The 57,671-nt window shown below is 61.6% G+C and carries 50 protein-coding genes (2 of these 50 running past the window's edge); 31 read left to right on the plus strand and 19 right to left on the minus strand.

Going from position 1 to position 57,671, the window contains the following annotated elements; genetic code table 11:
- The 6 genes in view from IF189_RS19520 to IF189_RS19545 are tightly spaced (at most 35 nt apart) and all read left to right on the plus strand, a layout consistent with a single transcriptional unit that may run on beyond the window.
- Nucleotides 1-69 carry the end of a hypothetical protein gene (locus tag IF189_RS19520; protein WP_225739982.1) on the plus strand. It extends 240 nt beyond the left edge of the window, so only the last 69 of its 309 coding nucleotides appear in the window; its start codon lies off the left edge, out of view; its stop codon occupies nt 67-69.
- The gene (locus IF189_RS19525; protein ID WP_192552116.1) at nt 66-632 is read left to right on the plus strand and encodes a DUF6162 family protein; all 567 of its coding nucleotides are present in this window, start codon (nt 66-68) and stop codon (nt 630-632) included. The genes IF189_RS19520 and IF189_RS19525 overlap by 4 nt, the downstream gene beginning before the upstream one ends.
- A 35-nt stretch (nt 633-667) precedes the next feature.
- Nucleotides 668-1,597: a metal ABC transporter substrate-binding protein gene (locus tag IF189_RS19530; RefSeq protein WP_114884475.1), complete on the plus strand. Its 930-nt coding sequence runs from the start codon at nt 668-670 to the stop codon at nt 1,595-1,597.
- A complete protein-coding gene (locus tag IF189_RS19535) occupies nt 1,594-2,337 on the plus strand; it encodes a metal ABC transporter ATP-binding protein (RefSeq protein ID WP_134827624.1) in 744 nt (247 codons plus the stop codon). Before IF189_RS19530 ends, IF189_RS19535 begins: the two co-directional genes overlap by 4 nt.
- On the plus strand, nt 2,337-3,236 hold the full coding sequence (locus tag IF189_RS19540; RefSeq protein ID WP_096821123.1) for a metal ABC transporter permease: 900 nt from the start codon (nt 2,337-2,339) through the stop codon (nt 3,234-3,236). Before IF189_RS19535 ends, IF189_RS19540 begins: the two co-directional genes overlap by 1 nt.
- Complete coding sequence (locus IF189_RS19545; RefSeq protein WP_192552117.1) at nt 3,237-4,136, plus strand: metal ABC transporter substrate-binding protein; 900 nt, start codon at nt 3,237-3,239, stop codon at nt 4,134-4,136.
- A 203-nt stretch (nt 4,137-4,339) separates the two neighbouring features.
- Here the strand turns inward: IF189_RS19545 and IF189_RS19550 are convergent, their stop codons facing one another.
- The 5 genes from IF189_RS19550 to IF189_RS19570 all read right to left on the minus strand — a co-directional run bounded on the left by IF189_RS19550 (nt 4,340) and on the right by IF189_RS19570 (nt 8,792).
- Nucleotides 4,340-4,564 (minus strand): MbtH family protein, encoded by a 225-nt coding sequence (locus IF189_RS19550; RefSeq protein WP_011335246.1) that lies wholly within the window; start codon nt 4,562-4,564, stop codon nt 4,340-4,342.
- An 83-nt stretch (nt 4,565-4,647) separates the two neighbouring features.
- On the minus strand, nt 4,648-6,060 hold the full coding sequence (locus tag IF189_RS19555) for an aspartate aminotransferase family protein (RefSeq protein ID WP_192552118.1): 1,413 nt from the start codon (nt 6,058-6,060) through the stop codon (nt 4,648-4,650).
- Nucleotides 6,061-6,203: 143 nt separating this feature from the next.
- Entirely contained in the window at nt 6,204-6,689 is a 486-nt protein-coding gene (locus IF189_RS19560; RefSeq protein WP_134827627.1) for a GNAT family N-acetyltransferase, read from the minus strand.
- A gap of 100 nt (nt 6,690-6,789) precedes the next feature.
- Entirely contained in the window at nt 6,790-8,112 is a 1,323-nt protein-coding gene (locus tag IF189_RS19565; protein ID WP_134827628.1) for an ATP-binding protein, read from the minus strand.
- A complete protein-coding gene (locus IF189_RS19570; protein WP_114884486.1) occupies nt 8,112-8,792 on the minus strand; it encodes a response regulator in 681 nt (226 codons plus the stop codon). The genes IF189_RS19565 and IF189_RS19570 overlap by 1 nt, the downstream gene beginning before the upstream one ends.
- A 306-nt stretch (nt 8,793-9,098) precedes the next feature.
- Here IF189_RS19570 and IF189_RS28890 point away from each other — a divergent pair, with 306 nt between their 5' ends.
- The 4 genes from IF189_RS28890 to dsbG all read left to right on the plus strand — a co-directional run bounded on the left by IF189_RS28890 (nt 9,099) and on the right by dsbG (nt 13,249).
- Nucleotides 9,099-9,488 carry a hypothetical protein gene (locus IF189_RS28890; RefSeq protein ID WP_225739915.1) on the plus strand — a complete coding sequence of 130 codons (390 nt, stop codon included), beginning with the start codon at nt 9,099-9,101 and terminating at the stop codon, nt 9,486-9,488.
- A 406-nt stretch (nt 9,489-9,894) separates the two neighbouring features.
- On the plus strand, nt 9,895-11,628 hold the full coding sequence (gene dsbD / locus IF189_RS19580) for a protein-disulfide reductase DsbD (RefSeq protein ID WP_134827630.1): 1,734 nt from the start codon (nt 9,895-9,897) through the stop codon (nt 11,626-11,628).
- Nucleotides 11,628-12,503 carry a TlpA disulfide reductase family protein gene (locus IF189_RS19585; protein WP_134827631.1) on the plus strand — a complete coding sequence of 292 codons (876 nt, stop codon included), beginning with the start codon at nt 11,628-11,630 and terminating at the stop codon, nt 12,501-12,503. The genes dsbD and IF189_RS19585 overlap by 1 nt, the downstream gene beginning before the upstream one ends.
- Entirely contained in the window at nt 12,479-13,249 is a 771-nt protein-coding gene (gene dsbG / locus IF189_RS19590) for a thiol:disulfide interchange protein DsbG (RefSeq protein WP_134827632.1), read from the plus strand. The genes IF189_RS19585 and dsbG overlap by 25 nt, the downstream gene beginning before the upstream one ends.
- 53 nt (nt 13,250-13,302) lie before the next feature.
- Here dsbG and IF189_RS19595 read toward each other — a convergent pair whose 3' ends face one another.
- Both IF189_RS19595 and IF189_RS19600 read right to left on the minus strand, forming a co-directional pair.
- A complete protein-coding gene (locus tag IF189_RS19595) occupies nt 13,303-14,118 on the minus strand; it encodes an alpha/beta fold hydrolase (RefSeq protein WP_134827633.1) in 816 nt (271 codons plus the stop codon).
- Between the two features lie 120 nt (nt 14,119-14,238).
- On the minus strand, nt 14,239-27,237 hold the full coding sequence (locus tag IF189_RS19600) for a non-ribosomal peptide synthetase (protein WP_192552119.1): 12,999 nt from the start codon (nt 27,235-27,237) through the stop codon (nt 14,239-14,241).
- A gap of 380 nt (nt 27,238-27,617) precedes the next feature.
- Here IF189_RS19600 and IF189_RS19605 point away from each other — a divergent pair, with 380 nt between their 5' ends.
- Complete coding sequence (locus IF189_RS19605; protein WP_007955779.1) at nt 27,618-28,172, plus strand: RNA polymerase factor sigma-70; 555 nt, start codon at nt 27,618-27,620, stop codon at nt 28,170-28,172.
- A gap of 73 nt (nt 28,173-28,245) precedes the next feature.
- On the opposite strand, the gene IF189_RS19610 is transcribed toward IF189_RS19605, so the two are convergent.
- The 3 genes from IF189_RS19610 to IF189_RS19620 all read right to left on the minus strand — a co-directional run bounded on the left by IF189_RS19610 (nt 28,246) and on the right by IF189_RS19620 (nt 30,859).
- On the minus strand, nt 28,246-29,259 hold the full coding sequence (locus IF189_RS19610; RefSeq protein WP_192552120.1) for a GNAT family N-acetyltransferase: 1,014 nt from the start codon (nt 29,257-29,259) through the stop codon (nt 28,246-28,248).
- Nucleotides 29,260-29,346: 87 nt separating this feature from the next.
- Nucleotides 29,347-30,144 carry a substrate-binding periplasmic protein gene (locus IF189_RS19615; RefSeq protein WP_192552121.1) on the minus strand — a complete coding sequence of 266 codons (798 nt, stop codon included), beginning with the start codon at nt 30,142-30,144 and terminating at the stop codon, nt 29,347-29,349.
- Between the two features lie 91 nt (nt 30,145-30,235).
- The gene (locus IF189_RS19620) at nt 30,236-30,859 is read right to left on the minus strand and encodes a TetR/AcrR family transcriptional regulator (protein WP_192552122.1); all 624 of its coding nucleotides are present in this window, start codon (nt 30,857-30,859) and stop codon (nt 30,236-30,238) included.
- Nucleotides 30,860-31,046: 187 nt separating this feature from the next.
- On the opposite strand from IF189_RS19620, the gene IF189_RS19625 reads away from it, so the two are divergent.
- The 8 genes from IF189_RS19625 (at nt 31,047) to IF189_RS19660 (ending at nt 40,329) form a co-directional block, all read left to right on the plus strand.
- Nucleotides 31,047-32,837 (plus strand): acyclic terpene utilization AtuA family protein, encoded by a 1,791-nt coding sequence (locus IF189_RS19625; RefSeq protein WP_192552123.1) that lies wholly within the window; start codon nt 31,047-31,049, stop codon nt 32,835-32,837.
- Between the two features lie 12 nt (nt 32,838-32,849).
- The gene (locus tag IF189_RS19630) at nt 32,850-33,719 is read left to right on the plus strand and encodes an SDR family oxidoreductase (RefSeq protein ID WP_192552124.1); all 870 of its coding nucleotides are present in this window, start codon (nt 32,850-32,852) and stop codon (nt 33,717-33,719) included.
- 3 nt (nt 33,720-33,722) lie between these two features.
- A complete protein-coding gene (atuC, locus tag IF189_RS19635; protein ID WP_192552125.1) occupies nt 33,723-35,339 on the plus strand; it encodes a geranyl-CoA carboxylase subunit beta in 1,617 nt (538 codons plus the stop codon).
- A gap of 30 nt (nt 35,340-35,369) precedes the next feature.
- Complete coding sequence (gene atuD, locus IF189_RS19640) at nt 35,370-36,527, plus strand: citronellyl-CoA dehydrogenase (protein WP_085710720.1); 1,158 nt, start codon at nt 35,370-35,372, stop codon at nt 36,525-36,527.
- Entirely contained in the window at nt 36,524-37,321 is a 798-nt protein-coding gene (locus IF189_RS19645; RefSeq protein WP_192552126.1) for an enoyl-CoA hydratase/isomerase family protein, read from the plus strand. Before atuD ends, IF189_RS19645 begins: the two co-directional genes overlap by 4 nt.
- Nucleotides 37,322-37,389: 68 nt before the next feature.
- Nucleotides 37,390-39,351 carry an acetyl/propionyl/methylcrotonyl-CoA carboxylase subunit alpha gene (locus tag IF189_RS19650; RefSeq protein ID WP_192552127.1) on the plus strand — a complete coding sequence of 654 codons (1,962 nt, stop codon included), beginning with the start codon at nt 37,390-37,392 and terminating at the stop codon, nt 39,349-39,351.
- Between the two features lie 69 nt (nt 39,352-39,420).
- The gene (locus IF189_RS19655; RefSeq protein WP_134827644.1) at nt 39,421-39,963 is read left to right on the plus strand and encodes an exonuclease domain-containing protein; all 543 of its coding nucleotides are present in this window, start codon (nt 39,421-39,423) and stop codon (nt 39,961-39,963) included.
- Nucleotides 39,964-40,044: 81 nt separating this feature from the next.
- Entirely contained in the window at nt 40,045-40,329 is a 285-nt protein-coding gene (locus IF189_RS19660) for a pyrimidine/purine nucleoside phosphorylase (protein ID WP_007940055.1), read from the plus strand.
- Nucleotides 40,330-40,399: 70 nt separating this feature from the next.
- On the opposite strand, the gene IF189_RS19665 is transcribed toward IF189_RS19660, so the two are convergent.
- Both IF189_RS19665 and IF189_RS19670 read right to left on the minus strand, forming a co-directional pair.
- Nucleotides 40,400-41,206: an MOSC domain-containing protein gene (locus IF189_RS19665; protein ID WP_134827645.1), complete on the minus strand. Its 807-nt coding sequence runs from the start codon at nt 41,204-41,206 to the stop codon at nt 40,400-40,402.
- Between the two features lie 90 nt (nt 41,207-41,296).
- Complete coding sequence (locus IF189_RS19670; RefSeq protein ID WP_085710725.1) at nt 41,297-42,232, minus strand: chemotaxis protein CheV; 936 nt, start codon at nt 42,230-42,232, stop codon at nt 41,297-41,299.
- Between the two features lie 456 nt (nt 42,233-42,688).
- On the opposite strand from IF189_RS19670, the gene IF189_RS19675 reads away from it, so the two are divergent.
- The 3 genes from IF189_RS19675 to IF189_RS19685 all read left to right on the plus strand — a co-directional run bounded on the left by IF189_RS19675 (nt 42,689) and on the right by IF189_RS19685 (nt 45,199).
- The gene (locus IF189_RS19675; protein WP_096821100.1) at nt 42,689-43,159 is read left to right on the plus strand and encodes a hypothetical protein; all 471 of its coding nucleotides are present in this window, start codon (nt 42,689-42,691) and stop codon (nt 43,157-43,159) included.
- 490 nt (nt 43,160-43,649) lie between these two features.
- Nucleotides 43,650-44,543, plus strand: coding sequence for a sensor histidine kinase (locus IF189_RS19680; RefSeq protein ID WP_134827815.1), 894 nt, complete (start codon nt 43,650-43,652; stop codon nt 44,541-44,543).
- Nucleotides 44,540-45,199, plus strand: a complete 660-nt coding sequence (locus IF189_RS19685) for a response regulator transcription factor (protein WP_085710728.1) — start codon at nt 44,540-44,542, stop codon at nt 45,197-45,199. Before IF189_RS19680 ends, IF189_RS19685 begins: the two co-directional genes overlap by 4 nt.
- Here IF189_RS19685 and yegS read toward each other — a convergent pair.
- A complete protein-coding gene (gene yegS / locus IF189_RS19690; RefSeq protein WP_192552128.1) occupies nt 45,183-46,100 on the minus strand; it encodes a lipid kinase YegS in 918 nt (305 codons plus the stop codon). The two genes, IF189_RS19685 and yegS, sit on opposite strands and share 17 nt — an antisense overlap.
- Before the next feature lie 314 nt (nt 46,101-46,414).
- On the opposite strand from yegS, the gene IF189_RS19695 reads away from it, so the two are divergent.
- Entirely contained in the window at nt 46,415-46,723 is a 309-nt protein-coding gene (locus IF189_RS19695) for a hypothetical protein (RefSeq protein WP_192552129.1), read from the plus strand.
- 42 nt (nt 46,724-46,765) lie between these two features.
- Here IF189_RS19695 and glp read toward each other — a convergent pair whose 3' ends face one another.
- Nucleotides 46,766-47,992 (minus strand): gephyrin-like molybdotransferase Glp, encoded by a 1,227-nt coding sequence (glp, locus tag IF189_RS19700; protein WP_192552130.1) that lies wholly within the window; start codon nt 47,990-47,992, stop codon nt 46,766-46,768.
- Entirely contained in the window at nt 47,976-48,515 is a 540-nt protein-coding gene (gene moaB / locus IF189_RS19705; RefSeq protein ID WP_134827648.1) for a molybdenum cofactor biosynthesis protein B, read from the minus strand. The genes glp and moaB overlap by 17 nt, the downstream gene beginning before the upstream one ends.
- 81 nt (nt 48,516-48,596) lie before the next feature.
- Here moaB and mobA point away from each other — a divergent pair, with 81 nt between their 5' ends.
- Together mobA and IF189_RS19715 are read left to right on the plus strand one after the other, a co-directional pair.
- Nucleotides 48,597-49,199: a molybdenum cofactor guanylyltransferase MobA gene (gene mobA / locus IF189_RS19710; RefSeq protein ID WP_134827649.1), complete on the plus strand. Its 603-nt coding sequence runs from the start codon at nt 48,597-48,599 to the stop codon at nt 49,197-49,199.
- 77 nt (nt 49,200-49,276) lie between these two features.
- On the plus strand, nt 49,277-49,498 hold the full coding sequence (locus IF189_RS19715) for a YgdI/YgdR family lipoprotein (protein WP_085710733.1): 222 nt from the start codon (nt 49,277-49,279) through the stop codon (nt 49,496-49,498).
- A 74-nt stretch (nt 49,499-49,572) separates the two neighbouring features.
- Here IF189_RS19715 and IF189_RS19720 read toward each other — a convergent pair whose 3' ends face one another.
- From IF189_RS19720 to IF189_RS19730, 3 genes are all read right to left on the minus strand, one after another.
- Nucleotides 49,573-50,466 carry a pseudouridine synthase gene (locus tag IF189_RS19720; RefSeq protein WP_134827650.1) on the minus strand — a complete coding sequence of 298 codons (894 nt, stop codon included), beginning with the start codon at nt 50,464-50,466 and terminating at the stop codon, nt 49,573-49,575.
- A 69-nt stretch (nt 50,467-50,535) separates the two neighbouring features.
- Entirely contained in the window at nt 50,536-50,853 is a 318-nt protein-coding gene (locus tag IF189_RS19725) for a transcriptional regulator (protein WP_085710735.1), read from the minus strand.
- 171 nt (nt 50,854-51,024) lie between these two features.
- A complete protein-coding gene (locus IF189_RS19730) occupies nt 51,025-51,261 on the minus strand; it encodes a glutaredoxin family protein (RefSeq protein WP_114884529.1) in 237 nt (78 codons plus the stop codon).
- A gap of 202 nt (nt 51,262-51,463) precedes the next feature.
- On the opposite strand from IF189_RS19730, the gene IF189_RS19735 reads away from it, so the two are divergent.
- Nucleotides 51,464-53,176 (plus strand): cation:proton antiporter, encoded by a 1,713-nt coding sequence (locus IF189_RS19735; RefSeq protein WP_192552131.1) that lies wholly within the window; start codon nt 51,464-51,466, stop codon nt 53,174-53,176.
- Here IF189_RS19735 and IF189_RS19740 read toward each other — a convergent pair.
- Nucleotides 53,173-54,381 (minus strand): ammonium transporter, encoded by a 1,209-nt coding sequence (locus IF189_RS19740; protein ID WP_192552132.1) that lies wholly within the window; start codon nt 54,379-54,381, stop codon nt 53,173-53,175. The genes IF189_RS19735 and IF189_RS19740 overlap by 4 nt on opposite strands.
- 316 nt (nt 54,382-54,697) lie before the next feature.
- Here IF189_RS19740 and IF189_RS19745 point away from each other — a divergent pair, with 316 nt between their 5' ends.
- From IF189_RS19745 to IF189_RS19765, 5 genes are all read left to right on the plus strand, one after another.
- Entirely contained in the window at nt 54,698-55,012 is a 315-nt protein-coding gene (locus IF189_RS19745; protein ID WP_085710739.1) for a DUF883 family protein, read from the plus strand.
- Nucleotides 55,013-55,014: 2 nt separating this feature from the next.
- On the plus strand, nt 55,015-55,401 hold the full coding sequence (locus IF189_RS19750) for a phage holin family protein (protein ID WP_065257074.1): 387 nt from the start codon (nt 55,015-55,017) through the stop codon (nt 55,399-55,401).
- The gene (locus tag IF189_RS19755) at nt 55,398-55,736 is read left to right on the plus strand and encodes a hypothetical protein (protein WP_119429616.1); all 339 of its coding nucleotides are present in this window, start codon (nt 55,398-55,400) and stop codon (nt 55,734-55,736) included. The genes IF189_RS19750 and IF189_RS19755 overlap by 4 nt, the downstream gene beginning before the upstream one ends.
- A gap of 124 nt (nt 55,737-55,860) precedes the next feature.
- Nucleotides 55,861-57,024 (plus strand): EAL domain-containing protein, encoded by a 1,164-nt coding sequence (locus tag IF189_RS19760; RefSeq protein WP_192552133.1) that lies wholly within the window; start codon nt 55,861-55,863, stop codon nt 57,022-57,024.
- A 68-nt stretch (nt 57,025-57,092) separates the two neighbouring features.
- Nucleotides 57,093-57,671: the 5' end (the start) of a deoxyguanosinetriphosphate triphosphohydrolase gene (locus IF189_RS19765; protein WP_085710742.1), read on the plus strand. 750 nt of this gene lie beyond the right edge of the window; 579 of the gene's 1,329 nt are visible here — the first part of the coding sequence; it begins with the start codon at nt 57,093-57,095; its stop codon lies off the right edge, out of view.

Genomic DNA, 57,671 nt, shown 5'->3' on the forward strand with positions numbered 1-57,671 from the left:
TACGTGCTGTTCGACGCCGGCCCCGGCCATGTGGTCGAAATCGACCAAGCGGATATCGAAGCCCCATGACCACGCCGACCACTCAAGTTGTTCGCCCCGCCGGTGCCGGCCATGAAACCCTCAATGTGCTGCTGATGTGCCTGCTGATCCTCGCGGTCGCCGGCTCCGTGGTGGCATGGCGCGGGGTATCCCACGAACCGGAGCCGGTTTCCAGCCATCAGCTCGACGCCCGCCGCGACCTCGGCGCCAGCGAGCAAGGCATCTACGCCGACCTGCGGGTAACCCTCGACGAAATCCACCTGTTGCGCGAAGAACAGCAAACGCTGCCGACCCCGCAGAACCTGGCCGATGAAGGTTTCGCCCCATTCGCCCAGGACGCCAGTTCGGTCAGTCGTGGCGGTCATGCCTGGCAATTGCTGGCCGACACCACCTACTTCGGCCACAGCCAGGCACCGGCCGTGGCCGGCTCGTTTCTGATGCGCCTGAACGACGCTGCGCCGGACATCTGGCTCAACCGCGCTGCCGATCTGCAAGCGCCGACAGACCTGTCCGACGCGGCACTGACCGCGGCCGGATGGAAACAGATCGTCGCGCAATTCGATGCCGGGGTGACCCGCGAGCATCGTCATTGAACCCTCGCCTTCATTCGAGAGAAGTCCGCTTGCCCATGCCTAGTTCATCTCAACGCCGCCCCTTCCTGCGCCTGCTGCTGATCGGCCTGTGCGCCTGCCTGCTGAGCCCGCTGGCCAGCGCCGATCCGGCCAAACGCCTGCGCATCGGCATCACCCTGCACCCGTATTACAGCTATGTGGCGAACATCGTCGGCGACAAGGCCGATGTCGTGCCGCTGATTCCCGCCGGTTTCAACCCCCACGCCTACGAGCCGCGCGCCGAAGACATCAAACGCATCAGCGGGCTGGACGTGATCGTGCTCAACGGCGTCGGCCATGACGACTTCGCCGACCGCATGATCGCCGCCAGCGAAACGCCGGACATCAAGACCATCGAAGCCAACGAAAACGTGCCGCTGCTGGCCGCCACCGGAGTCGCCGCGCGCGGTGCCGGCAAAGTGGTGAACCCGCACACCTTCCTGTCGATCAGCGCCTCGATTGCCCAGGTCAACAACATCGCCCGGGAACTGGGCAAGCTCGACCCGGACAACGCCAGGACCTACACCCAGAACGCCCGCGCCTACGGCAAACGCCTGCGGCAAATGCGCGCCGACGCCCTGGCCAAACTGACCCAGGCACCGAACGCCGAACTGCGGGTCGCCACCGTTCACGCGGCTTACGACTACCTGTTGCGCGAGTTCGGCCTGGAAGTGACGGCGGTGGTCGAGCCGGCCCACGGCATCGAGCCGAGCCCGAGTCAGTTGAAGAAAACCATCGATCAACTGCGGGAACTGGACGTGAAGGTGATCTTCTCCGAGATGGATTTCCCGTCCACCTACGTCGAGACCATCCAGCGCGAATCAGGTGTGAAGCTGTACCCGCTGTCGCACATTTCCTACGGCGAATACACCGCCGACAAGTACGAAAAGGAAATGACCGGCAACCTCAATACCGTGGTTCGGGCGATTCAGGAGTCCGGCGCATGACGGCACAGGAAAACCTCTCGATCGTCAGCAGTGGCCCGACCCTGGAATTTGCCGAAGTCAGCCTGACACTGGGGCGCACCACGATTCTGGACAAGGTCAGCTTCCAGGTGCAGCCCGGCCACGTGCATGCGCTGGTCGGCCCCAACGGCGGCGGCAAGAGTTCGCTGATCAAGACCCTGCTCGGGCAAATGCCCCATCAGGGCCGGCTCAGCCTGCAATGGCCCGGCGAGCCCGGCACCATCGGCTATGTGCCGCAGGCGCTGGAATTCGACCGGGGCCTGCCGATGACCGTCGACGACTTCATGGCTGCCATGTGCCAGCGCCGCCCGGCGTTTCTCGGCCTGAGCAAGCGCTACGCCGGCGCCATTGGTGAGGCGCTGGAGCGGGTCGGCATGCAGGACAAACGCAAGCGCCGGATGGGCGCGCTGTCCGGTGGTGAACGCCAGCGGGTGCTGCTCGCCCAAGGCCTGATCCCCGCCCCGCAACTGTTGGTGCTGGATGAACCGATGTCGGCCCTCGACGAAGCCGGAATCCAGGTGTTCGAACGCCTGCTCGGCGACTGGCGCGCGACGGGCATCACCGTGCTGTGGATCGAACACGATCTGGAAGCCGTCGGACGCCTGGCCAATCGCGTCACCGGCCTCAATCGCCGGGTGCTGTTCGACGCCACGCCGCAGCAGGCGCTGACCCCGGAACGTCTGCTGACCCTGTTCTCGACCCATCCACGGAGCGCTGCCTGATGAGTTACGAAGCCTTTCGTTTGATGGTGCAGGGGTGGGCCACGTCCGGTTACCTGCCGGAAGCCCTGGCCTACGGTTTTGTGGTCAACGCGCTGCTTGCCGGCCTGTTGATCGGCCCGGTGCTCGGCGGTCTCGGCACGCTGGTAGTGGTCAAGCGCTTCGCGTTCTTCTCCGAGGCGGTGGGTCACGCGGCGCTGACCGGCGTGGCCATCGGCATTCTGCTCGGCGAACCCTACACCGGGCCGTACGGCAGCCTGTTCGGCTACTGCCTCCTGTTCGGCATTCTGCTCAACTACCTGCGCAACCGTACTGGCCTGGCACCCGACACGTTGATCGGCGTGTTTCTCTCGGTGTCCCTGGCGCTGGGTGCCAGCCTGCTGCTGATTCTGGCAGGCAAGATCAATGTGCACATTCTGGAAAACGTACTGTTCGGCTCGGTGCTGACGGTCAACGGCAATGATCTGGCAGTACTGGCAATCGTCGGTTCGCTGGTGATGGCCCTGGCCTTGCCGCTGTACAACCGCATCATGCTTGCGAGTTTCAACCCGCAACTGGCAGCGGTCCGCGGCGTCGCGGTGAAGACCCTGGACTATCTGTTCGTGATTCTGGTGACGCTGATTACCGTCGCGGCGGTGAAAGTCATCGGCGCGATTCTGGTCGGGGCCCTGCTGGTGATTCCAGCGGCGGCTGCGCGTTTGCTCAGCCAGTCGCTCAAGGGCTTTTTCTGGTGTTCGGTGCTGATCGCCACGGTCAGCACGCTGTGCGGGATTCTCGCGCCCATCGTCTTTGACCTGCCGATTCCGTCCGGCGCCGCGATCATCCTCGTTGCCGGCATCGGCTTCGCCCTCGCCGCCATTGCCCGGGGCGTCGTCCCCAGTCTGAAAGGGAACCTTGGATAAATGTCTTTTTCTTTGCGACAACTTGCCCTGGCCATCGCCCTTAGCGGCGCTGTCTCCAGCCCATTGCTGGCCGCCGAAAACCCCGTGCGCGTGCTGGCCTCGCTGCCGATCACCTATGGTTTGGGCGAAGTGCTGCTGAAGGGTACCGACATCAGCCTGGAACGCGCGGCACCGGCAAACCTGCCGGGCAGCCGTCAGTCCGCGTACTTCACCGGGCGCGGCGCTCCGGCACTGGACAAACTGGCCAGCGGCGCCGATGCAGTGATCGGCGTGCGCTCGCTGTGGGCTGAAGACCCGCTGTACCCGATGGCCCGACGCAGCAACATCCGCATTGTCGAAGTCGATGCCGCCCGCCCGGTGGACGGCGCCCTGCCCGGCATTGCCGTGCAACCGGGGCTGAAAGTCGACGGCCTGAACAGCCAGCCGTGGCTGGCCAGCAACAACATGGGACGCATGGCGGACGTGATGGCGGCGGACCTGGTGCGTTTGGCGCCGAAAGACAAACCGAAGATCGAGGCCAACCTGGCCGCACTGAAACAGCGACTGCTGAAACTCAGTGCCGACAGCGAGGCACGTCTGGCCAGTGCCGACAATTTGAGCGTGGTGAGCCTGAGCGATCATTTCGGCTATCTGATCGGCAGCCTGAATCTGGAATTGGTCGGGCAGGATCCGCGACCGGACGCCGAATGGACGCCGGAAGACCTGAAAAAATTGACAGCAACGCTCAAAGACAACGACGTGGCGGTGGTGCTGCACCATCGGCAGCCGTCGGACGCAGTGAAAGCGGCGATTGCCGAATCGGGCAGCCATCTGTTGGTGCTGAGCACCGATTCGGCGAATCCGGTGGCAGAGCTGGAAGGGAATGTGGACGCGCTGCTCAAGGGCTTGAGCGGCGCGTAACGCCATTAGGACCGCGTCATCGTTCATCGCTGGCAAGCCAGCTCCCACAGTGATTTGAGGCGTTCGCGAGTAATGTGCAACGCAACAAAAACCTGTGGGAGCTGGCTTGCCAGCGATGAGGCCTTCACAGGCAACAAAAATTCCAGACATGAAAAAACCCGCTGACTGTTTCCAGTCCAGCGGGTTTCTTTTTGGCTGAAGAGTTACTGTGCAGCCGCTTGCGCTTCCATCTTCTGGCGCAGGCTCAGCGGACGCATGTCGGTCCAGACTTCTTCGATGTAGGCCAGGCATTCCTTTTTCAGGCCGCTCTTGCCCACGGTGCGCCAGCCTTCCGGAATGGCCTTGTAATCCGGCCAGATCGAGTACTGCTCTTCGTGGTTGACCACGACCTGAAAGAGGATGTCCTCGCGGTCGAATACTGACGTCATGCTGTGTCTCCATCGTTGTAGGGGTGGGCTGCACGGTGGGTGCAGCCGGGTATGTAGAAGGAACGTTCGGCGCGGCGAAAAATTTACAGGGCGGCAGTCGCGGCACTCAGCGCCCGGCCGAAGATCTCGGCGACGCGGTCGATTTCAGCGGCGGTGATCACCAGCGGCGGCAGGAATCGCACCACCGCGCCATGCCGTCCGCCCAGCTCCAGGATCAGACCGCGCTTGAGGCACTCGCGCTGCACCAGCGGCGCCAGGCGCGCAAACGCAGGTGGATGACCCAGTGCATCCGGTGCACCGTTCGGATCCACCAGTTCGACACCGAGCATCAGGCCGCGACCGCGAATGTCGCCCAGTTGCGGGAAGTCACGCTGCAGGATATGCAGATGCTCGCTCAGGCGTTCGCCCATGGCGGCGGCGTGTTCGCAGACCTTGTGCTCGACCAGGTAACGCATCACCGCGGAACCGGCGGCCATCGCCATCTGGTTGCCACGGAAGGTGCCGGCGTGGGCACCCGGCTGCCAGGTGTCGAGCCAGTCGCGATAGACCACCACCGCCAGCGGCAGGCTGCCGCCGATGGCCTTGGACAGCACCACCACGTCCGGGGTGATGCCGGCGTGCTCGAAGGCGAACATCTTGCCGGTACGGGCGAAACCGCTCTGGATCTCGTCGACGATCAGCGCGACGCCAGCCTTTTCGGTGATGCGACGCAGACCGCGCAGCCACTCGATGTCCGCCGGGATCACCCCACCTTCGCCCTGCACCGCCTCGACGATCACCGCCGCCGGCAATTGCACACCGGCCTCCGGGTCGTTGAGCAGGTTTTCCAGGTAACTCAGATTGGCCTTCACACCCGCCGCGCCACCGAGGCCGAACGGGCAACGGTAGTCATACGGGAACGGCATGAACTGCACGCCATTGCTGAGCAGCGCGCCCAACGGCTTTTTCGGCCCCAGGCTGCCCATCAGGCTCAAGGCGCCCTGGCTCATGCCGTGGTAACCGCCGGAGAACGACAGCACGGTGCTGCGGCCAGTGGCGGTGCGCACCAGTTTCAGCGCGGCTTCCACCGCGTCGGTGCCGGTCGGGCCACAGAACTGGATCTTCGCTTCCTTGGCCAATGCAGGCGGCAGCAAACCGAAGAGGTCCTGAACGAATTGATCCTTCACCGGCGTGGTCAGGTCAAGGGTGTGCAGCGGCAACTCATCGGCCAGCACTTGCTGGATGGCCTCGATCACCACCGGATGGTTGTGCCCCAGCGCCAGGGTACCGGCACCTGCCAGGCAATCGATGAAGGTACGGCCTTCAACGTCTTCGACATACAGACCCTTGGCACGCTTCAGCGCCAGGGGAATGCGTCGCGGATAGCTGCGGGCATTGGATTCCTGCTGGCTCTGGCGGGCCAGTAACGGCGATTCATTGAACTGATACAGCGTTTCCGCCGGCGCGGAGGCGATCCGGGCCGACGACTCTTCGATAAGGCTGGTGGCGACTGACATCTCTCGACCCCTCAATTCGCTATGGATAGTGACCAAAACTGCACACCGCACAGGTGCGCGTTCCGGTCCCGGGGCGCACATGCAGGTTTTCCTGTTCTGGAAACGCACCAGCACGTCGAGGATTTACACCCTTGAGCGAGTTGTCATGCCGACAGCGGCAGCGACTTGTGCATCGGCAGGCTGCGCATGCCGTGGCGAATGAGCGGCGGCGCCGATTCGCGATAACCCAGACGTCGATAAAAGGCTTCACCGGTGCGAGTGCTGGTGAGCACGGAACGGGCGCTGCCGCGAGTCAGCAGCCAGCCTTCAAGGTCAGTCATCAGCGCCCGGCCCACGCCCCGGCGAAACCATTCCGGCTGCACATGACACAGCGTGATATCGCCATTGGCCAGCGCCATGCCGACACCCACCGGACGGTCCTGCAATAACGCAATGTTCAGGTAGCGCTGTGGGTCGGCCAGCCAGGCGCTGATGTGTTCCGTCGATTGCTGACGAATCCAGGCGTCTACGAGGTGTGGATCGTTACGATGATCGAGTGCGCAACCGACGCGGATCGAGCGCTCGACGATGCGACTGATGATGCCGGTATCGGCCGCAGTGGCCGGGCAAATGTAGATGGATGCATCCATGGCGCTGTTACCTCAATCCATTGAGTCAAAGGCTGGGGCGACAATAGCGGCGCGCCCGGCGAATGACCAATGGAGAGAAGTTACATTTGATGTGCCGGGCTCAGGCCGGTTGCAGCGGCATGGTCAGTTCGACCCGCAAGCCATCCGGGCGACTGTCGAAATGCAGGGTACAGGCACAGCGCTGGACAATCGCCTGGACAATCGCCAGCCCGAGCCCGCAACCGGTGCTCTGGCCGTTGCGCCAGAAGCGTTGGGTCAGGTGTTGCAGATCGTCCGGTGCAATTCCCGGCCCGTGATCGCGCACCACGAAACGCACGCGGTTGCCGATGGTTTCCAGGCTCAGCTCCACGGCCCCCTCGGTCGGGGTATGGCGCAGGGCGTTATCGAGCAGGTTGCGCAAGGCTGCGATCGACAACACCGCCGGCATTTGCAGCGGTGCACTGGACAGTTTTTCAGGCAGGTGCAGTTTGATTCTCTGACGTTCGTCGCTGGCGGAGTCCTGAATCGCCAGTCTTGCCACTTGCTCGGCGCTGCACTGCACCCCGTCGTCGAACGACAGGCTGCCCTCGACCCGGGCCAGCAACAGCAATTGCTCGAGGGTTCGGTGCAGGCGGTCGGCGCCCTCCTCGGCCCGGGCCAGGGACTGATCGCGGGCGTTGCCGTCAGTCATGCGCGCCACTTGCAGGTGGGTCTTGATCGCCGTCAGCGGGCTGCGCAGTTCATGGGCGGCGTCACCGGTCAGGCGACGTTCACGCTCGATGGTCTTGCCGATGCGCTGGAACAGTTGGTTCTGGGTTTCCAGCAGCGGTTTCAGTTCGCTGGGGAATGACTGCAACTGCAACGGTTCGAGGGAGTCGGCATTGCGGCGCATCAAGGCTTCGCGCAAGCGATTGAGCGGTGCCAGGCCCTGACCGATCCCCAGCCACAGCAGGCACAGGCAGCCGAGCAGCGCCACGCCCACCGGCACCGAGGCCGCCAGCAGGATCGACATGTTCAGGGCTTCGCGTTCGATCACCCGGTCGGCGGTGGTGATCCGCACATCGCCCCGGGCCAGGGTGAACGTGCGCCACGGCGCGCCATCGATCATCTGATCGTGGAAGCCCATTTTCTGCGCCTCCAGTGCCTGCTCCGGGTTGTTGTGGCTGCGGGCGAGGATCTCGCCACGCAACGAGCTGACCTGACAGGCCATGCCGCCGGGAATGTTCAACTGTTCGGCACTGAAATGGGTGCCCTCGCCCTTGCTCGGAATTGCCGGCAATTGCTCCAGCAGCCCGGCGACCATTCGCGCCGAGGCCACCAGCCGCTGGTCGAGGGAAAACATCATCTGGTTACGCAGGTCGCTGAGCATCCAGGCAGCCGCCAGTGCCCAGATCAGCGCGAATGCGGCGCCGAGGGTCAGGCTCAGGCGCAGGCGCAGACTCATCACTTGTCGGGTTCTCCACCATCGGCCGGGCCCAGGCGATAACCGAGACCACGCACGGTTTCAACGATGCCTTTGCCCAGTTTGCTGCGCAGGTGATGGATGTGCACGTTGAGGGCGTTACTCTCCAGCTCATCGCTGAAACCGTAGACGCTGTCCTTCAATTGCTCGGTGGACAGCACCCGGCCACGGTTGTGCAGCAGGGCTTGCAGCAGGGACTGTTCGCGGCGGGACAGGTCCACCGAACGGCCGGCCAGCGTGGTTTCACGGCTGCTCGGGTCGTAGGTCAGCGCGCCGTGCTCGATCAGGTTGACGCTGCGCCCGGCCACCCGGCGCAACAGGGTTTGCAGACGGGCAAACAATTCACGCAGGTCGAACGGCTTGAGCAGGTAATCGTCGGCGCCGGACTGCAGGCCGTCGACCCGGTCGGTCACCGAGTCCCGCGCGGTGAGGATCAGTACGGGAATTTCCAGACCTTGCTGGCGCAGTTGCTGCAACAGTTTTAGCCCATCTTCGTCCGGCAGACCGAGGTCGAGCACCATCACGTCAAATTCGGCGACCTTGAGGATCGCCCGGGCCTTGGAGGCGGTGTTGACGTGTTCGACCGTCAAGCCCTGAGCCGTCAGCCCGGCGACGATGCCGCTGGCGATCAACTCATCGTCTTCGCAAACCAGTACGTGCATGGGAGCTCCATGAGAAAAAACACGAGTCAAGCAGGAGAGGATTAAGCGGCAATTATGGGCACTGTTTGTGCCAAGGAAAAGCACGATCCCGAATCATGCGGCTACGGAAAACTTCTTTTCCAACACGAGCTACTGCGCCACCAACTAAAAAACCAAGAAAACAACTTATCAACCCAATAAATCACACCCGACACAAACAGCAAACATCTACGTAATGCACAGACGTTATTTACCGCGATAACCTTTCAACGCAACACAAACAACAACCAACCAAACAATCACCACTTAATTAAGAAAAAAGATCAAATGTCCAAACTTAAAAACTTTGTCGCCATCGACTGGCGCTCCGGCACCGACCGTATTTATTTCTTCCTCAAAGATAACGACACCTATTCCCGCTACGACAATGGCGACGAAAAAATATCCGATGATTATCCGCAACCGATCAAGGGCAACTGGGACAGGTTCGATGCCCATGTCAAGCATCTACGCTTCGGATTCACCCAAACACTGGCGGGCGACAAGGATATTATCTGGTTGTTCTTTAACAACGGCGATAAGCCATGGGTGTGTGCCTATGACCAGGACAAAAACAAGATTGACGCCTTTTACAATCTTTCCAACTCTCTCTGGACGCCGATCCTGCCCTACTTTGAAAGAATCATCGCCGGTACATGGCTGGAAGCGCTCGGATAAAAATCCCTGTTTCGCTTCCTGTTGAATGACGGAACTCATCTGACATTCGATACTATAAAGCAACAAGTAAAGCACGATCCCATAGCGGTATTGCCCGGACTTGCACCTTATAAACATCGTCTTGTTACTGCGGCTCAAGTTGATCCTACTTTCAGCGACAACCTCTGGTACATCTTCCTGACCAATGACCAGTTCGTGACCTACAACATGCAAAAAGGCCGGGTCGAGGGAGGCGTGCACAATGTCAGTGGCAGATTCGCCGGGTTGACCCGGGGCCTCTGACTCCCCAAACCGTCTGCAATGCTGTAGCGTCGCGCAGGTTCTACGCATGGAGATGCCCGGTTAATCATCGGTTAATCGCTGCCGCCCATCGTGTTCATCACTTGCACAGGGACAAGGCTCCACCATGCGTCATATTTTTTTGTTGTTTGCACTGTTGATTTCGGGTCTGGCCCAAGCAGGGAACGATCCTTTTGCGACAAAACCGGAATTTCTCCCGGTCGACAAGGCCTTCGTCCTGACCTCCGAACGTCTGGATTCCGGTGAAACCCAACTGTTCTGGCAGATCGCCGACGGCTACTACCTGTATCAGAAACGCCTGAAATTCGACGGGCTGGCGGCGCAAAACGCTCCGGCGCTGCCCGAAGGCGAATCCCACAGCGACGAGTATTTCGGTGAGCAACAGGTCTATCGTCAGGGTCTTGAACTGAAAATCCCGGCGGCAGCCAAAGGCCAGATCAAGGTCAGTTATCAGGGCTGCGCCGATGCCGGCCTGTGCTACCCGCCACAGACCCGGGTGATCGACCTCGGTGGCAAAGCGGCCGCTGCGGCGACCGGTGAGGCACAGGATCAAGCGTTGGCCAGCGGCCTGCAACAGCATTCGCTGGGCTGGAGCCTGCTGGTGTTCTTCGGGCTCGGCCTGTTGCTGGCCTTTGCGCCATGTTCGTTGCCAATGCTGCCGATTCTGGCGGGCATGGTGGTCGGCAGCGGTGCCACGCCACGTCGTGGTTTCGCGCTGGCCAGCAGCTATGTGGTTTGCATGGCGCTGGTTTATGCGGCGATGGGCGTGATCGCGGCGCTGCTGGGAGCAAACCTTCAGGCCTGGTTGCAAAACCCATGGTTGCTCGGGACGTTCGCGGCGGTGTTCGTGATTCTGGCGCTGCCGATGTTCGGCTTCTTTGAACTGCAATTGCCGGTGGCCGTGCGTGATCGACTGGAGCACGCCTCGCGCAGTCGCAGCGGCGGCAGCCTGGTCGGTGCGGGTGTACTGGGCGCGTTGTCCGGCCTGCTCGTCGGCCCGTGCATGACCGCACCGCTGGCCGGTGCCCTGCTCTACATCGCGCAAAGCGGCAATGCCCTGCACGGTGGCTTGATCCTGTTTGCCCTGGGCATCGGTATCGGCATCCCGCTGTTGGTGCTGGTGACGGTCGGCAATCGCTTCCTGCCGAAACCCGGTGCGTGGATGAACCTGCTCAAGGGCGTCTTCGGCTTCCTGTTCCTGGGCACGGCGGTGTTGATGCTGCGTCCGGTGCTGGACTCGTCGCTGTGGCTCGCACTGTGCGGCGCGCTGCTGCTGATCGCGGCCTACAGCGCCTGGAAACAGTCCGAAGGCTTCGGCCGGGTGGCCCAGTTGTTCGGCGCCAGCTCGCTGTTGCTGGGACTGTGGGGCAGTTTGCTGGTGGTGGGTGCAGCGGGCGGTAGTGATGATCCGTTTCAACCATTGCAGGTGTATAGCGCCGGACGCACCGGCACGGCGGCACCGAATGGTCACGAAGCATTCATTACGATCAAGGATCCGGCGGCCCTGCAGAGTGAACTCGACGCCGCCAAGGCTCAGGGTCAGTGGGTGTTGCTCGATTACTACGCCGACTGGTGCACGTCGTGCAAAGTCATGGAGAAAAAAGTGTTTGGCCAGGCGCGGGTGATGCAGGCCCTGAGCGATGTGCGTTTACTGCGCCTCGACGTCACCGATGACAATGCCGCCAGCCGCGAGCTGCTCGGCCGCTACAAGGTGCCGGGGCCACCGAGTTTTGTGTGGATCGGCACCGACGGTGAAGAGCGCCGCAGCCAGCGCATCACCGGCGAGGTCGATGCCGACACCTTCCTGCAACGCTGGACCACCACCCGAGATGCCCGTTAATGCTGACCTTCACCCTCGGCACCTTTGCCATTGCGCTCAACCACCTGCTGCTGATCAGCGCCCTGGCGCTGGCAACATTCGTCGGCTGGCGGGTGGCCAAACGCGGTGGCGATAACCCCGAGTCGGCGCTGTTCAGCCTGTTTCTGCTGGGCATGCTCGCGGCGCGCATCGCGTTTGTCGCCGTGTACTGGGGTCACTATCGCAACGATCCGTGGCAGATCATCGACCTGCGCGATGGCGGCTTTCTCGCCTGGCCGGGGGTGATCGTGCTGTTGCTGGCGGCGCTGTATCGCGGCTGGCGTCGGCCGGGTTTGCGTCGACCGCTGGGTTTCGGTGTAGCCAGCGGTGTGGCGTTCTGGGTACTGGCGACCCTGTCGCTGAACATTTATGAGCAAGGCACACGCCTGCCGGACATCACCCTGCGCAACGCCGCCGGGGAAACCGTGAAACTCGCCGACTATCAGGGCGGCCCGCTGGTGATCAACCTGTGGGCCACCTGGTGCCCGCCATGTCGCCGGGAAATGCCCGTATTGGAAAACGCCCAGCAGCAACGCCCGGACCTGACGTTCCTGTTCGTCAACCAGGCCGAAAGCATGCAAAGCGTCGCGACCTTCCTCGAAACCCAGGGCCTGAGCCTGAACAACGTGCTGTTCGACCGCAGCGGGCATCTGGGTCAGGCCGTGGGTTCCATGGCATTGCCGACTACGCTGTTCTATAGCCCTGACGGCCAATTGCTGGCCAGCCATCTGGGCGAATTGTCGAACGCCAGTCTGGCCCGGGCCCTGGAAAACTTCGACACCCCGAATCCGACTACGAACGCCGCACCGGCCACCTCTGCAAGGAAACTGCCATGCCCCGCCTCCGCCACCTGTTGACGCTGTCTCTGGGCGCCGCCCTGCTGCACTTGCCGTCGGTGCAGGCCGCTGAACAATTGCCTGACGCGATCAAGAAGATCGAAGCCAAGGGCGCGAAAATCGTCGGCCAGTTCGACGCGCCCGACGGACTGCGCGGTTACGCCGCGCAATACCAGAACCGTGGCATGGCCCTGTACCTGACGCCGGACGGCAAGCATGTGCTGCTGGGCAATCTGTACGACGCCGACGGCAACGACCTGAGCAGCGCACCGCTGCAAAAACTGGTGTACGCACCGATGGCCAAAGAAGTCTGGGCCAAGTTCGAGGCGAGCAACTGGATTCAGGACGGCAAAAAGGACGCACCGCGTACGGTGTACCTGTTCAGCGACCCGAACTGCCAGTACTGCAACATGTTCTGGGAACAGGCCCGCCCTTGGGTCAAGGCCGGCAAGGTGCAGTTGCGGCACATCATGGTCGGCATCATCCGCGAAGACAGCCCGGCCAAATCCGCCGCGCTGCTGGCGGCCAAGGACCCGGCCAAGGCCCTGGACGATCACGAGAAGGCCGGCAAGTCCAGCACGCTCAAGGCCATGAAGGATATTCCGGCCGCCGTGCAGACCAAACTCGCAGCGAACATGCAGTTGATGGAAGATCTGGAATTGCAGGCCACCCCGGCGATCTTCTACATGGACGACAAGGGTGAACTGCAACAACAGCAAGGCGCGCCGACGCCGGACAAGCTGGCGAAGATTCTCGGGCCGATGTAACGCCTGGTTTGCAGGCGCCTGAACGGGCGCCTGCTCGCGAAGAGAGATTCGCTCTAGCGGTTGCGCTCGTTCAAAAAAGTAAACAAAACCTCCGTCACAAACCCGGGATTCTCCAGATTGGAGATATGCCCCGCCTCCGGCACCAGCACACACGGGCAGCCGATCAGTTCGGCCATTTCCTGTGCTTCCGACGGAGGACGGGGTTTGTCCTGATCGCCGCAAACCACCAACGTTGCTGCCGCATTCAGCTCACCCAGACGCGGCAGCAGATCATCACGGCCAAAGGTGATTCGCCCCATCGGCACGATGCTTTGACGCAAGCGTTCGGCGGAATAGCCGGCGAGTTTTGCGCGGAAACCCTGATACAGCGCGGACTCCCGGTCGATGCCCGGACGGAAGAAGATCGGCACCACGATGTCGAGCAACTGCTCGGAGATCCCGCCGCTTTCCTCGATCTGTTTGAACAGCGAAAAGTAATACTGACGGGTCGGTTCCGGCTCGACGCCGACATAGGTGTCCATCAGCACCAGACCATTGAGCCGCTGCGGTGCCGACAGCGCGAGGCGCACGCCCCACATGCCGCCGACCGACAGTCCCACCAGCGTCACCCGGTCGATCTCCAGATGGTCGAGCAAGGCCAGTGCCTGACGTGCGATGTCATCCAGCGATGTGGTGCCTTCAGGCAAACATCCGGACTCACCATGGCCCCACAGATCCAGCGCAATCACCCGATAGTGCGGCGACAGCGCTGCGATTTGCGGTGCCCACATGGCCTGGTCCCACAGGTAACTGCCGGCCAGCAACACCGCCGGGCCTGTGCCTTGATCAATGTAATGAAGCGCTTGTCCGTCAACCTCGAAGAAAGCCATCGATTCACCTGCACGGTAAAAAAGAGAACCGGCAGACTGAGCTGCCGGTTCTCGATCGTCAACCTTGGAAATGTACGCGAATGTACAGGTTGAATGGTGTTGAACGCGCAGCGCTGAAGACTACAAACCCTCCAGTTCCGCCATCAGATCATTCAACCGATCCACCTTCTCCTCGGTAATGTCACTGGCCGCCAGCCCTTCGATGTACTCGGCCAGTTCCTCCACCGTGCTGCACTCGAACATCGCCCGCAGCGGCACGTCCCGCTGCAGGGCTTTCTGCACCCGCGAGGCGATCTGCGTAGCAAGCAGCGAGTGGCCGCCGAGTTCGAAGAAGTTGTCGCGTACCCCGACCTTCTCGACCTTCAGCACCTCGGCCCAGATATCGGCCAGGGTTTGTTCCAGTTCGCTGCGCGGCGCCAGGTAATCCTGGCTCTGCAACTGGCCAATCTCCAGCGCCGGCAGTGCCTTGCGGTCGAGTTTGCCGTTGGCGTTGAGCGGCAGACGGTCGAGCCACAACCAGTGCAGCGGCACCATGTATTCCGGCAATTCGGCGCGCAGGCGCTGCTTGATTCGTTCCAGTCGTTCACTCGGGTTCAGTGCGGAATCTGCAGCGACAAGGTAGCCGACCAGATGCTTGCCATTCACGCCTTCCTGCACACCGACCGCACCATCGCGGACTTCCGGTTGTTCGTGCAGACGCGCTTCGATTTCACCCAATTCGATGCGGTAACCGCGAATCTTCACCTGATGGTCGACCCGGCCGACGTATTCCAGCACGCCGTCACTGCGGCGGCGCGCCAGGTCGCCAGTGCGATACAGACGCTCGCCCGGCGCACCGAACGGGTTCGGCACGAACACCGGCGCGGTGCGCAGCGGATCGCTGACATAACCGCGACCGACACCGGTGCCCGCCACGCACAACTCGCCCACCGCACCCAGCGGCACCAGATCCAGCGCGCCATCGAGCAGATACAGCAAGTTGTTGTCGGTCGGCGTACCGATTGGCAGGTAACTGCCGCGAGTCGAGGCCATATCGACGCGGAAGAATGCTACGTCGTCCGAGCATTCCGCCGGGCCATAGGCGTTGACCAGCCCGATCTCCGGATAACGCAGCAGCCATTGGTGCGCCAGTTCCGGCGGCATTGCTTCACCGGTCGGCAGCATCCAGCGCAAGCCGTCGAGGCTCAGGCGATCCGAAGCGAGCATGCCCTGAATCAGCGACGGTACGCTTTCCAGCACGGTGATGCCCTGCTGTTGCACATGCACCAGCAAACCTTGTGGATCGTGGGCGATGGTGTTCGGCACGATGTCCACCCGCGCCCCGAACAGCGGCGCGGCGAGGAACTGCCAGACCGAAATGTCGAAGCTTTGCGAAGCGGTCTGGGCGATCACATCGGCTTCGCTCAGGTTCAAGTAAGGCACCTTGCTCAACTGGTTGTTGAGCATGCCGCGCTGCTCGACCATCACGCCTTTCGGCAACCCGGTGGAGCCCGAGGTGTAGATCACGTAGGCCAGATTGTCCGGGCCGCTGAAGATGCCAGGATTCGCCGACGACACCGCGCCGGCCTGAACCTCTTCCCACACCAACAGGCGTGGGCGGTTGGCGCAGCTGAATTCATCCAGCAAGGTCGTCGCCTGTTCACGGCAAGCCTCGGTGCACACCAGCACTGGCGTGCGGCTGAGTTCGATGATGCGTTGCAGACGCTGGCTCGGCAGACCCGGATCCAGCGGCAGGTAACCGGCACCGGCCTTGAAGCTGCCGATGATCATGCCGAGCAGATCCAGATTGCGCTCGCCCAGCAGCGCCACCGGTTGATCCCTCTGCACCCCGGCCGCGACCAGTGCATGGCCGAGTCGGTTGGCGTTCTGGTTCAGCTCGGCATAGCTCAGTTGCTGATCGAGGCAACTGGCGGCAATGCGTTGCGGATGCGCCGCAACCTGCGCTTCGAACAGTTCGACGTAGCTCTGCTCCAGCGGATAGTCGTGCTCACTCTGGTTGCAGCCGTGGAGCAGGAAATCCTGTTCCTCATGGCCCAATAGCGGCAGGTCAGCCATGTCGCCATGGAAGCCGTCGACCAGCGCCAGCAACAGACGCTTGAACTCGCCGAGCATGCGCTCGATGGTCGACTCGTCGAAGTAACGCTGGTCGTAAGACAGATGCAGGCCCAGGTCATCGCCCGGATAGCACACGGCTGTCAGCGGGAAGTTGGTGTGAGTACGGCCCGAATCCGAGGTCGCGTTGAGGCTCTGCGCACGGTCCAGCACCGAGACTTCCACCGGGGCGTTTTCGAACACGAACAGGCTGTCGAACAGCGGCTGGCCTTTCGGCAGTTCGCTCTGCTCCTGGATGTTCACCAGCGGCAGGTATTCGTACTCGCGCAGCTGCATGTTGCTGTCGAGCAGAGCGCTCAGCCACTGACGCACGCTGGCACGCTGATCGTCCGCCGGGATCTGCACCCGCAGCGCGATACTGTTGATGAACAGGCCAACAGTGCGTTGCATCTCCGGCATTTCCACCGGGCGCCCGGCCACGGTCACGCCGAACAGCACGTCGCGATCACCGCTCAGGCGTCGCAGCACCAGCGCCCACGCCGCCTGGGCGAAGGTGTTGATGGTCAGTTGATGGGCCTGGGCCAGTTCACGCAGACGGGCGCCGTCCTCGACATTCAGTCGGGTGTAGCGGTCGCCGACGATCATGCCGCCGCTTTCGCCGGCATGTTCGCGCAGGAACGGCCGGTCGCTCGGGATCGGCGTGGTGCGCTCGAACCCTTGCAGGTTCTGCTGCCACCACTGACGCGCCTCGGCCAGGCTCTGGCGTTGCAGCCAGCCGATGTAATCGCGGTAGCGCGGTGGCACCGCCAATTGTGCTTCGCGACCTTCACCGAGAGCGGTGTAGATCTCGAAGAAATCGTTCATCAGCAGCGAGCGGCACCAGGCATCGATCAGGATGTGGTGGTTGCTCATCATGAACCAGTAACGCGCCGCGCCGACCTTGATCAGGCGCAGGTGGAACGGTGCCTGATTGAGCAGATCGAACCCGGCCTCGCGTTCAGCCTTGAGCAGCGCTTGCAGTTTCGGCTCCTGCTCGGCGTCGGCGATGGCGCTCCAGTCCAGGTACTCGATCGGCGTGCGACCCGGGGTGTGGATCACTTGCAGCATGTCTTCGCCGACGTTCCAGCAGAACGACGCACGCAGCGCTTCGTGACGGGCGACCACAGCCTGCCACGCCTGGGCAAAACGCTCAGGATCGAGTTCGCTGTTGATGCGGTAGCGATCCTGCATGTAGTACAGACCGGTGCCCGGTTCGAGCAAGGTGTGCAGCAGCATGCCTTCCTGCATCGGCGTCAGCGGGTACACGTCTTCGATGTGCGCCGCCGGCACCGGCAGTGCGTCGAGCTGGGCCTGGGTCAGTTTCGCCAGCGGGAAGTCCGACGGCGTCAGGCCACCGGCCTCGTCTTGCAGGCAATGTTCGATCAGGCTGTGCAACTCGCCGACGTAGGCATCGGCCAATTCGTTGATGGTCTGCGGGTCGTAGCGTTCGGCGCTGAAGGTCCAGCGCAGCAGCAGCTCCCCGCCGTACACCTGACTGTCGACGCTCAACTCGTTCGGCAACGGTGCGTGCGGATCGTGGGCGGCACCGACCGATTCATCCAGCGGACGGAACAGCGCTTCGTTGCCGAAGCTCTGGTCGAACTGGCCGAGGTAGTTGAAGGTGATCGGCGCGTTCGGCAATGCCGCCATGCTCTGACGGCTGGCGTCATCGGCCAGATAACGCAGCACGCCATAACCCAGGCCTTTGTGCGGCACGGCACGCAGTTGCTCCTTGATCGCCTTGATCGAAGCGCCCTGCCCCGCGGCTTCTTCGATGTTGTGCGGGGTCAGACGCAACGGATAGGCGCTGGTGAACCAGCCGACGGTACGGGTCAGGTCGATTTCGTCGAACAGGGTTTCGCGGCCGTGGCCTTCCAGTTGAATCAGTGCCGACGGCTGACCGTTCCAGCGGCACAGCACGCGGGCCAGCGCAGTCAGCAACAGGTCGTTGACCTGCGTGCGGTAGGCGCTCGGGGCCTGTTGCAGCAGTTGTCTGGTTTTTTCTGCATCCAGACGCACGCTGACGATTTGCGCGTGACGATTCTCGCGACCACCCTCAGGACGTTCGCACGGCAACTCGGCGTTCGAGCCGGCCAGTTGCGCCTGCCACCAGCTCAGTTCTTCGCGCAGGGATTCGCTGCCGGCGTAGGCCTGCAAGCGTGCCGCCCAGTCCTTGAAGGCGCTGGTTTTCGCCGGCAGTTTCACCGACTGATCGGCGTCGAGCTGGCGATACACGGTTTGCAGATCATCGAGCAGAACGCGCCACGACACACCGTCGACCACCAGGTGATGAATCGCGATAAACAAACGTTGCTGGGCGTCCGGCCCATCGACCAGCACCGCACGCAGCAGTGGGCCTTGGGCAAGGTCGAGACTGCGCTGGGCGTCGGCAAACAGTGCAGCGCACTTGTCCATCGAAGGTACCCGGACTTGCCACAGCACGGCGGCATCGGTGACCGGTTGATGGGTTGCTTGCCATGTGCCGTTGGCCTCGGTGAAGCGCAGGCGCAAGGCGTCATGCTGCTCGATTACCGCCAGCAGCGCCTGTTCCAGACGGTGCGGTTCCAGCGCCATCGTCGGCTCCAGCAGCAACGCCTGGTTCCAGTGCTGACGCTCGGGAATCTCGGTGTCGAAGAACCAGTGCTGGATCGGGGTCAGACGCGATTCACCAGTCACCAGACCCTGCTCGGCGGTCACGGTTTCACTGCGGCTCGCGACAGCGGCCAGGGTCTGCACGGTCTGGTGCTGGAACAGATCGCGCGGGCTGAAGTGAATACCCTGCTGCCGTGCCCGGCTGACCACCTGAATCGACAGGATCGAGTCACCGCCCAGTTCGAAGAAGTTGTCGTTGAGACCGACCTGCTCGACGTTGAGCACTTCGCACCAGATCTGCGCCAGGGTCTGCTCCAGCTCGTTGCTTGGCGCCACGTAATCCTGACGATTGAGCTCCGGGTCCGGTGCCGGCAAGGCGCGGCGGTCGAGCTTGCCGTTGGCGGTCAGCGGCATGCTGGCCAGCAGGATCAGATGGGTCGGCACCATGTAATCCGGCAGTTGCGTCTTCAGGTGCGTCTTCAGCGCTTCGCGAAGTTCGGCTTGCTCGGCTTCGCTTCGCGAAGCGACCTCGGTCACGAGATAGCCGACCAGTTGCTTGCCACTCGGCGCATCCAGCGCCAGCACCACCGCTTCGCGGATCGAGTCGTGATCGAGCAGGCGGGTTTCGATCTCGCCCAGTTCGATACGGAAACCACGGATCTTCACCTGATGGTCGATCCGCCCAAGGTATTCCACCAGACCGTCGGCGCGCTGGCGCACCAGGTCACCGGTGCGGTACATGCGCCCGCCATCGGCGGCGAACGGGTCAGCGACAAAACGCTCGGCGCTGATGCCGGCGCGGTCGTGATAACCCTGGGCCAGACCGGCACCACCGACGAACAATTCACCCGTCGCACCTTGCGGCACCAGTGCCAGGTCGGCGTCGAGAATGTAGGCCACGCGATCACCGATCACGCTGCCGATCGGCACGCTGCCGGCGCCCTCTTCCAACACTTCCGGCGCCAGACTGGCCAGCGGCATGACCACGGTTTCGGTCGGGCCGTAGGCGTTGAAGAACAGGCTCGGCTTGAACGCTGCGCGAATCCGTTGCAGGTGTTCGCCGGTCAGCGCTTCGCCACCGGTGATGATCATGCGCACCGGCAGGATGTCGTTTTGCGTGGCGAGGAACTGCGCCAACTGGCTGCCGTAGCTCGGGGTGAAGCCGAGAATATTGATGCGATGTTCGCGGATCAGGCCGCAGATTTCTTCCGCGTCCCACTGACCCTGCGCACGCAGCACCACCTGCGCACCGCTGAGCAGCGGCACCAAAAGGCGCTCGGTGGCGGCGTCGAAGTTGATCGAATAGAAATGCAGCTCGCAGTCGTCCGGGCGCATGCCAAAGCGCTCGATCACCGCCTGGCAGTGCATGGCGATTTCACCGTGGGACACCACCACGCCTTTCGGCTTGCCGGTGGAACCCGAGGTATAGATCAGGTACGCCTGATGCTGCGGCAGGCTGATGAACGGAAGTTCGGTGGCCGGGTAATCGGCCAGCGCGGCGCTGTCGTCTTCCAGGCACCAGCGCGCCACGTTCGACGGCAGTTCGCCGAGGGCTTTGAACATTGCCCGGTCGCTGAGCAGCAGGCCGACGCGGCTGTCTTCGATCATGTAATGCAGGCGGTCGAGCGGGTATTCCGGATCCAGCGGTACATAGGCGCCGCCGGCTTTGAGGATCGCCAACAGGCCGACGACCATTTCCAGCGAACGCTCCAGCGCCAGACCGACACGCACTTGCGGGCCTACACCGCGCTCACGCAGGGCCCAGGCCAGACGATTGGCGCGGGCGTCGAGTTCGGCATAGCTCAGAGTCTGCCCGGCGAAGGTCAGGGCCGGTGCATCCTTGCGCGCCAGCGCCTGTTCGGCGAACAGGTGGTGGATGCATTGGTCGAGACGATGCTCGCCCGGCTCGACGCCAAGGCTGTCGAGCAATTGTTGTTGCTCGGGCGCATCGAGCAGCGGCAACTCGCTGAGGCGTTGTTGCGGGTTGGCGATCAGCGCTTCCAGCAGGTTGCGCCAATGCCGGGCCATGCGCGCGATGGTCGGCTCATCGAACAGGTCGGTGCTGTAAGTCAGGCAGCAACCGAGGCGATGGTCGAGGTCGGTGACTTCCAGGTTGAGGTCGAATTTGGTCGCCCGCGCATCGTTGGCCAGGTACTCGACAGTCATCCCGGCGAGCATGCGGCTCTGCTGGAATTCCCAGCGCTGCACGTTGCACATCACCTGGAACAACGGGTTGTACGCGGCGCTGCGCGGTGGTTGCAGGGCTTCAACCAGATGATCGAACGGCAGGTCCTGATGGGATTGACCTTCGATCACGGTATGGCGCACTTGCTCGAACAACTCGCCGACCGACATCTGGCCGTCGAGCTGGCAACGCAGCACTTGAGTGTTGAGGAACGCACCGATCAGCCCTTCACTTTCCGGACGTATACGGTTGGCCACCGGCGCACCGATACGCAGATCGGTCTGGCCGCTGTAGCGGTAAAGCAAGGTCGCGAGTGCGGCGGTCATGGTCATGAACAGGGTCAGACCGTTCTGCGCGTTGAATGCCCGAACGCGCGCGGCGAGATCGTCGCTCAGGTCAAAACGGAACAGTTCACCCTGGTGGCTTTGCACCGGCGGACGCGGACGGTCGCCCGGCAACTCCAGCAGCGGATGTTCGCGCCCCAGTTGCGCGGTCCAGTAGTCGAGCTGACGCTGACGCTCGCCGGACTCCAGCCAGTTGCGCTGCCACACGCTGTAGTCGAGGTACTGCACCGGTAACGGTTCCAGCGGTGAATCGCGGTCATCGACAAACGCTTCGTACAGCGCGCTGAGTTCCCGGGCGAAGATGTCCATCGCCCAGCCTTCGGTGACGATGTGGTGCAGGGTCAGGACGAAGTAATGCTCGTGCTCGGCGGTCTTGACCAGGCAGGCGCGCAGCAGCGGGCCGGTCTCCAGATCGAACGGCAAATGCGCTTCGTCGTCAGCCAGTTGCTGGACTTTCTGCTCGCGCACGTCGGCGGCGAATTTCGAGAAATCCTTCCAGTCCATGCACACGCCGGTCTCGGCATGCACCTGCTGACGGGCCACGCCGTCGACGCTCGGGAACGTGGTGCGCAGGGTTTCGTGGCGCAGGATCAACGCTTGCAGCGCCGCCTCGAAACGCCCGACATCCAGCACACCCCGCAGGCGCGCCATGCCGCCGACGTTGTACGCCGGGCTGTCCGGCTCCATCTGCCAGAGGAACCACATGCGCTGCTGGGAATAGGACAGCGGCACCGGTTTGCTGCGATCAACCTTGTCGATCGGCGGCTGTTTGTTGGTGCGGCCGCTGGCCTGGATCTGGCGGATCTGTTCGGCGAAATCACCCAGTTCACTGTGTTCGAACAAGGCACGCAGCGGCAACTCGGCGTCGCAGGCCTGACGGGTGCGGGAGATGATTTGCGTGGCCAGCAGCGAGTGACCGCCGAGGGCGAAGAAGTCGTCGCTCAGGCCGACCTGTTTCAGGCCCAGCACTTCGCGCCAGATGGCGGCGATCTGTTGTTCCAGTTCGGTGACCGGCTCGACATGTTCACGTACCTGCCATTGCGGCTCGGGCAAGGCGCGGCGGTCGAGTTTGCCGCTCGGGCTCAGGGGCATTGCTTCCAGGCGCATCAATTGCGCCGGGACCATGTATTCCGGCAACTCGGCGGCCAGTGCGGTTTTCAGGCGAGCGGTTTGCGCGTCCTGATCTTCGCTGGCATCGGTTGCAGTAAAGTAGCCGATCAGTTGCGGGCCGGCGACGGTTTCGCGCACCAGCACGGCGGCCTGAGCGATGCCGTCCTGAGCCAGCAGACGCGCTTCGATCTCTTCTGGCTCGACACGGAAACCGCGCAGTTTGACCTGCTGATCGAGACGGCCGAGGTATTCGATCACGCCATCGTGCGTCCAGCGTGCGCGGTCACCGGTGCGGTACAGACGCGCACCCTGCTCGCCCAGCGGATCGACCACGAAACGTTCGGCGGTCAGCGCCGGTCGACCGAGGTAACCACGGGCCAGGCCGATGCCGCTGATGCACAGCTCACCCGGCACACCGGCCGGCACCGGATTGAGATCACTGTCGAGCACGCGGCAGACCACGTTGCCCAGCGGACGACCAATCGGCGAACGCTCGCCATCGGCCACGCCGCAATGCCAATGGGTGACGTTGATCGCGGTTTCAGTCGGGCCATAACGGTTGTGCAGTTGCACCGCCGGCAGTTGCGCCAGCACGCGGTTGCGCAGTTCCGCCGGCAGCGCTTCACCGCCGGAGAATACGCGACGCAGACTGGTGCACTCGGCGCTCAACGGTTCATCGATGAACAGCGAAAGCAGCGGCGGCACGAAGTGCAGCGTGGTCACGCCGTATTCTTGAACAAGCTGCGCGATGCGATGCGGGTCGCGGTGTTCACCGGGGCCGGCGATCAGCAGGCGCGCACCAGTGATCAGCGGCCAGAAGCATTCCCACACCGACACGTCGAAACTGATCGGCGCCTTTTGCATCAGCACGTCGGTGTCGTTCAGGCGATAGGTGTTCTGCATCCATTGCAGACGTTCGGCCAGCGCCGCGTGAGTGTTGCCCACGCCTTTCGGCTGGCCGGTGGAGCCGGAGGTGTAAATCACGTAGGCGAGGTTGTCGCCGTGCAGGTGCAGGCCCGGTGCCTGGCTCGGCCAGTTTTCCAGGTGCAGGGTGTCCATGGCGATCACACTGACGCCTTCGCTGGCCGGCAAGCGGTCGAGCAATGCAGTCTGGGTCAGCAGCAGTTCGACGCCGCTGTCGCTGAGCATGTAGGCCAGACGATCGGCCGGGTAATCCGGGTCCAGCGGCACGTAGGCGCCGCCGGCCTTGATGATCGCCAGCAGGCCGATCAGCAATTGCGGCGAACGCTCGGCGGCGATGGCCACGCACACGTCCGGGCCGACACCTTTGTCACGCAGGTAATGGGCGAGACGATTGGCCTGGGCGTGCAGTTCGGCGAAGTCGAGGCTACCGCCGTCCCACACCAGCGCGGTGCGATCAGGCGTCTGTCGTGCTTGTTCATTCAGCAATTCCGGCAACCATTGCTGCGCCGGGTTGCACGGGGCGATGCTCCACGCGTTTTGCTGAGTGTGTTCGGTGGCGGTCAGCAGCGGCAGGTCACCGATGGCCTGCTCCGGACGTTCGCAGATAGCGCGCAGCAGGTTGCTGAAATGCTCGGCCAGACGCTCGATGGTCGCAGCATCGAACAACTCATCGGCGTAGTCGAACGACAGCGTCAGGCGACCGTTGCGGTCTTCTTCACTGTGCAGTTGCAGTTCGAACTTGGCCTCGCGGCTGTGCCACGGCAGTTCTTCGGCGAGCAGACCCGGCAGACGCTTCAGTGCGCTCAGATCGCGTTGCTGATGGTTGAACATGACCTGGAACAGACCTTGTTCGCGGGCCTGCGGGAAGGCTTCGAGCAGTTGTTCGAACGGCAGGTCCTGATTGGCCTGCGCACCGAGCGCAGCCTGACGGGTTTGCGCCAGCAGTTCAGTGAATGGCAGACGTGAATCGACGTCGGCGCGCAGTACCTGAGTGTTGATGAAGAAGCCGATCAGGCCCTGGGTTTCCAGACGCGGACGGTTGGCATTGGGCACACCGATGCGAATGTCGCGTTGACCGCTGTAGCGATGCAGCAAGCTCTGGAACGCCGAGAGCAGCAGCATGAATGGCGTGGACTGATGGGTCTGGGCGGTCTGGCGGATCGCGTCGCTGAGGCTGATCCCCAGACGAACGCTATGGCGTGCAGCGCTGTGAGTTTGTTTGGCAGAACGTGGATGGTCGGTCGCCAGTTCCAGCGTCGGATGCTCATCACTCAACTGCGCCTTCCAGTACGCCAGTTGCCGCTCACCCTCGCCTTGCGCCAGCCATTGGCGCTGCCAACTGCCGTAGTCGGCGTATTGGGTCGGCAGCGGTGCCAGTTCCGCGCGCTGGCCTTGGGAAGCAGCGGCGTACAGCCGTGAGAATTCGTCGATCAGCACATTCAACGACCAGCCGTCGGCGATGATGTGGTGCATGGTCACCAGCAACTGGTGATCTTCGTCGTCGAGGCGAACCAGCGTCACCCACAGCAGCGGGCCTTTCTCCAGATCGAACTGGGTACGGGCTTCGTCTTCGCGGATCTGTTGTGCCCGGGCTTCACGTTCGCTGGCCGGCAGGTCGCTGATGTCGATCAGTTGCAGGTTGAATTCACCCGCCGCTTCGACCTGTTGCAGGGCTACGCCGTCGCGTTCGAAGAAACGTGTGCGCAGGGATTCGTGGCGTTCGATCAGTTGCTGGAAACTGGCGCGCAGGGCGTCTTCCTCCAGTTCGCCACGCAGGCGCAGGGCACCGGGAATGTTGTAGGCGCTGCTGTGTGGATCGAGTTGCCAAGTGATCCACAGACGGTTTTGTGCCAGCGATTGCGGCAATGCTTCGGTGCGCGACAACGCGGTAATTTCGCCCTGGGCGCTGCCGCCGTCCTGTTGCTGTTGCGCCACGGCAGCGGCGAACGCGGACAGGGTTGGCGCTTCGAACAACAGTCGCAGGTTCAGCTCCAGGCTCAGTTCTTCGCGCACCTTGGCAATCACTTGGGCGGCGGCAATCGAGTTGCCACCGAGCAGGAAGAAGTGATCGTCGGCGTTGACCTGTTTGACGTTGAGTTGCTCGGCCCAGACCTTGCCGATCAGCGCTTCCAGTTCGGAGGCGGACGCGGTCGATTCGCTGGTTTCAGCCGTGGCCGACGGGAACACCGCGTAGCTGTCGAGGCTGCCGTCAGCCAGACGATTGCGGCAGGCCGAACGCTGCAGCTTGCCGCTGGAGGTCTTCGGCAGCGCTCCGGGATTGAGCAGCACCACCACGCTCGGCGCTTCCTGATAAGCCTCGGCCACGGCCTGGCGGATGGCTTTGATCAGCGCTTCGGGCGGAAGGATTTTCTGCACGCTGCGGCTGATTTCCGCCGCGATGCCGATGCCTTCTTCACCATTCTGATTGACCGCGAATGCAGCAACGCGCCCCTTGCGCACCACCTCCACTTCGTTCTCGACTGTTTTCTCGATGTCCTGCGGATAGAGGTTGTGACCGCGCACGATCAGCATGTCTTTCAGGCGACCGGTGATGAACAGTTCGCCGTCGCGGATGAAGCCCAGGTCACCGGTGCGCAGCCAGGTCTGGCCGGCGTGCTGGACGAAAGTCTTGGCGCTGGCCTCGGGGTTGCGCCAGTAGCCGAGGGCGATGCTCGGGCCAGCGGCCCAGACTTCACCGACGGCATTGTCGGCCAGTTCTTCGAGGCTGCCCGGCTCGACGATCAGCACCGCATGCTCGGGCTGGCTGATGCCGCAACTCATGATCGCGCTGCCCTCGCCCGGCTCGGCGCGGTTCTGTGCCAGGGCTTGATCGTCCACACGTAGCGCCGGAATGCCGGTGCCGCGCGGTGTGCCGGCGACGAACAGGGTCGCTTCGGCCAAGCCGTAGGACGCCATGAAACTGCTTTCGCTGAAACCGCACGGGGTGAATTTTTCGGCGAAACGTTCGAGGGTGTCGAGACGGATCGGCTCCGAACCGGAATAGGCCACGCGCCAGCGGCTCAGGTCGAGACGCTCCAGCGCTGACTCGCTGACCCGCTCGCTGCACAGACGATAAGCGAAGTCCGGCCCGCCGCTGATGGTGCCGCCGTATTGGCTGATCGCTTCGAGCCAGCGCAATGGCCGGCCGAGGAAGTACGCCGGCGACATCAGGATGCACGGCACGCCGCTGAAGATTGGTTGCAGCAGACCGCCGATCAGCCCCATGTCGTGGTACAGCGGCAGCCAGCTGACGATTACGTCGTCAGGATTCACGTCGATGCCGAAGCCGTGACGGATCAACAGTTCGTTGGCCACCAGGTTGCCGTGGCTGACTTGCACGCCTTTGGGCAGCGCGGTGGAGCCAGAGGTGTATTGCAGGAAGGCGATGTGGTCTTGCGGCAGGTTCGGTTCGACCCAACGTTCGGCCAGCGCATTGTCGAGGGTGTCGACGCACAGCAGCGGCGGCGCGCCTTCGATTTGCTGCAAGGCGTCACGCAGGTCGGCGCTGGTCAGCAACAGGCGCGGCTCGGCGTCGGCAATGATCGACAGCAGGCGTTCCTGATGGTGACGCTTGGCCGATTCCGGCGGATAAGCCGGCACCGCGATCACGCCCGCGTACAGGCAACCGAAAAACGCCGCGACGTAATCCGGGCCGCTCGGGAACAGCAGCACCGCGCGATCACCGAATCCGGCCTCGGCCTGCAACGCTGCCGCGATGGTGCGCGCACGCTGATCGAGTTCGCGATAACTGAGCACCACAGCCTGCTCCTCGGTTTCAGCGAGAAAACGCAAGGCCAGCCGGTCCGGCGTCAGGGCCGCGCGGTGCTGGAGGGCTTGGACCAGGGTGCTGGGAAGTTCGAACGCGTCGGTCATGAGGTTTCCTGCCTGAATTCGGCTTGCTGGTGGAATCGGGTTGGCTGCGGCACGCCCATGAGAGGCATGCGGGACACGGTCTTCGCCGACCGTGCAAGGCATTGGAATGCGGTAGGTCCGGGGCTGCGTACCCGGATCCATTCACCAATGAGAACGGATGACGTCTTGAAATAATTAGTCGGCAGGCTGGATCGCCAATGGGGCTGGGCGCATGGACGAGTGCGGCGGCGTGTCGCAGTTCTCAGATCGCACCGTTATGGATCATTAGTTCTCTTTCTCAATTGACAATCATTATCATTCAACATAATTTGTCGCTCGATGTGTAGGACGGCCCCGTCCCCCAGGCGTCCCACTAACCTATTGGCAGCAAGGTGATTTCCATGACGGAACAAGTATCCACAAGCAGGTGCGATTCACCGCTACTTCAGGCATTCGTCGACAATCGACTGATTCTGGTCAAGATTGCAGCCCGCATTACCGGCTGCCGTTCACGCGCCGAAGATGTGGTGCAGGATGCGTTCTTCCGACTGCAATCGGCGCCGCCGATCACGTCGTCGATCAAGGCCCAGCTGAGTTATCTGTTCCAGATCGTGCGCAATCTGGCCATCGATCACTACCGCAAACAGGCGCTGGAGCAGAAGTACGCCGGCCCCGAGGAGGAAGGGTTGAACGTGGTCATTCAGGGCGCTTCGCCGGAAACCTCGCACATCAACTTCTCGACCCTGGAACACATCGCCGACGCGCTGACCGAACTGCCGGTCCGCACGCGCTATGCGTTCGAGATGTACCGTCTGCACGGCGTGCCGCAGAAGGACATCGCCAAGGAACTCGGCGTTTCGCCGACCCTGGTCAACTTCATGATTCGTGATGCGCTGGTGCACTGCCGCAAGGTATCGGGCAGCCGCGCTGATGCAGTGTCCGCGAACCGTCGCTGACCTAAAGCAGAGCCCAAAAAAAGATCGCAGCCTTCGTCGAAGGGCTGCGATCTTTTTTGTTTTCAGAGAAATGTCACACCAGCGTGCACCGGTCGAAGAACCGCTCGCGCCCAAGGATCATCAGCGCCGCGCGCTTGTGCGGGAAATCGAATTCCTTTTCGCAGTGAAAGCACTGATTGTGCATGTGACCGATCATCTTCGCGTTGTCGGCACGCGGCTCGGCAACCACACGCTGAGTGCGCGGATCATCCAGAAACAGGTAATGCACCAGCGCCGAAAGCCAGCTCGCCACCTTGTGCGGCCCGCGGTGATCTTCCTCACCGACCAGCATGTGAATGCCACGATCGTAATCATCGGCATCGTAGAACGGCGCGATGCGATCCTCCTTGGCCCAATAGGCTTCGAAGTAAGCGAACGGCTGATCGTCGAAACAACCGATCAGCGTCAGCGTGTGCGGGTCGGCGTCGAGCTTGCTCAGGTACTCGCGATGCTGTTCCAGGCTGCCCTCCTCCTGCCAGAAACTGGCAACTCGTGGGCTGTTCTGCCAGCGATTGAAACGCGCAAGATCCTGCTCGATCTCCACCGTTCGAAGGGAAATCCAGGCACCGAGACGCGCATCGAAACGGCGATAAACCTCACCACGCGGCTTCACCGGTCGCAGTGGATGGCGCTTGCCCTTGCTGATGACCATTTGCTGCGGATAACTGCCCGTCAGCGAGGTGCCGAGCCACGGTTGCGGCAGTTGCCAGAACAACGTGCGCTCGCAGCGGTATTCACCCACCACGTCGGTGCTCACCAGCAAGCCGCTGAGCAAGGCTTCGGTCGGCGACTGATCCAGCTGCCAGATCAATTGCTGACGTGCCGGATCCCGGGCAAACAGCCAATAACAGGCCGCCCACAGCGCCTGGCCTGGCGGCAACGCATAACGTTCATCGATCTGGATCGGCCCCTGGCCTTCACGATCGAGGCGCAGGCGAATCAGCGGTTGCCCGTCCAGGCTGAGGCTCAGACGGCTTTCGGTGGCATCGGCTATCAGTTGACTGCCCGAAGGCAAGGCCAGGGCAGTCAGGTCATTCAGATTGGACATGGGTCGGGCTCACGATAATCGTCGACAGTTCAACGATGGGACGTGAGTCGAAGCGGGAAATTTAGGCCGTGCGGAAAAAACCGCCAGTCATGGGTGAGACACCGGCACCACCGCAATCTTGTACGGATCGAAGATCTTCAGCATCTGCCCGTTGTCGCGCAGGCCTTGCAGCAGCTTGCCGAACGCCTCGCCGGTGATCGGCGCTTTCGGGCTGAGAATCGCGTAATGATGGTAGATCTGGTCGATGCGCTGGGACACCAGCAGTTCGTCACGCACTTTTTCGTTGCGCAGCAGGTAATCGAACAGATACGAGCGAGTGACTAACGCGATGTCGGCCCGACCGCGCAGCACCATCAACAGGTTGCTGTCATGGGAATAGGTCAGTGTCGCGTTGTAAGTTTCAGCGAGGTACTTGGGGTCGGCATTGAAGTTGGCGAACTCGTAGTGATAGCCGCTGTACAGTGCCAGCCGTTTGCCCTTGAGATCGGCGAAGTAATTCTGCTGGCGACCGGGTTCTTTCTGCGCGACGAAAATCTCTGCGTCTTCCAGCCCCATGTCGACCGTTGTGTGGGGAATGTCTTTCCAGCCCCAGTCCGGGTTCTCGAAGATCGCCATGTCCGTGCGACCTTCCTTGAAATCGCCGAACCGCCGCGGAATCGAGGTGGGGACAAGCTCGAAACGATAGTCGCTCTGCGAGTGGTTCAATGCCTCGACCAGTTCCGGCAGCAGACCGGTGTCGGCGCCGTTTTCCGGGCGAATGGTGTAAGGCGGAAAATGCGCCGCACCCACCCGAACCACTTGCACCGCCTGAGCGGGCAATACCCATAGTGCAGCCAGCGCTGCGAGCATCAGCCCCGCGGCCATCCGATCTGGCGAAGACTTCAAAACACCCTACTCCCCGAAAAAGTACTGTTGCATGCATTCAAGCTAGGCGGTTTCGCCCAGTTAGCCAGTTTCCCGGGCCGATAGAAAGCGATTAGCGCTCTTCGAGCACCAGAATCAACGCCTCTTCAGCCAGTTGATCGAGGCTCAGACTGCCGCCGGCGCGGAACCAGGTGGTAGTCCAGGACAATGCGCCCGTGAGAAAACGTCGGGTAATGAACACATCGCCGCGAATGAACCCCGCTTCCTTGGCCTCGCCCAACACCTGCAGCCAAATATCTTCGTAGATATCACGCAACGCCAGCACCCTGGCCTGACCGTCTTCGGACAGCGAGCGCCATTCATACACCAGCACCGCCATCGCTTCGCCGCTGCCGCCCATGATCGACTGCAATTCGCAGCGGATCAGCGCCAGCACCCGCTCGCGCACATCGGCGGCATCGGCCAGAGCCGCGCGCATCAGCGCGGTGTTGTAGCGAATGGTCTCTTCCATTACTGCGCGCAGGATTTCATCCTTGCTCTTGAAGTGATGAAAAATGCTGCCCGACTGAATGCCCACGGCACCGGCCAGATCGCGCACGGTCGTGCGTTCGTAGCCCTTGTTGCGAAACAGGTGGGCCGCCACTTGCAGCAATTTGCCGCGAGCGCTGTCCGGGTCGGTCAACTGGCCTTCGTCGACCAGTTCGCGCATCACCTTCAGGGCTTTTTGCTCGTCCACCCGTTCTCTCCTACAGTCGTTCAGTCGTCTGCCGCCCTGAAACCGCAGGGTTGCGCGGGCAATTTAAGCCGCCGGCCGCGACCAAGCAAGCGCTTGGGCAGAAGATAATTTCGCCTGTTTACAAACCAAGCGCTTGCTTGGTAGCCTCAATGCACTTCTGTCACAGGTTGCTGAGTCGGAGATGAAAATGCCCACCACGGTTCGCATCGGATGCGCCAGCGCATTCTGGGGAGACACCTCGACCGCCGCCGCGCAGCTTGTGGCCGGAGGACAGCTGGATTATCTGGTGTTCGACTACCTGGCCGAGATCACCATGTCGATCATGGCCGGCGCCCGCATGAAGGACCCCCAAGCCGGGTTTGCCGGCGATTTCATCGAAGTCCTCACGCCCCTGCTGCCGCAACTGGTGGAACAGAAGATTCGCGTCATCAGTAATGCCGGCGGGGTCAATCCCCAGGCCTGCGCCGCCGCGTTGCAAGCGGCCTGCGACAAGGCCGGTGTGGCGCTGAAAATCGCCGTGCTGTCGGGCGATGACCTGCAACCGAAACTCAAACAGCTCGCCACCCAAGGCATCACGGAAATGTTCAGCGGTGCCCCGCTGCCGCCAATGTGCGTGTCGACCAACGCTTACCTCGGCGCCCCGGGCATCGTCGAAGCCCTGCACCTGGGCGCCGACATCGTCATCACCGGTCGCGTGGTCGACAGCGCGGTGGTCAGCGCCGCGCTGGTGCATGAATTCGGCTGGTCGTGGCACGACTACGACAAACTCGCCCAGGCCGCATTGGCCGGGCACATCATCGAATGCGGCGCGCAGTGCACCGGCGGCAATTTCACCGATTGGCGCGACGTGCCGGATTACGAACACATCGGTTTCCCGATCGTCGAAGTCAGCGCCGACGGCCAGTTCATCGTCAGCAAACCCGAAGGCTCCGGCGGACTGGTCACGCCGCTGACGGTCGGCGAACAGATGCTCTACGAAATCGGCGATCCGCAGGCCTATCTGTTGCCCGATGTGGTCTGCGATTTCAGCCAGGTCAAACTCCAGCAACAGGGCAAAAATGCAGTCCGGGTCCACGGTGCGAAAGGCCTGCCGCCCAGCGACAAATACAAGGTCAGCGCGACATACCCGGACGGTTTCCGCTGCACTGCCAGTTGCCTGATCGCCGGTATCGATGCGGTGGAAAAAGCCCGGCGCGTCAGTCAGGCGATCATCGACAAGACCTCGGAAATGCTCGAACAGCATGGCTGGGGCCCTTACACCGAAACCCATATCGAACTGCTCGGCAGCGAAGCCACCTACGGCCCCCACGGCCAACGCCGGGACAGCCGTGAAGTGGTGATCAAACTCGCCGTGCGCCATCCGAACAAACAGGCCCTGGTCCTGTTCTCCCGGGAAATCGCCCAGGCCGCCACCGGCATGGCGCCGGGCCTGACCGGCATCGTCGGCGGACGGCCGACAGTGTATCCGCTGATCCGGCTGTTCTCGTTCCTGATCGACAAAAGCGCCTGCAGCTTGCAGATCGACATCGCTGGCGAGTCTCACCCGTTCGCCCTGCCCGCCCACGCCATCCTCGACAGCCAGGATCTGCCCCTGCCCCACGAAACACCCAAACCCCATGGCCGCGCCGATGCCAGCGTAGCGCTGGTAAAACTCGCAGTGGCGCGCTCCGGCGACAAGGGCAATCACAGCAACATCGGTGTCATGCCGCGCCGCCCGGAATACCTGCCGTGGATCGCCGAAGCGCTGACCCCGGCGGTGGTGGTCGACTGGATGAGTCATGTCCTCGACCCGATTCATGGCCGTGTCGAACGCTGGTATCTGCCGGGTACTCACAGCCTCAATTTCCTGCTGGAAAACGCCCTCGGTGGCGGTGGTGTGGCGAGCCTGCGCATCGACCCTCAAGGCAAAGCCTTCGCCCAGCAATTGCTGGAAATCCAGATCCCGGTGCCGCAGAGCATCGCCGAACAGTTCGACTAGAGGATTGGCACCATGGCGTATGAATCGATTTTCAGGGCCGATCTGTTCAGCGGCCAGACCGTGATTGTCACCGGTGGCGGCAGCGGCATCGGGCGTTGCACCGCCCATGAACTGGCGGCGCTCGGGGCCACCGTGGTGCTGATCGGACGCAAGCCGGAAAAGCTGCAAACCGTCGCCGCCGAAATTGCCGAGGACGGTGGCCGGGCACACTGGAAGGCTTGCGACATTCGTGACGAAGAAGCGGTGAAAGCGCTGGTCAGCGAGTTGATCCGCGAACACGGGCCGATCCACGGACTGGTCAACAATGCCGGCGGGCAATACCCGTCGCCATTGGCCTCGGTCAATCAGAAAGGTTTCGAAACCGTGCTGCGCACCAACTTGGTCGGCGGTTTCCTGATGGCCCGGGAAGTGTTCAATCAATCGATGAGCAAACACGGCGGCAGCATCGTCAACATGCTCGCTGACATGTGGGGCGGCATGCCCGGCATGGGCCACTCGGGCGCTGCGCGTTCGGGCATGGACAACTTCACCAAGACCGCCGCCTTCGAATGGGGTTACGCCGGCGTCCGGGTGAATGCCGTGGCGCCGGGATGGATCGCCTCCAGTGGCATGGACACCTATGAAGGCGCGTTCAAGGCGGTGATCCCGACCCTGCGCGAACACGTGCCACTCAAGCGCATCGGCACCGAATCCGAGGTCAGCGCAGCTATCGTGTTTCTGCTGAGTCCTGCTGCCTCATTCATCAGCGGCAGCACCTTGCGCATCGATGGTGCTGCCAGCCTGGGCAGTCGCGCATGGCCGCTGCACAAGGCGACCCACAGCGAATCCTTCAACGGATTTCACCGCGCCTATATGCCAGACGTCTTGAAGGACAAGGAGTAAGCCATGCCGGTCATTCAGTCACAGCTCGACCCGCACAGCGAAGCCTTTACCCGCAACCGCGCAGCCATGCTCGCCGCCATCGAGCAAGTCCGGCAGCTCGAACAGAACCTGCTGAACAAGGCTACCGAAGCCAAACCGAAATTCGACAAGCGCGGACAACTGCTGCCCCGCGAACGCCTGAACCTGCTGCTCGACCCCGGCGCGCCGTTCCTCGAACTGGCGAGCCTGGCCGGCTACAAACTGCACGACGACAAGGACGGCAGCTCGGCCGGGGGCGGCTTGATCGCCGGCATCGGTTACGTGTCCGGTGTGCGCGCCTTGATCGTGGCGAACAACAGCGCGATCAAGGGTGGGACGATTTCCCCGTCAGGCCTGAAAAAGTCACTGCGCCTGCAACAGATCGCCCAGGAAAACAAACTGCCGGTGATCACCCTCGCCGAAAGCGGCGGCGCCAACCTCAACTACGCAGCGGAGATTTTCGTCGAAGGCGCACGCAGCTTTGCCAATCAGGCGCGGATGTCTGCCATGGGGCTGCCGCAGATCACTGTGGTGCACGGCTCGGCCACCGCCGGCGGCGCCTATCAGCCGGGGCTGTCGGATTACGTGGTGGTGGTGCGCGGCAAGGCCAAGCTGTTTCTTGCCGGCCCGCCGTTGCTTAAAGCGGCGACCGGTGAAGTCGCCACCGACGAAGAACTGGGCGGCGCCGAGATGCACGCGCAAGTCGCCGGCACCGCCGAGTACCTGGCAGAAAACGATGCCGACGGCGTACGTCAGGTGCGGGAAATCGTCAGTCTGCTGAACTGGAACGAGCAAGTGCCATGGCTGCCCGAACTGCAATTCAAAGAGCCGTTGTACCCCATCGACGAACTGCTGGGCCTGATCCCGGATGACCCGAAAAAGCCCTACGACGTGCACGAAATCATTGCCCGGATCGCCGACGAATCACGCTTCCTTGAGTTCAAGGGTGAGTTCGATCAGCAAACCGTTTGCGGCCACTTGAAGATTCAGGGTCGCGCCTGCGGCTTCATCGGCAACAACGGCCCGATCACACCCAACGGCGCGAGCAAGGCCGCACAGTTCATTCAGCTGTGCGACCAGAGCCAGACGCCGCTGCTGTTTTTCCACAACACCACCGGGTTCATGGTCGGCACCGAATCGGAACAGCACGGCGTGATCAAGCACGGTTCGAAACTGATCCAGGCGGTGGCCAATGCGCGGGTGCCGAAACTGACCATCGTGGTCGGCGGCTCCTATGGCGCAGGCAACTACGCGATGTGCGGACGCGGGCTCGATCCGCGCTTCATCTTCGCCTGGCCCAACAGCCGCACGGCGGTGATGGGCGGCGCCCAGGCCGGCAAGGTGCTGCGCATCGTCACCGAAGCCAAACAGTTGAAGGACGGCCTGGTGCCCGACCCGAAAATGCTCGACATGCTGGAACAGGTCACCGCGCAGAAACTCGACAGCCAGTCCACCGCCCTCTACGGCAGCGCCAACCTGTGGGACGACGGGCTGATCGATCCACGCGACACCCGCACCCTGCTCGGCTACCTGCTGGACATCTGCCACGAAGCCGGCATCCGCACACTGGCCCCCAACAGCTTCGGCGTCAGCCGCTTCTGACCGCCTCGGACCTCAAGGAGAACAATAAAAATGATCTTCACCCCGGAACACGAAGCCCTGCGTCGCACCGTCCGCCAGTTCGTCGAGCACGAGATCAACCCGCACGTCGATGAATGGGAAAAGGCCGGGCGCTTTCCGATCCACGAGATTTTCCGCAAGGCCGGCGACCTCGGTTTGCTGGGGATTTCCAAACCGGAAAAGTTCGGCGGCATGGGCCTGGATTACAGCTATTCGATCGTCGCCGCCGAAGAGTTCGGCACCATCCACTGCGGCGGCATTCCGATGTCGATCGGCGTGCAGACCGACATGTGCACCCCGGCCCTCGCCCGCTTCGGCTCCGATGAGCTACGCGACGAATTCCTGCGCCCGGCGATCACCGGCGAACAGGTCGGTTGCATCGGCGTGTCGGAAGTCGGCGCCGGTTCCGATGTCGCCGGACTCAAGACCACCGCGCGCAAGGACGGCGACGACTATGTAATCAACGGCAGCAAGATGTGGATCACCAACTCGCCGAGCGCCGACTTCATCTGCCTGCTGGCCAACACCTCGGACGACAAACCGCACGTCAACAAATCGCTGATCATGGTGCCGATGAACACGCCGGGCATCAGCCTCAGTTCGCACCTGGACAAGCTCGGCATGCGCAGCTCGGAAACCGCCCAGGTGTTTTTCGATAACGTGCGCGTGCCACAGCGAAATCGCATCGGCCATGAAGGCGCCGGGTTCATGATGCAGATGCTGCAATTCCAGGAGGAACGCCTGTTCGGTGCGGCCAACATGATCAAGGGTCTGGAATACTGCGTCGACAGCACCATCGAGTACTGCAAGGAACGCAAGACTTTCGGCAACGCGCTGATCGACAATCAAGTGATCCACTTCCGCCTCGCCGAATTGCAGACCGAAATCGAATGTTTGCGGGCGCTGGTCTATCAGGCCACTGAGCAATACGTGAAAGGCCAGGACGTCACCCGACTGGCCTCGATGGCCAAGCTCAAGGCCGGGCGTCTTGGCCGCGAAGTCAGCGACAGCTGCCTGCAATATTGGGGCGGCATGGGCTTCATGTGGGACAACCCGGTGGCCCGCGCTTACCGCGACGTGAGGCTGGTGTCGATTGGCGGCGGCGCCGACGAAATCATGCTGGGGATCATCTGCAAACTGATGGGCATCCTGCCGGGGAAAAAGAAATGACCACCCTGCCCGATTGCCAGACGCTGTTGCTGGAGCCGCATAACGGCGTGCTGCACATCACACTTAACCGTCCGGAAAGCCGCAACGCCATGAGCCTGCAAATGGTCGGCGAGCTGCGTTCGATTTTCGCCGCCGTGCGCGATGACCGCAGCGTGCGCGCCCTGGTGCTCAGCGGCGCCGGCGGGCATTTCTGTGCCGGTGGCGACATCAAGGACATGGCCAACGCCCGAGCCCAGGGCAGCGATGCCTATCGCGAGTTGAACCGTGCTTTCGGGTCGCTGCTGGAGGAGGCGCAGCACGCACCGCAAGTGCTGATCACCGTACTGCAGGGCGCGGTGCTCGGTGGCGGTTTCGGGCTGGCGTGCGTGAGTGATATCTCAATGGCCGATCATCAAGCGCAATTCGGTTTGCCGGAAACCAGTCTTGGCCTGTTGCCGGCGCAGATCGCGCCGTTTGTGGTGCAGCGCATCGGCCTCACCGAGGCCCGTCGCTTGGCCCTGACCGCCGCCCGCTTCGATGGCCATCAGGCTCGACGGCTGGGGCTGGTGCACTTTGTCGAACAGGATCCGCAGGCACTCGCCGAGCGTCTGGATGAAGTGCTCGATCACGTCTTGTGTTGCGCCCCCAAAGCGAACGCCGTGACGAAAAAACTGCTGCTGGCCAGTGCCGGCCAGCCATCGAGCGAACTGCTGGATGAAGCAGCGCAGTGGTTCAGCGAAGCGGTGAGCGGTGCCGAGGGCATCGAGGGCACGATGGCGTTTGTGCAAAAGCGCAAACCCGGATGGAGCACCTGACCCTGTGGGAGCGGGTTTGCCCGCGAAGAGGTCCATCAATCCACCGCCAACATTCAGGAAAAACCACCATGCCCGCCATCCATAAAATCCTGATCGCCAACCGCGGTGAAATCGCCTGCCGCATCCAGCGCACCGCCCAGGCACTCGGCTATCGCACCGTCGCGGTGTTCAGCGACGCCGACGCCGATGCGCTGCATGTCCAAATGGCGGACGAGGCGGTGAACATCGGCCCGGCGCCGGTTCAACAGTCCTACCTGAACATCCCGGCCATCCTCGACGCCGCACGGCGCAGCGGTGCCGACGCGATTCATCCCGGTTATGGGTTCCTCTCGGAAAACGCCGAATTCGCCCGGGCCTGCGAACAGGCCGGCCTGACTTTCATCGGCCCCAGCGTCGAAGCCATCGAGCTGATGGGCAGCAAACGCCAGTCGAAAATCGCCATGTTCGCCGCCGGCATTCCATGCATCGCCGGCTATCAAGGCGCCGAGCAGGACGACGCAAGCCTGACACGGGAAGCCGAGCGCATCGGTTATCCGTTGATGATCAAGGCCAGCGCCGGCGGTGGCGGACGCGGCATGCGGCTAGTGCACAGCGCCGAGGAGTTGCCGGCGCAATTGCGCACGGCGCGCTCCGAAGCCTTGAACGGATTCGGCAGCGACGAACTGATCCTCGAACAGGCCCTGATCGAACCGCGTCATGTCGAGATTCAGCTTTTCGGCGACCGGCACGGCAACCTGATCTACCTCGGCGAACGGGACTGCTCGATCCAGCGTCGTCACCAGAAGGTCATCGAGGAAGCGCCGTGCCCGGTGATGACCGAAGAATTGCGTCAGGCGATGGGCGAAGCGGCGCTCAAGGCCGGACGTGCGGTGAACTACGTAGGTGCCGGCACCGTGGAATTTCTCCTCGATGCCCATGGACGGTTCTACTTTCTGGAGATGAACACCCGGCTGCAGGTCGAACATCCGGTAACGGAGTTGATTACCGGGCTGGATCTGGTGGCCTGGCAGCTATTGGTTGCCGAGGGCCAGCCTCTTCCGCTTAAACAAGCGCAGGTCAAACTCGATGGCCACGCCATGGAAGTGCGACTCTATGCCGAGGATCCGGCCCAGGGATTTCTACCGCAGACCGGCCGTGTCGAAGCCTGGGCACCGGCACTGGATCGGGGAGCGCGGGTTGATCATGGGCTGATCGAAGGTCAGTCGATCTCGCCGTTCTACGACCCGATGCTCGGCAAACTGATCGCCCACGGTGCGACACGTGAAGAGGCCCGGCGCAAACTGTTGTGCGCGGTGCAGGACAGCGTGTTGCTGGGTGTGCAGAGCAATCAACGGCTGCTGGCCAGTCTTTTGCAGCATCCGCAGTTCATCAGCGGCGAATTCAGCACCGGGTTTATCCCGCAATATTTCGCCGACCACCCCTGTCTGCATCCCCATACACCGAGTGCCGAAGAACTCGCTATCGCGGCGTTGCTGTTCTATCAATCTGCCGCGGGTTCGCATCGCGCACCGTTGGCCGGTTGGCGCAACGATACCGGCGCGCCGCTGCACTATCGCCTGGGTCTTGAAGATCAGGAATGGAGCGTGCAATTGCTGGCCGCCCCGGATGGCATCGTTCGGGTCCAAGTCGCTGAACGCGCCTTCGAACTGAAGCTCATCGAACACGGCGAACGCTCGATTTCTCTGGACATCGCAGGCCTGCGCCAGCGCCACGCCTATCGCCTGCACGACGACCAGCTCTGGCTGTTCACCCGCCCCGGCAGCCTGCGCCTGGTGGATCGAACTCATGCCGTGATCGACAGTCAGACCAGCGTCAGCACCGGCACCTTGAAAGCCCCGATGGATGGCGCAATCATCGACGTGCTTGTCAGCGAAGGCAGCCCGGTCAGTAAAGGCCAGCTGCTGGTGGTGCTGGAAGCGATGAAAATGGAGCACCCGCTCAAGGCCGGCATTGATGGCGTGCTCAAGCGGGTGCAGGTCAAGGTCGGCGATCAGGTGAAAAATCGTCAGGTTCTGTTGCAGGTCGAGTAGTCACCGCGCGCATCCGCAAGGTTTGACTACGCTCTGAATAATCAGGACGCGGAAATCAGGAACCCTGCGATGCCCCATTGGCTGGTCATTGATCTGGAAGCCACCACCGATGAAGGTGGCTGGCCGGTTACGGAAATGGAAATCATCGAAATCGGTGCCACCCTGGTGGATCGAACCGGTCGCGAGCAGGATCACTTTCAACGGTTCGTCAAACCGACGCGTCGGCCACTGCTGACGCCGTTCTGTCGTGAGCTGACACACATCACCCAGGCCAACATCGACGCGGCGCAACCGCTGACCGAGGTCTGGCCGGCGTTCGAGCGCTGGCTCGCCCAGCACCAGACACGCCTTGAAGGCTGGGCCAGCTGGGGCGATTACGACCGCAAGCAATTGCTTCAGGAATGGCAGCGACTGCAACTCGACAGCGCGCTGAGCCATGTGCCGCACATGAACCTCAAACAGCGCTTTGCCAAGGCCCGACGCCTCGAAAGGCCCCTGGGACTCAATGGCGCTCTGCAACTGGCGGGCATGCAGTTCACCGGTCAGCAGCACCGGGCGCTGGAAGATGCGCGTAATACCGCCCGATTATTGCCGCTGGTGCTGCCGCTCTAGCACAGGTGACGGCGCCAGACGCCTTGTGCATACTGGCCGACCTTTTTGACCCTTTTAAGCCCTTTTCGAGAGGAATCGCCCATGTTTAAAGTCAACGAGTACTTCGACGGCACCGTCAAGTCGATCGCTTTTGGCACTGCCGAAGGCCCTGCGACCATCGGCGTCATGGCCCCGGGCGAATACGAATTCGGCACCAGCCAGCGTGAAATCATGCACGTGGTGTCCGGCGCACTGACCGTCAAACTGCCGGACAGCAGCGACTGGGAAACCTTCGCCGCCGGCAGCCAGTTCAACGTGCCGGCCAACAGCAAGTTCCAGCTGAAAGTGGCCGTCGACACCGCTTACCTGTGCGAATACCGCGGCTGAACCCTGGTTTCCTGCGGCAATAAAAAATGCCCGTGTCCAAGGACACGGGCATTTTTCGTTTCAGGGTCGGTTATTCGAGGATTTCCACCGGCATGCCGACTTCGAGGCGGCCATTGCTGTCATTGACCAGATTCTGACCGAACATCGCACCGTCGGCCTGGGCCCGGGTCTTCTGCAAGGTCGCCAGCGGCTCGCGGTCGGAGCTGCGCTCTCCGGTTTTCGGGTCGATGGTGGTGAGAATGCAGCGCGAGCACGACTTGACCACGCGGAACTCGACATCGCCAATGCGAATGCGCTTCCAGCCATCCTCGGCATACGCCTCGCTGCCCTCGATCACCAGATTCGGCCGGAACCGCAGCATTTCCAGCGGACGCCCGACTTCCTGCGACAGATGTTGCAGCGACGCCTCGCCAATCAGCAGCAGCGGGAAGCCGTCGGCGAAGGCCACCTGGTCGTCATCGTTACCGTACCCGGCCTGGGTCGTGCGGGCGCGGTCCAGTGGCACTTGCACCAGTCGGGTCGGCTTGCCGATGAATTCGCTGACCCAGCGGGCCGCTTCTTCACCGGCATCCGGTACACGCAGGGTGTCGCGCCAGATGGTCACGCCGCGCAGTTCTGCATCGCTGCAGGGCAAGGCGATATCAATTGCCGAATGCCCCGGCGCATCGAGGGTCAGGCCACCGTCGGCATTCCACAGCGCCGACAACTGGCTCATTTTCGCTTCGGCACGCTGGGTCAGGAAACGCCCGCTGGCCTCGTCCACCAGCATCCAGCGTCGGTCGCCCTCAAGCCCCAGTTTGTCCAGGCCGATCCCTTGCAGGACCTCGGCCTTTCCGGATTTCAGCGGGTAACGATAAAGCGCGCTCAGACGCAGCATGGCCAGCTCCCTGGTGGGTGAAAAACGCCACCCTATACGAGCTTTGTCGCCGAATCAAAGGCTGACGCCGGGTCAGCCTCGACAAGTTGATCAGGCCGGCACTTCGTCGAGCATCAGACGCTGGCGCACCACATCGACCAGTTTGTCCGGCTGGAACTTGGAGAGGAAGTTGTCGCAGCCGACCTTCTTCACCATCGAGTCGTTGAAGCTGCCGGACAGCGAGGTGTGCAACACCACGTACAAGCCACGCAGACGCGGGTCGTTGCGGATTTCGGTGGTCAGGCGATAGCCGTCCATTTCCGGCATTTCCGCGTCGGTGAAGATCATCAACAACTTGTCGGTCATGTTGACACCGGTGTCGGCCCAGGCCTTGAGCATGTTCAGGGCTTTCAGACCGTCGCTGGCGATGTGCATCTTCACGCCCAACTGACCGAGGGTGTCGCGCAATTGCGACAGGGCCACATTGGAATCGTCCACCAACAGCACTTCACGGCCGCGGGCACGTTCCAGGACCGGATCTTCCAGTTTGTCGCGGGACACCTTGGCGTTGTACGGAACGATTTCGGCGAGGACTTTCTCGACGTCGATGATTTCCACCAGTTGATCGTCGACCTTGCTGATGGCGGTCAGGTAGTGTTGACGGCCGGCGCTGGTCGGCGGCGGCAGGATGGCTTCCCAGTTCATGTTGACGATGCGGTCCACGCCACCGACGAGGAAGGCCTGCACCGAACGGTTGTATTCAGTAACGATGATCGTGCTGTTGGGGCCAGGCACCAGCGGGCGCATGCCGATCGCCTGGGACAGGTCGATCACCGGCAGGGTCTGGCCGCGCAGGTTGACCACACCGCAGACAAACGGGTGACGCTGAGGCATCAGGGTCAGCTTCGGCAACTGCAGGACTTCCTGAACCTTGAACACGTTGATCGCGAACAATTGGCGCCCGGCCAGCCGAAACATGAGAATTTCCAGGCGATTCTCACCCACCAGTTGCGTGCGTTGGTCTACCGTATCGAGAATGCCGGCCATCAATGACTCCTGGGCTTGTTCTGGTGAATTCATTAAAGGGGGTTATCGGCGGATTCCGGCCAATCTTGATCCCCATACAAATCACCTACAAAATGCCATGAGCAGGCATTGATGTCACATTAACATCATGCTTTACTGGCCCCCGTGATTTCATCTGCTACATTCTCTGCGGCGCGACCTCGGTTTGCACCGTAGGTTCCCGTACCTAAGGGATTCCCCTAGTAACAATCAGGCCCAACCTGATGTTCGCAATATCCAATAGCCATTAATGTGACGCCATTCTCATTGCATGAACGGAGTCAGGCTTTTGTGTGCGATCGCAGGTCAGTGGAACCCCATCCTCTCGAAACCCCCGGCACCAGCCATCTCGGCACTGCAGGGCGCGATCTCACGACGGTTCATGATCGTCGACACACACGACATTCGCTCATCAGACATGACGTTGTGGAGATAAGCATGCCGAACGACCGTAAAGAGTGGGCGCAGCGGTTCCCCGAATTTCTTGTCGAGGCTGAAACGCTCCTGGCCAAGTCCGAAGAGTGCCTGAGTCATTTGCAACTGATCAGCAATGACAAGGACGCAATCGATTGCATGCTCAGCACCCTGCTCAAACTGGCGAACAAGGCCGATGCCCTTGCATTGGTGGCAGTCTCCGAGTTCTGCCTGCACCTGCACGGTTTGCTCACTCAGACGCAAGATCATGTCGACCTGCATGCCCAGGCACTCGACGCCCTGAAAGATTGCTTCACCCTGATGGCCTGGCAACTTGAACTGGTCGACCAGAGCACCGGCCAGCTAAGCCTGGACGAAAGCGAGCAGACGTCCCTCATCGAAGCGTTCGCCTTCCAGGTTGGGCAGAGCCAGTTTCAACCGCCGCTCAGTGCCAAGCCCTTGTCCCTCGTGTCTTACTCGGAGCGGCAAGCGTAATCGAGTGCACGCCGGGTCCGTTGGAGCCTGTTAGTTCGAGCCATCGAATGTCGCAATTGAATAACTCATGCCTGCCAGCGACATCTCCAAATAAATAATTACGCTTCAACATGCAGACTGCCTACCGTTGAAGTCAGGGTTTACCTGTGTATAAAAATTGAAGACTTCAGGTGTCACCGATAATTATCGACTCCAATAAATCAACTTTTTCCATTATGGAACTCACGTCCAACATGGCGTATTTCCTGACTCTTTGGACATATAGGGCGAACGCGACCAACGGTATGTTAAGTGGTATTATGCCGCGCGTTAGTTGCTTTCACTTAATGGCACAGTGACTTCAATGATCGGTCTGCTCCGAAGTTGGCAGTCAATTATCGATCACTGAGCCGTATTGAAACCAACAACCTGAATCACAGATTTTCAGACAGAGACCGCCAGCCACTCTGACCGGTCTGCCCGCAGCGAACATCCATTGGCTCCATCCGCTATGTACGCCAGCCTCAAGTCAATCGCCACATGGCCACCCTCCCGAGAAAACGCGCGCAGGTTCACGCTCACGCTTTGCATTGGTGCAGCTTTGGGCAGTCTGCTGACTTATTGCCTGTCCGCACCGTTGTCATTTGGCCTGCTGCTGCTCAACGTGGCAGCCGCCGCTTGCGTCTTTACCCAGCATCGCCTGTCGCGCAAGTCGATCAAGTTTCAGCCCCAGGAGCTGGCCGATCGATTGCTCGAAGTCCAGGAAAACGAACGCCATCGCCTCAGCCGTGAACTGCACGACGATATCGGCCAGTTGCTGACCGCCGCCAAGTTGCAGAGCGAATGGCTCAAACGGCGTCTGCCCGAAGAGCTTCAGGAACAATGTTCGGCACTCTGCGACACCCTTGAGGAAACCCTCAATAAAGTCCGCGACGTTTCGGCCATTCTCAACCCACGGCAACTGACCAGCCTCGGGCTGGAAGCCAGTCTGCGCGCGCATTTGCTCAAGACACTGGCCAATACGTCGGTTCACTGGAGCCTGGACTGTCAGCAGCGTCTGAACGGCATCCCCGAAGAAATGGCTGTCGCCGCCTTCCGCATCACTCAGGAAGCCGTGACCAACATCCTGCGACATGCGCAGGCCAAGAACCTGCTGATCCGCGTGCAACGCCTTCCCCAAGGCTTGACCCTGCTGATCAGCGATGACGGTCTGGGCTTTGCCCCGGCCGCCAATCCCGGTCGTGAAGGACAACGAGGCATGGCCGGGATGGCCGAACGGATCGAGCAACTGGGCGGCAGCCTGAGCGTGACGAGCGAACCGGGCAAAGGCACTCAAATCGAAGCACTATTCCCCTGGGCGCCCCGTGCACTCGAGCGGGCCAGTACGAATAAGGTTATGCGTTGACTTGTAACTTACTTCTGGTGGATGACCACTCGCTGATCAGAGCCGGCGTGCGCGCTCTGGTGCTGGATATTCCCGGTTACGCGGTAATCGGCGAGGCCAATGACGGCTCGCAATTGCTCGAGATGGTCGAGCAGCTGAACCCCGATATCGTCTTGCTGGATATTTCCATGAGAGAAACCGGCGGCCTGGAGGCATTGCAGCGGCTCAGACGGGTTCGCCCGCACAGCAAAGTGCTGATTCTGTCGATGCACACCGACCCTGCGCTGATCATGCAGGCACTGGAATCCGGTGCCCATGGCTATCTGCTCAAGGACACCACGGCCACCGAGCTCGAACACGCACTGGAAGCCCTGCGCAACAACGAACGCTACCTGAGTCCGGCCATCGCCCACACGGTGATCAACCAGGCCCTGACACGCAATCAGAAGTTGCAACCGGAAGTCGCCGATTCCCACAACCTGACGGCTCGCCAGCTGGAAATCCTGCGCCTGATCGTACGCGGCAAGTCCACCCGTGAGATCGCCAATGGTTTGGGTCTGAGCATCAAGACTGTGGAAACCCACCGCTCGCAGATCATGAAACGCCTGCAGATCTACGATGTGGCGGGGCTGGTACTGTTTGCCGTACGGGAGCAGATCATCAGTCTGGACGACTGACCCGCCGCGTCCTGCCCAACAGCGGCGAGTTCTCTGGCAAATGCACACGCAATGCCGCCGGACGCGCCGCAAACCGCAGACTGTCGCCTTCCAGCGGCTCGCCATCAAGATTGATGCAGAGCCCTTCGGCAACCTTGATTTCGACCCATGGCAAACGCGTGCGGACAAACATGTTGTCGAGACCAAATCCGTCGCTGAGCAGGTTTTTCAGCGTGCCGACCAGCTCCTGTGGTGCCGGCAGAATACTGATATCCAGCAGGCCGTCATCCGCCAGTGCCTCCGGGCACAACACATGCCCTCCGCCCGCCTGGCGGCCATTACCGATACCCAGCGCGAGCAGTTCACCGCTCCAGTGAAAGTCCGGCCCCTGCAATTCGCCATAGGCGGCGTGCAACTCACTGAATCGCGACAGGCCCGTAAACAGATAGGCCGCGCCGCCCAGCACCTTTTTCAGATCCTCCGAGGTATTGGCAGTGACCTGACTGCCAAACCCGCCCGTGGCCATGTTCAGAAATATCTGCCCGCCCACCTCACCCAGATCAATGTCATAGGCAGGTGCACCGAGCAACTCAAGCGCCTCGGCGGGCTCCGGGGGTATACCGGCCGCGCGGGAAAAATCGTTGGCGGTTCCCAGTGGCAGCAGCACCAGACTGGCTTCTCCCGGGTGAGCCGCCAGGGCCTCGGCGATGTCGCGCAAGGTGCCATCGCCACCGCCGGCGATGATCTGCCTGTATCCACCAGCCAGCGCCTCTTCGACCAGACGCGGGGCATCACCGGCCTCCCAGGTCAGGCGTACCGCCAATTCCCAGCCCTGCTTGCGTTTGTGTTCAACGGCGGCACGAACCGCTTCGTTAAGTGCCTGCTTGCCATGCAGAATCAGCAATGCCCTGCGCTCATCCATATTGGCCACTCCCGTTATCAAATCAGTTCGGGACATCTTGACCCTCACAGCACGCAAAAGAGCCACCGCAATCCCAAGTATTTCCAGCGACGTGGCTCACTCGTCCTACAAGGCGGTATTTTTTCGTACGGAATGTAAGGAATCGGCTCAATTGACCCATCCAGACCATTCGTACACTGTGGGTCTGAGGCAGCAATCTTTAACCCGATAACACAAGGATGTGCAGGTAATGAGTCAAAACATCACCCGGACGCTGGATCATTCGAGCAGCAGTTTCAGCCGGCAGAAACTCATGGCAGCAGGCGGAATTTCCCATGCACGGTCATGACGCAAGAATGACCGCAAGTCCGGTTGCCCCCCTCTCCGGCAGTCGTGCCTGCCATAAACCCGAACTCAAGAGCAGCGCCAAAAACACTGGAGAAAAAATCATGGACCCTCGTGTCACCGAGCTGGAAACCCACCTCAAATATATTCGCCGTGACATGGACGAAGTAAAGGGAGACGTCAAAGCCATCAAACATCGTCTCGCCTACTCTGCGGGCGCCACAGCAGTGGTCCTTGGATTGTTGGGCTGGGTTGCCAATAGTCGCTTCGACCAGCTCGTGACGCTGATCAGCCGATGACTTACAGAAATGCAGGCCCGCGCCGGGCCTGCATTTCAATGATCAGCCGAGAAGGTCACTCAGGGGAATGAAGGGCACCATTTCTCCCTGAATCAGGGTGCGCCCCTCCTGCACTTCTACCAACCCATCAGCCCAGGCGGCGCTGCGCAGAACACCTGAACTTTGGTTTCGGTAGATAGTTGCCTGTCCCTGCTCCAGTCGCCCCCGCAGGAATTCACGCCGATTACCGGCCTGGGGCCAGACGAATCCAGCCGGGACTGGAAACTTGAGAGGCTCTACATCTTGCACACCCTGACGACGCAGCAGATAAGGCTTGGTCAACAAGGCAAAAGTCACCAGCGTCGACGCGGGGTTGCCGGGCAGACCGATGACCGGAACACCCCGAAAATGACCAACAGTCAATGGCTTCCCGGGCTTGATCGCCAGTTTCCACAGCGTCAGCTCCCCCTCCTCCCTAAGCGCGACGCCGAGGAAATCCGCTTCCCCAACCGATACGCCTCCGGTCGACAGTATCAAGTCGGCCTCTTCGAGTTCCCCAAGACGCGCTCGGGTGGCGGACAAGTCATCTGGAAGAATCCCGGCATCCAGCACTTCACAGCCCAGACGCTGCAGCCAGCTGCACAGCACCACCCGATTGCTGTTGTAAATCTGTCCCGGACCCAGTGCCGCTCCCGGTTCAACCAGCTCATCACCGGTGGACAGCACTGCCACACGGGGCTTGCGGATCACATCAAGGCCGGCGCAGCCCAAAGACGCAGCCAACCCCAGCTCGATCGGACCGAGCCGGGTTCCCGCGGGCAGGATCAATTCGCCCACCGTGGTTTCCTGCCCCTGCGGGCGGATGTTCTGCCCGGACACCATGGACTCGATGAACCGCACTCGTTCGTCGGCCTCGATCACGGCGTTTTCCTGCATCTCGATGCAATCGGCACCTGGTGGAACGGGTGCCCCTGTAAAGATACGGGCACAGGTGCCTGGCTCCAGCGGTTCAGACGCCTGACCGGCAAAAATCTTCTGACTGACCGGCATCGGCTCACCGGTCCAGTCAGCCAGGTTCAAGGCATACCCGTCCATGGCACTGTTGGGCCATGGCGGCAGATCCAGCGTCGAAACCAGATCCTGCGCCAACACCCGCCCCTCGAGCTGCGCCAATGGCAGATACTCGGACTCTACGATGCGCGAGGCGTCAGCCATTTCCAGCAGACGCGCCAATGCCACCTCGACCGGCATCAGGCTGCCGGTCTTGCCAGGCTTACCCGCGGGATTCACAAGGAGCCGCCTGTTTCAGGTGAGAGACGAAATTGCACGGACGATGCCGCGAATCCAGTTGCTCGGCCAGGATGCCATCCCAACCGGTGCGCACCGCATTGGTCGAACCCGGCAGACAGCAGACCAGCGTACCGTTGGCCAACCCTGCCAGGGCACGGGACTGCACAGTCGACGTGCCGATATCGGCCACCGATATCTGCCGGAACAACTCACCAAAACCATCGACTTGCTTGTCGAGCAGGCACGCAACAGCTTCAGGTGTGCTGTCGCGACCGGTAAAGCCTGTGCCCCCGGTGATCAGCACCACTTGCACGACATCTTCGGCAATCCAGTGGGCAACTTGCGCGCGGATTTTGTACAGGTCATCTTTGAGCAATACCCGCTCCGCCAGGTTGTGACCGGCAGCGGTCAAACGGTCGACAAAGACCTGGCCGGAGGTATCGGTTTCCAGAGTACGGGTGTCGCTGACCGTCAATACCGCGATATTGAGCGGTGCGAAAGGTACATCAGCCTTGGCTTTCATAGGCTCATCCAGTTGTAGGAGAAACAGCCCGGTGTTATATCACAGCGCCCCATTTTTTCGCCGAACCTGCGGAGAGTTGCCATGACTTCCAATACCCCTTTGCCACCCTGCTCCGTCCTGTTACTGGCCGGTGGACGTGGTCAACGCATGGGTGGCCAGGACAAGGGGCTGATTGAATGGCACGGGGAACCGCTGATCGCTCATTTGCAGCGCAAGGTTCGCCCGCTGACCGACGATCTGATCATTTCCTGCAACCGCAATCGCGAGCGCTATGCGCCCTTCGCCGATCAATTGGTGACGGACGACGAAGAAGACTTTCCCGGACCATTGGCCGGCATCCGTGCCGGTTTGCGAGCCGCTCGCCATTCCCATCTGCTGGTGTTGCCGTGCGACGTACCGCGAATCGATCTTCCCCTGTTACAGAGCATGCGCGAGACCGCCAGCCGGCACCCTGAAAACCCATTGATGCTGCGTCACGACGAGCACTGGGAACCGCTGCTTTGCGTGATTCCGGTGGCGCTTCTGCCCGCATTCGAAGAGGCCTGGCACGAAGGGGAACGCAGCCCTGGCCGGCTCATGCGCAGGCTTGGTGCCCAGGCACTGATTTGCCCGGACAACGACCCACGGCTGGCCAATCTCAATACCCCGGAACTGTTAAGCTCTCATAACACTGTGTCAGACTGACCGCATTCAAGGAACTCTCACGCCTTGCATACGTCTACAGCTCAGTAACCAAAAGAATTCCCTTCGGAGACAAACACATGACTCAACGGACTCTCGCCACTTTCATGCTCGCACTGGGCCTGGCCACCCTCGCCGGTTGCGCTTCGCCAACGGTGATCACCTTGAATGACGGTCGCGAAATCCAGGCCGTCGACTCGCCTAAATACGACAAGGATTCGGGCTTCTACGAATTCGAACAACTGGACGGCAAGCAGACTCGCATCAACAAAGATCAGGTTCGCACCGTTAAAGAGCTGTAAGCGACGCCAGATACAGAAAAGCCCGCATTTGCGGGCTTTTTCGTGGGCGTCAGAAAGATGGCTTGCACTATTTCTCACCAGTCAAGCGTGATCCGGCTTTCAAAATCACGCACCTGCCCCGTAACCGGATCAATGAACCGCAACCCCTGCGCCAGCAGCTTGAGCGGTTTGGTGTAATCGTCCTCGACGTCCTTCAACACCTCGGGATAGAACGGATCGTTGCAGATGCTCGCGCCCAGCGCCGTCATGTGCACCCGCAACTGGTGTTTCTTGCCGGTCACCGGATACAGGCCGTAACGCCAGAGGTCGCCGTTCCTTTCCCGCACTTCCACTGCTGTTTCGGTGTTGCTGACACCGGGACCTTCCTGCATACGGAAAAAAGGCTCGCCATCAACCAGGCGACTCTTGTGTACCAACGGAAAATCCAGCCCCGGCAATGCAGCAGCGATGGCTTCGTAGCGTTTTTCGATTTGCCGTGTCGGGAACAATGACTGATACGCCGAACGTGTCTGCGGATTGGCCGAAAAAATCACCAACCCGGCGGTGTGCCGGTCGATTCGGTGCAACGGCACCAGGTGCGGGTTGTCCAGACGACGAATCAACCGGCGCAGCAGCGTCTGTTCCACATACTCCCCCGCTGGCGTTACCGGCAGGAAATGGGGTTTATCTGCGACGACCAGATGTTCGTCCGCGTAGAGAATCGACTCGACCACCGGAATCGGCTTTTCATCCGGCACTTCGCGAAAGTAATGGATGCGCAGGCCTTCCTTGTACGGCAGGTCCAGCGCAATCGGCTGGCCTTCGCCATCCAGTACCCGGCCTCGGGCAATCCGGTCCAGCCACTGATCGCGTCCGATGGCACTGAAGTGATCACACAGACAATCGAACACCGTCCGCCAGTCGCCCGGGGGCAGGTAAAGCGTGCTGGCCTGATTCTGTGCGGCGGAAAATGTAGATGTGCTGGACATACGGAGAACTCGAACCCTCAAAGCAGAGCGGCATTATCCAACACCGGACGCAGCAGACCTAGCGCAGAATCAGGCGGGGATCGATTTGAGGGCCGCTGCCTCGGTGAACTCCTTCAGCCAGCGCAGTACATCGACAGCCTCCCAGCGACCCGGGTCGTACAAGGCGTACAACAGTCCCTGATAACCCACCACATCCAGTTGCTTGTGATAGCCGGCGCGCTGGAACAACGCCTCGATCTCGGCAAAACAGGTATTGAAATGCAGCTTGTTGAACGGCGTCTTGCCCTCCGTGACCAGACCGTCCAGACGCAATTCGCGGACGGCGTCGTGCACCACATCAACCGACATCCGGTTCACGCTGCTTTTCAACTGTTCGACATTGACCACGATTCATCCCTCTGACGTCCTGGTCGCCGTGCTCAATGCCCAAAAAAAACACAGCACGACGAACCCACTCAATTACTGTATGAACATACAGTAACCGAATAAACCCGCAAGTGCCAAGGATCGATGAGCGTCGCGATGAATGGCCACGCCGGAACGACGTCGAGGGAAAGGCTAACGCAGAAATGCCACAACCTGATCGGCACTGAACGGCCAGCCCAGCTCCGCTCCGGTATCGGTCCGGCGCAGCACAGGGATCCGCAGGCTGTAGGCCTCGAACCAGGACTCGTCGTCGGCAATGTCCACCAGCTCCACCAGCAGGCCATGCTCGACGAACGGCATCAGCTCGGCTTCAGCGACTTCACACAGATGGCACCCCAGGGTGCCGAACAACTGGCATTCAGGAAGCATGCGCGTTCAATCCCAAATTTTGATTGGCCATTTTAGGCCTGACCTGTGAACCCGTCGACCCGTCAGAGACCTCAAGTTTTTGAGCGAGTTTATCCTCGCAAAACCCTGACTCAAATCAGCCCGCACAAATGCGTTTTACACCATGCTCCGGTGTTTTTTGCCTCTACGCTTGAAGAGCCTGACCCTGCCACCGGAGTGTTTTGTGTTTGCCAATCTGTTGATCATTCTTGCCTCGTCCCTGGTGATGATTGCCCTGTTTCGCCGCCTGCGCCTGCCACCGGTGCTGGGCTATCTGTGCGTCGGGCTGATGGTCGGGCCGAAAGCGTTCGACTGGATCAACGAGAGCGAGCATCTGCCGGATCTTGCCGAGTTGGGCGTGGTGTTTCTGCTGTTTTCCCTGGGGCTGGAATTCTCCCTGTCGAAAATGATTGCCCTGCGCCAGGTGGTTTTTCGTCTGGGCAGCCAACAGGTGCTGGTCAGCACAGCGCTGCTGGGAAGCGTGCTGATGCTGCTGGGCATGCCCCTTACCCCGGCGCTGCTGCTCGGCGCGGGGCTTTCACTTTCGTCGACGGCGATCGTCACCAAGGAACTGGGAAGTCTCGGTGAAATCTTCAGCAGCCATGGGCAGAATGCGGTCGGGGTTTTGTTGTTTCAGGATGTGGTAGCCGTGTTGTTACTGACACTGGTGCCCGTCTTCGCCGGCAGCAGCGATCAAGCCTGGTATTGGGCGTTGCCACTGACGCTGCTCAAGACTGTCGTGCTGTTCATAGGCTTGCTGCTGGCCAGTCGCTGGCTATTGCCGCGCCTGTTTCAGGAGGTGGCGGCATCGCGCTCGGCCGAGCTGTTCGTGCTGCTGGCGCTGGTGATCGTGTTGCTCACCGCTTGGCTGACTCACCTGCTTGGCCTCTCCCCTGCCCTCGGCGCGTTCCTGGCCGGCATGCTGCTGGGGGAAAGTCATTATCGGCATCAGATCGAGGCCGATATCCGGCCGTTCCGCGACATCCTGCTCGGCCTGTTCTTCGTCAGCATCGGCATGCTGATCGACCTGCAATTGTTCGCCAGCCACAGCGTGCTGATTATTGCGATGACCCTGGGTTTGCTGCTGATCAAGGGTTCAGTGGTGGCGCTGCTGGTGAAATGGCGTGGCAGCGACAATGAAACCGCCTGGCGCAGCGGCCTGGCCCTGGCTCAGGGCGGCGAGTTCTGTTTCGCTCTTATGGCGCAGATGCAGCAGAACCGGCTGATGCCCGTCGAACTCGGCGCCCTGCTCCTCGCTGCGACGTTCTGCTCGATGCTGCTTACGCCGCTGATGTTGCGCGCGGCCCCCCGCATCGCCGCCGCCCTGCACCGCAAACCCAATCAGGAAGCGCAGATAGAGGAAATCAGCGCCCTCAATGCCGGCCTCGACCAGCATGTGGTGATCTGCGGCTACGGGCGTGTCGGTCAGTCGATCGGACGCTTCATGCGCAATGCCGGGCAACCTTACATCGCCCTGGACAACGACCCCGTACGTATTCAGGAAGCAGCCACCGTCGAACGCGACGTGCATTACGGCGACTCTGCGCGTGGCGACCTGCTGACTGCGGTCGGTTTGCTGCGTGCAAGGCTGCTGGTGATTGCCGTGGATAAAAGCGATGTGGCGCTGAGGGTGCTCAAGGAGGCCCGGCGACTCAACCCGAAAGTGCCGATTCTGGTGCGCACCCGCGACGACAGCCAGTGGGCCGAACTGAAAGCCGCCGGCGCCAGCGAAGTGGTGCCGGAGCTGTTGGAATCAAGCCTGATGCTCGCGTCCCATGCCTTGATTCTGCTAGGTCTGCCGGCACACCATGTGCAGGAGAAAGTCGATCGGGTGCGCATCGACCGCTATCGCCTGCTGCATGGCTTCTACCCGGGTGCCGAAGATGAAGAGACTTAGTCCTGACTTACCGCGCCGATTTTGTGCAGCGACAGATCCGCGCCGTAATACTCCTGTTCCTGACTCAGGCGCAGACCATGCAGCGCCTTGATCGAACCGTAGACGGCGAAGCCACCGACCAGCGCCACCAGCACGCCCAACGCGGTGCCGATCAACTGGCTGATCAGACTGACTCCGCCAAGCCCGCCCAACGCGGTCGAGCCGAAGATTCCACAGGCGATGCCACCCCACACGCCACACAAGCCGTGCAGTGGCCAGACACCCAGCACATCGTCGATCCGCCATTTGACCTGCGCCGCCGTGAAGCACCAGACAAACAGGGCACCGGCAATCGCACCGGTGACGAATGCGCCCACCGGATGCATCAGGTCGGAGCCGGCACACACCGCCACCAGACCGGCCAACGGACCGTTGTGCAGAAAACCGGGGTCATTGCGCCCGACGATCAACGCCGCCACCGTTCCGCCCACCATCGCCATCAACGAATTGACCGCCACCAGGCCACTGACGCCTTGCAGGGTTTGCGCGCTCATCACGTTGAAGCCGAACCAGCCGACGATCAGGATCCACGAGCCCAGCGCCAGAAACGGAATGCTCGACGGCGCGAACGCCACCAGCCGGCCATCGCGGTAGCGGCCATTGCGCGGCCCCAGCAACAGCACCGCTGCCAGCGCCAGCCAGCCGCCCATGGCGTGAACCACCACGGAGCCGGCGAAATCATGGAACGGGGCGCCGAATCGAGCCGCCAGCCAGGCCTGCAGACCGTAGTTGCCGTTCCAGATCATCCCCTCGAAAAACGGATAGATGAACGCCACGATCAATGCCGTCGCGCACAGCTGTGGGACAAAACGTGCCCGCTCGGCAATGCCGCCGGAAATGATTGCCGGGATCGCCGCTGCGAACGTCAGCAGGAAGAAAAACTTCACCAGCCCGTAACCATGATCGGCACTGAGCACCGCCGCCGGTTGCAGGAACGTCACCCCGTAGGAAATCCAATAGCCTATAAAGAAATAGGCCAGGGTCGACACGGCGAAGTCGCTGAGAATCTTCGACAGCGCGTTGACCTGATTCTTCTGGCGAACCGTTCCGACCTCCAGAAAGGCGAAACCGGCGTGCATGGCCAGCACCATGACCGCACCGATCAGAATGAACAACGTGTTGGAACTATGAACGAGCGTATCCACAGCGCTTTGCAGATTTTCCATGAAGAGGCAGACCCAAGGCTGAAAAAGGCACCAAAGCGGTTCATGCAGACATTTCATGCACCAAGTTGCGACCATGCAGTCACAAGCCCGAGGGGCCGGCGAACCGCTTTGGCGCACGAGGTCGATGTCCTGAGCTGAACCCGTGTCATCCGGGCTATGATTTCCCGGCTTCGCGCCCGGCAACAGCGCACTGCTGTCCGGCGACGCACCACGACACAGCAAAAGATGTACCAGTCATTTGTACTGAACCTTCACGCAAGGCTCATACTCGAAAGTTTCAGAAGCCGTTTCAGACAGCCACTTACGGAGATTCCCCATGGCCAGCACCAAGGCAAAGACTGCTCAAGAAATCCTGATGAACGACTTCCAGACCCTGGTCAGCGACACCGAACGGTTGCTGGAACACACCGCCACGCTGGCCGGTGATCAGGCTGACGAGTTGCGCGAACAGATCCACGAAAGTCTGCTGCGCGCACGGGAAACCCTGAAACTGACCGAAGACACCCTGCGCGAGCGCGGTCAGGCAGCGGTCACCGCCACCGAAGATTATGTGTCAGCCAACCCGTGGCAATCGGTGGGTATCGCGGCGGGCGTAGGCTTTCTGATTGGCCTGCTGGCCACGCGGCGCTGATCATGTCGATCGGTGAATCCGGCCCGACTGCGGGCACTGCCTCTTCCACACGGCGCCTGGGTGCAGCCGTCCTCGGTCTTTTGCACAGTCACGTCGAGTTGTTCGGCATCGAGCTGCAGGAGCAGAAAGCACGCACCGTCAGCCTGTTGCTGTTCGCCGGCCTGGCACTGGTGTTTGCACTGCTGTTGCTGGTCGGCCTGTCGACCCTCGTCCTGATCGTGTTCTGGGACACGTATCGGCTCGCCGCCATCATCGGCCTGTGCGTGTTCTACACCCTCGCTGCGATCTTCTGCGGGCTGCGCCTGAAGGCTGCAATCTTCGATGAATCCTCGCCCTTCCACGGCACCCTGGAAGAACTGGCCAACGACCGGGAGCGCCTGCTGCCATGAGCCTGCCTGAACTTCCGCACAACAGCTCGCGCCAGGAAATGCGCAAGGCCCTGATCCGCCTGCGCATGGAAATGCATCGTCAGGAAATCCGCCACGAAACCGGCCAGGTGCTGCAACCCTTGCAACGCATGCGGGGCATGACGCAAAACCTGCAGGACGGTTTCGGCATCAAGCATGCGCCGTTGTGGGGCGTAGCCGCCGTGACACTGCTGGGGTTCCTGACCGGTAAAGGTGCGAAAAGCGGTGGCATCGGCGGCCTGAGCCGGTTAATCCGCCTCGGTACCAGCCTCGCGCCGCTGATCAAACTGGTCATGCAGAACTCGGGCAAACGCTGAGTTCCACATCTGGCTGCATTCTTGCACTGCTGGCGGGATTGAATCTCTTCACCCGGAGAATCAATCCCGCTTGCCTACCCGGCCGGCAGCATCCGACCAGAACAACAATGACCAAGGAGGCCCCGTGATCGACGGGCAACCGCTCGCCTGCTTTCAGCCTTTCATCGATACCGCTACCGGACGCATTGCAGGCGTCGAGGCTCTGGGTCGACTGCGCCAGGCGCATGGGCAACTGACCTCGGTCGGGCCGCTGTTCGCCGACCCACGAACGCCCGCAACCGCCTTGCGCCGCCTCGACCGGCAGATTCGTGACAATGCGCTGAGCCGATTTCACGAAGCACCGCCAGACTGGTTTCTCAGCCTGAACATGTCACCGCGCTGGATCAGCCGTCTGCGCGCCGATCAGGCGCTACCCAGCCTGAAACAACTCGCCCGGCATGGCGTCGACCCACAGCGGATTGTCTTCGAGATCACTGAACTGGGCGGCAACAGTCAGCGTCTGTCTGAAGTCGTCGCGCGCTATCGCGATGCCGGCGCGCGGATCGCCATCGACGATTTCGGCGCCGGCTATTCACAGCTCGATCGCGTGCTGGCCTTGCAGCCGGACATCCTCAAGCTCGACATGCGCCTGTTTCAGGCCGCCGCGCTCGGCGGGCCCAGCAGCGATGTGGTCAAGGCACTGGCGCAGATGGCCGAAAGGACCGGTTGCTGGATTATCGCCGAAGGCGTGGAGACCGAAGCACAGCTGAATTTCGCGCTGGAATGCGGCTCGCGTTACGTACAGGGTTTTCTGTTCGCCCGGGCGCAGGAGGCTTTTTTTGCGACGGATGCTTTCGTCCAGCGCTTCGCTGAACTTCGCCAGGCCTATGTGAAGCAGAAACTCGCCGAGCGCGGCAAGCTGATGTCCATGCGCCGACAGCTCGGCGAGTTGATGACGATTCTTCAGAGCTGGGCGCAAACCCGCGCGCCGCTCAGTGCCTTGCCGCAACTGGACGCCTTCCCGTGGTTGCTGCGGTTTTATCAGTGCGACCGTCAGGGCACGCAACTGACGCCGAATCTGGAATGGCGGCAAAGCGGCTGGATCGCCGACAACCGTTACCTGGGTCACAACTGGTCGTGGCGCCCCTACTTCTACCATCTGCTGGCCGAAGGCTGGGAAGAACGCCGGTTGACGCTTTCCAACACCTACCGCGATGCCACCAGCAACCAGTACTGTCTGACCGCCGGGCAGTTTTTCGACAATGGTGAACGCCTGCTGTTGATCGACATTGATGCCGCCGGGCTGTAGTTGCGCTTGCAGACACTCGCCCGAACCGGGAAGCTAGGGCACCAGTCACCCGACGGAGAGAATCAGCCTTGGATTGGCAAACCCTGCTCAACCGCGAACGTCTCGGCAAGCCGCTGCACAGCCCGCAGGAACTCGGCCGCAGCCCGTTCCACAAAGACCATGACCGCATCATTTTCTCTGGCGCCTTCCGCCGCCTGGGCCGCAAGACCCAGGTGCATCCCGTGTCGAGCAACGACCATATCCACACGCGTCTGACCCACTCGCTGGAAGTCAGTTGCGTCGGCAGGTCGCTGGGCATGCGAGTGGGCGAAACCCTGCGTCGCGCCCTGCCCGAGTGGTGCGAACCGAGCGATCTGGGCATGGTCGTGCAGTCCGCCTGCCTGGCCCATGACATCGGCAATCCGCCCTTCGGCCATTCCGGCGAAGACGCCATCCGCCATTGGTTTCAGCAGGCCGCCGGGCGCGGCTGGCTGGATGCGATGAGTGACGCCGAACGCGGTGACTTCCTGAACTTCGAGGGCAATGCCCAAGGGTTTCGGGTTCTCACACAGCTGGAGTATCACCAGTTCGACGGTGGCACCCGGTTGACCTACGCGACCCTCGGCACCTACCTCAAGTACCCGTGGACCGCACGCCACGCCGACTCC

Source organism: Pseudomonas sp. IzPS59, assembly GCF_014863505.1.
GTDB lineage: Bacteria > Pseudomonadota > Gammaproteobacteria > Pseudomonadales > Pseudomonadaceae > Aquipseudomonas > Aquipseudomonas kribbensis.

Coding starts and splice junctions, on each gene's coding strand:
- IF189_RS19525 (WP_192552116.1), top strand. CDS start 66: ATGACCACGCCGACCACTCAAGTTGTTCGCCCCGCCGGTGCCGGCCAT.
- IF189_RS19530 (WP_114884475.1), top strand. CDS start 668: ATGCCTAGTTCATCTCAACGCCGCCCCTTCCTGCGCCTGCTGCTGATC.
- IF189_RS19535 (WP_134827624.1), top strand. CDS start 1,594: ATGACGGCACAGGAAAACCTCTCGATCGTCAGCAGTGGCCCGACCCTG.
- IF189_RS19540 (WP_096821123.1), top strand. CDS start 2,337: ATGAGTTACGAAGCCTTTCGTTTGATGGTGCAGGGGTGGGCCACGTCC.
- IF189_RS19545 (WP_192552117.1), top strand. CDS start 3,237: ATGTCTTTTTCTTTGCGACAACTTGCCCTGGCCATCGCCCTTAGCGGC.
- IF189_RS19550 (WP_011335246.1), bottom strand. CDS start 4,564: ATGACGTCAGTATTCGACCGCGAGGACATCCTCTTTCAGGTCGTGGTC.
- IF189_RS19555 (WP_192552118.1), bottom strand. CDS start 6,060: ATGTCAGTCGCCACCAGCCTTATCGAAGAGTCGTCGGCCCGGATCGCC.
- IF189_RS19560 (WP_134827627.1), bottom strand. CDS start 6,689: ATGGATGCATCCATCTACATTTGCCCGGCCACTGCGGCCGATACCGGC.
- IF189_RS19565 (WP_134827628.1), bottom strand. CDS start 8,112: ATGAGTCTGCGCCTGCGCCTGAGCCTGACCCTCGGCGCCGCATTCGCG.
- IF189_RS19570 (WP_114884486.1), bottom strand. CDS start 8,792: ATGCACGTACTGGTTTGCGAAGACGATGAGTTGATCGCCAGCGGCATC.
- IF189_RS28890 (WP_225739915.1), top strand. CDS start 9,099: ATGTCCAAACTTAAAAACTTTGTCGCCATCGACTGGCGCTCCGGCACC.
- dsbD (WP_134827630.1), top strand. CDS start 9,895: ATGCGTCATATTTTTTTGTTGTTTGCACTGTTGATTTCGGGTCTGGCC.
- IF189_RS19585 (WP_134827631.1), top strand. CDS start 11,628: ATGCTGACCTTCACCCTCGGCACCTTTGCCATTGCGCTCAACCACCTG.
- dsbG (WP_134827632.1), top strand. CDS start 12,479: ATGCCCCGCCTCCGCCACCTGTTGACGCTGTCTCTGGGCGCCGCCCTG.
- IF189_RS19595 (WP_134827633.1), bottom strand. CDS start 14,118: ATGGCTTTCTTCGAGGTTGACGGACAAGCGCTTCATTACATTGATCAA.
- IF189_RS19600 (WP_192552119.1), bottom strand. CDS start 27,237: ATGACCGACGCGTTCGAACTTCCCAGCACCCTGGTCCAAGCCCTCCAG.
- IF189_RS19605 (WP_007955779.1), top strand. CDS start 27,618: ATGACGGAACAAGTATCCACAAGCAGGTGCGATTCACCGCTACTTCAG.
- IF189_RS19610 (WP_192552120.1), bottom strand. CDS start 29,259: ATGTCCAATCTGAATGACCTGACTGCCCTGGCCTTGCCTTCGGGCAGT.
- IF189_RS19625 (WP_192552123.1), top strand. CDS start 31,047: ATGCCCACCACGGTTCGCATCGGATGCGCCAGCGCATTCTGGGGAGAC.
- IF189_RS19630 (WP_192552124.1), top strand. CDS start 32,850: ATGGCGTATGAATCGATTTTCAGGGCCGATCTGTTCAGCGGCCAGACC.
- atuC (WP_192552125.1), top strand. CDS start 33,723: ATGCCGGTCATTCAGTCACAGCTCGACCCGCACAGCGAAGCCTTTACC.
- atuD (WP_085710720.1), top strand. CDS start 35,370: ATGATCTTCACCCCGGAACACGAAGCCCTGCGTCGCACCGTCCGCCAG.
- IF189_RS19645 (WP_192552126.1), top strand. CDS start 36,524: ATGACCACCCTGCCCGATTGCCAGACGCTGTTGCTGGAGCCGCATAAC.
- IF189_RS19650 (WP_192552127.1), top strand. CDS start 37,390: ATGCCCGCCATCCATAAAATCCTGATCGCCAACCGCGGTGAAATCGCC.
- IF189_RS19655 (WP_134827644.1), top strand. CDS start 39,421: ATGCCCCATTGGCTGGTCATTGATCTGGAAGCCACCACCGATGAAGGT.
- IF189_RS19660 (WP_007940055.1), top strand. CDS start 40,045: ATGTTTAAAGTCAACGAGTACTTCGACGGCACCGTCAAGTCGATCGCT.
- IF189_RS19665 (WP_134827645.1), bottom strand. CDS start 41,206: ATGCTGCGTCTGAGCGCGCTTTATCGTTACCCGCTGAAATCCGGAAAG.
- IF189_RS19670 (WP_085710725.1), bottom strand. CDS start 42,232: ATGGCCGGCATTCTCGATACGGTAGACCAACGCACGCAACTGGTGGGT.
- IF189_RS19675 (WP_096821100.1), top strand. CDS start 42,689: ATGCCGAACGACCGTAAAGAGTGGGCGCAGCGGTTCCCCGAATTTCTT.
- IF189_RS19680 (WP_134827815.1), top strand. CDS start 43,650: ATGTACGCCAGCCTCAAGTCAATCGCCACATGGCCACCCTCCCGAGAA.
- yegS (WP_192552128.1), bottom strand. CDS start 46,100: ATGGATGAGCGCAGGGCATTGCTGATTCTGCATGGCAAGCAGGCACTT.
- IF189_RS19695 (WP_192552129.1), top strand. CDS start 46,415: ATGCACGGTCATGACGCAAGAATGACCGCAAGTCCGGTTGCCCCCCTC.
- moaB (WP_134827648.1), bottom strand. CDS start 48,515: ATGAAAGCCAAGGCTGATGTACCTTTCGCACCGCTCAATATCGCGGTA.
- mobA (WP_134827649.1), top strand. CDS start 48,597: ATGACTTCCAATACCCCTTTGCCACCCTGCTCCGTCCTGTTACTGGCC.
- IF189_RS19715 (WP_085710733.1), top strand. CDS start 49,277: ATGACTCAACGGACTCTCGCCACTTTCATGCTCGCACTGGGCCTGGCC.
- IF189_RS19720 (WP_134827650.1), bottom strand. CDS start 50,466: ATGTCCAGCACATCTACATTTTCCGCCGCACAGAATCAGGCCAGCACG.
- IF189_RS19730 (WP_114884529.1), bottom strand. CDS start 51,261: ATGCTTCCTGAATGCCAGTTGTTCGGCACCCTGGGGTGCCATCTGTGT.
- IF189_RS19740 (WP_192552132.1), bottom strand. CDS start 54,381: ATGGAAAATCTGCAAAGCGCTGTGGATACGCTCGTTCATAGTTCCAAC.
- IF189_RS19745 (WP_085710739.1), top strand. CDS start 54,698: ATGGCCAGCACCAAGGCAAAGACTGCTCAAGAAATCCTGATGAACGAC.
- IF189_RS19750 (WP_065257074.1), top strand. CDS start 55,015: ATGTCGATCGGTGAATCCGGCCCGACTGCGGGCACTGCCTCTTCCACA.
- IF189_RS19755 (WP_119429616.1), top strand. CDS start 55,398: ATGAGCCTGCCTGAACTTCCGCACAACAGCTCGCGCCAGGAAATGCGC.